This is a genomic window from Acidisarcina polymorpha, from assembly GCF_003330725.1.
In the GTDB taxonomy this organism is placed as follows: Bacteria; Acidobacteriota; Terriglobia; order Terriglobales; family Acidobacteriaceae; genus Acidisarcina; species Acidisarcina polymorpha.
The window spans coordinates 173015-230685 of the sequence record NZ_CP030840.1; the positions used below are offsets into that span (position 1 = coordinate 173015).

General features: G+C 57.8%; 47 protein-coding genes (2 of these 47 running past the window's edge). 25 read left to right on the forward strand and 22 right to left on the reverse strand.

Going from position 1 to position 57671, the window contains the following annotated elements; all coding sequences use genetic code 11:
* On the forward strand, positions 1-135 hold the 3' end of the coding sequence (locus ACPOL_RS00840) for a carboxypeptidase-like regulatory domain-containing protein (protein ID WP_114205378.1). The gene continues 243 nt to the left of window position 1, outside the view; the window shows 135 of its 378 coding nt (coding positions 244-378); its start codon lies off the left edge, out of view; the stop codon is at positions 133-135.
* Between the two features lie 92 nt (positions 136-227).
* Here the strand turns inward: ACPOL_RS00840 and ACPOL_RS00845 are convergent, their stop codons facing one another.
* Positions 228-2183 (reverse strand): 30S ribosomal protein S1, encoded by a 1956-nt coding sequence (locus ACPOL_RS00845; RefSeq protein WP_114205379.1) that lies wholly within the window; start codon positions 2181-2183, stop codon positions 228-230.
* Between the two features lie 501 nt (positions 2184-2684).
* Between ACPOL_RS00845 and ACPOL_RS00850 the strand changes: the two genes are divergently transcribed.
* Genes ACPOL_RS00850 through ACPOL_RS00860 form a run of 3 tightly spaced genes read left to right on the forward strand, consistent with a single transcriptional unit; the run spans position 2685 to position 4342 of the window.
* Entirely contained in the window at positions 2685-3287 is a 603-nt protein-coding gene (locus ACPOL_RS00850) for a cupin (protein ID WP_114205380.1), read from the forward strand.
* Positions 3288-3317: 30 nt separating this feature from the next.
* Positions 3318-3899, forward strand: a complete 582-nt coding sequence (locus tag ACPOL_RS00855; protein WP_114205381.1) for an HIT domain-containing protein — start codon at positions 3318-3320, stop codon at positions 3897-3899.
* A gap of 38 nt (positions 3900-3937) precedes the next feature.
* Complete coding sequence (locus tag ACPOL_RS00860) at positions 3938-4342, forward strand: hypothetical protein (RefSeq protein WP_150132859.1); 405 nt, start codon at positions 3938-3940, stop codon at positions 4340-4342.
* A gap of 22 nt (positions 4343-4364) precedes the next feature.
* Here ACPOL_RS00860 and ACPOL_RS00865 read toward each other — a convergent pair whose 3' ends face one another.
* The gene (locus ACPOL_RS00865) at positions 4365-5726 is read right to left on the reverse strand and encodes a DNA recombination protein RmuC (RefSeq protein ID WP_161557114.1); all 1362 of its coding nucleotides are present in this window, start codon (positions 5724-5726) and stop codon (positions 4365-4367) included.
* Positions 5727-5992: 266 nt separating this feature from the next.
* Between ACPOL_RS00865 and ACPOL_RS00870 the strand changes: the two genes are divergently transcribed.
* Positions 5993-6241 carry an acyl carrier protein gene (locus ACPOL_RS00870; protein WP_114205384.1) on the forward strand — a complete coding sequence of 83 codons (249 nt, stop codon included), beginning with the start codon at positions 5993-5995 and terminating at the stop codon, positions 6239-6241.
* A gap of 2 nt (positions 6242-6243) precedes the next feature.
* Positions 6244-7491, forward strand: a complete 1248-nt coding sequence (fabF, locus tag ACPOL_RS00875) for a beta-ketoacyl-ACP synthase II (protein ID WP_114205385.1) — start codon at positions 6244-6246, stop codon at positions 7489-7491.
* Between the two features lie 87 nt (positions 7492-7578).
* On the opposite strand, the gene ACPOL_RS00880 is transcribed toward fabF, so the two are convergent.
* Positions 7579-8349: a YIP1 family protein gene (locus ACPOL_RS00880; RefSeq protein WP_114205386.1), complete on the reverse strand. Its 771-nt coding sequence runs from the start codon at positions 8347-8349 to the stop codon at positions 7579-7581.
* A 449-nt stretch (positions 8350-8798) separates the two neighbouring features.
* Between ACPOL_RS00880 and queC the strand changes: the two genes are divergently transcribed.
* The 4 genes from queC (at position 8799) to ACPOL_RS00900 (ending at position 13515) form a co-directional block, all read left to right on the forward strand.
* Positions 8799-9551, forward strand: a complete 753-nt coding sequence (queC, locus tag ACPOL_RS00885; RefSeq protein WP_114205387.1) for a 7-cyano-7-deazaguanine synthase QueC — start codon at positions 8799-8801, stop codon at positions 9549-9551.
* 137 nt (positions 9552-9688) lie between these two features.
* On the forward strand, positions 9689-10813 hold the full coding sequence (locus tag ACPOL_RS00890; RefSeq protein WP_114205388.1) for a tetratricopeptide repeat protein: 1125 nt from the start codon (positions 9689-9691) through the stop codon (positions 10811-10813).
* 122 nt (positions 10814-10935) lie between these two features.
* Positions 10936-12207, forward strand: coding sequence for a molybdopterin molybdotransferase MoeA (locus ACPOL_RS00895; protein WP_236657145.1), 1272 nt, complete (start codon positions 10936-10938; stop codon positions 12205-12207).
* Between the two features lie 153 nt (positions 12208-12360).
* Complete coding sequence (locus tag ACPOL_RS00900) at positions 12361-13515, forward strand: mechanosensitive ion channel family protein (protein ID WP_114205389.1); 1155 nt, start codon at positions 12361-12363, stop codon at positions 13513-13515.
* A 59-nt stretch (positions 13516-13574) separates the two neighbouring features.
* Here ACPOL_RS00900 and egtD read toward each other — a convergent pair whose 3' ends face one another.
* The 3 genes from egtD to ACPOL_RS00915 form a co-directional block, all read right to left on the reverse strand.
* Complete coding sequence (gene egtD / locus ACPOL_RS00905) at positions 13575-14570, reverse strand: L-histidine N(alpha)-methyltransferase (protein WP_114205390.1); 996 nt, start codon at positions 14568-14570, stop codon at positions 13575-13577.
* 44 nt (positions 14571-14614) lie between these two features.
* On the reverse strand, positions 14615-15910 hold the full coding sequence (gene egtB / locus ACPOL_RS00910) for an ergothioneine biosynthesis protein EgtB (RefSeq protein WP_114205391.1): 1296 nt from the start codon (positions 15908-15910) through the stop codon (positions 14615-14617).
* A 181-nt stretch (positions 15911-16091) separates the two neighbouring features.
* Entirely contained in the window at positions 16092-16808 is a 717-nt protein-coding gene (locus tag ACPOL_RS00915; protein WP_114205392.1) for a VIT1/CCC1 transporter family protein, read from the reverse strand.
* A gap of 221 nt (positions 16809-17029) precedes the next feature.
* On the opposite strand from ACPOL_RS00915, the gene ACPOL_RS00920 reads away from it, so the two are divergent.
* The 4 genes from ACPOL_RS00920 (at position 17030) to ACPOL_RS00935 (ending at position 27135) form a co-directional block, all read left to right on the forward strand.
* Positions 17030-17716, forward strand: coding sequence for a DUF5666 domain-containing protein (locus tag ACPOL_RS00920; protein ID WP_114205393.1), 687 nt, complete (start codon positions 17030-17032; stop codon positions 17714-17716).
* Between the two features lie 56 nt (positions 17717-17772).
* Entirely contained in the window at positions 17773-21147 is a 3375-nt protein-coding gene (locus ACPOL_RS00925) for a TonB-dependent receptor (protein ID WP_114205394.1), read from the forward strand.
* Between the two features lie 149 nt (positions 21148-21296).
* Positions 21297-23495, forward strand: a complete 2199-nt coding sequence (locus tag ACPOL_RS00930) for a VWA domain-containing protein (protein WP_114210535.1) — start codon at positions 21297-21299, stop codon at positions 23493-23495.
* Between the two features lie 187 nt (positions 23496-23682).
* Positions 23683-27135, forward strand: coding sequence for a TonB-dependent receptor (locus ACPOL_RS00935; protein WP_114205395.1), 3453 nt, complete (start codon positions 23683-23685; stop codon positions 27133-27135).
* Between the two features lies 1 nt (position 27136).
* Here the strand turns inward: ACPOL_RS00935 and ACPOL_RS33360 are convergent, their stop codons facing one another.
* Positions 27137-27307 (reverse strand): C1orf53 family protein, encoded by a 171-nt coding sequence (locus ACPOL_RS33360; protein WP_236657146.1) that lies wholly within the window; start codon positions 27305-27307, stop codon positions 27137-27139.
* Entirely contained in the window at positions 27300-31808 is a 4509-nt protein-coding gene (locus ACPOL_RS00940; RefSeq protein WP_114205396.1) for a DEAD/DEAH box helicase, read from the reverse strand. Before ACPOL_RS00940 ends, ACPOL_RS33360 begins: the two co-directional genes overlap by 8 nt.
* A gap of 156 nt (positions 31809-31964) precedes the next feature.
* On the opposite strand from ACPOL_RS00940, the gene ACPOL_RS00945 reads away from it, so the two are divergent.
* A complete protein-coding gene (locus ACPOL_RS00945) occupies positions 31965-32201 on the forward strand; it encodes a hypothetical protein (protein ID WP_114205397.1) in 237 nt (78 codons plus the stop codon).
* A 10-nt stretch (positions 32202-32211) separates the two neighbouring features.
* Here the strand turns inward: ACPOL_RS00945 and ACPOL_RS00950 are convergent, their stop codons facing one another.
* Complete coding sequence (locus ACPOL_RS00950; protein WP_114205398.1) at positions 32212-33153, reverse strand: alpha/beta fold hydrolase; 942 nt, start codon at positions 33151-33153, stop codon at positions 32212-32214.
* Positions 33154-33361: 208 nt separating this feature from the next.
* Between ACPOL_RS00950 and ACPOL_RS00955 the strand changes: the two genes are divergently transcribed.
* Entirely contained in the window at positions 33362-34498 is a 1137-nt protein-coding gene (locus ACPOL_RS00955; RefSeq protein ID WP_114205399.1) for an XdhC family protein, read from the forward strand.
* Positions 34491-35087, forward strand: a complete 597-nt coding sequence (locus ACPOL_RS00960; RefSeq protein WP_161557116.1) for a nucleotidyltransferase family protein — start codon at positions 34491-34493, stop codon at positions 35085-35087. Before ACPOL_RS00955 ends, ACPOL_RS00960 begins: the two co-directional genes overlap by 8 nt.
* On the opposite strand, the gene ACPOL_RS00965 is transcribed toward ACPOL_RS00960, so the two are convergent.
* Together ACPOL_RS00965 and moaC are read right to left on the reverse strand one after the other, a co-directional pair.
* Positions 35084-35569 carry a MogA/MoaB family molybdenum cofactor biosynthesis protein gene (locus ACPOL_RS00965; protein ID WP_114205401.1) on the reverse strand — a complete coding sequence of 162 codons (486 nt, stop codon included), beginning with the start codon at positions 35567-35569 and terminating at the stop codon, positions 35084-35086. The genes ACPOL_RS00960 and ACPOL_RS00965 overlap by 4 nt on opposite strands.
* Positions 35566-36075 carry a cyclic pyranopterin monophosphate synthase MoaC gene (moaC, locus tag ACPOL_RS00970; RefSeq protein WP_114210536.1) on the reverse strand — a complete coding sequence of 170 codons (510 nt, stop codon included), beginning with the start codon at positions 36073-36075 and terminating at the stop codon, positions 35566-35568. Before moaC ends, ACPOL_RS00965 begins: the two co-directional genes overlap by 4 nt.
* Before the next feature lie 96 nt (positions 36076-36171).
* Here moaC and ACPOL_RS00975 point away from each other — a divergent pair, with 96 nt between their 5' ends.
* The 5 genes from ACPOL_RS00975 to moaA all read left to right on the forward strand — a co-directional run bounded on the left by ACPOL_RS00975 (position 36172) and on the right by moaA (position 40775).
* Entirely contained in the window at positions 36172-36897 is a 726-nt protein-coding gene (locus ACPOL_RS00975; RefSeq protein WP_161557117.1) for a molybdenum cofactor biosynthesis protein MoaE, read from the forward strand.
* A gap of 244 nt (positions 36898-37141) precedes the next feature.
* Entirely contained in the window at positions 37142-38053 is a 912-nt protein-coding gene (locus ACPOL_RS00980) for an extracellular solute-binding protein (protein ID WP_236657147.1), read from the forward strand.
* A gap of 183 nt (positions 38054-38236) precedes the next feature.
* Positions 38237-39046, forward strand: a complete 810-nt coding sequence (locus ACPOL_RS00985) for an ABC transporter permease (protein ID WP_114205403.1) — start codon at positions 38237-38239, stop codon at positions 39044-39046.
* The gene (locus tag ACPOL_RS00990) at positions 39039-39704 is read left to right on the forward strand and encodes an ATP-binding cassette domain-containing protein (protein ID WP_114205404.1); all 666 of its coding nucleotides are present in this window, start codon (positions 39039-39041) and stop codon (positions 39702-39704) included. The genes ACPOL_RS00985 and ACPOL_RS00990 overlap by 8 nt, the downstream gene beginning before the upstream one ends.
* A gap of 75 nt (positions 39705-39779) precedes the next feature.
* The gene (gene moaA / locus ACPOL_RS00995; RefSeq protein ID WP_236657148.1) at positions 39780-40775 is read left to right on the forward strand and encodes a GTP 3',8-cyclase MoaA; all 996 of its coding nucleotides are present in this window, start codon (positions 39780-39782) and stop codon (positions 40773-40775) included.
* A gap of 46 nt (positions 40776-40821) precedes the next feature.
* Here moaA and fdhD read toward each other — a convergent pair whose 3' ends face one another.
* Positions 40822-41691: a formate dehydrogenase accessory sulfurtransferase FdhD gene (gene fdhD, locus ACPOL_RS01000; RefSeq protein WP_201759047.1), complete on the reverse strand. Its 870-nt coding sequence runs from the start codon at positions 41689-41691 to the stop codon at positions 40822-40824.
* A gap of 32 nt (positions 41692-41723) precedes the next feature.
* On the opposite strand from fdhD, the gene ACPOL_RS01005 reads away from it, so the two are divergent.
* Entirely contained in the window at positions 41724-42107 is a 384-nt protein-coding gene (locus ACPOL_RS01005) for a VOC family protein (RefSeq protein WP_114205406.1), read from the forward strand.
* Positions 42108-42115: 8 nt separating this feature from the next.
* Positions 42116-42760 (forward strand): molybdenum cofactor guanylyltransferase, encoded by a 645-nt coding sequence (locus ACPOL_RS01010; RefSeq protein ID WP_114205407.1) that lies wholly within the window; start codon positions 42116-42118, stop codon positions 42758-42760.
* On the opposite strand, the gene ACPOL_RS01015 is transcribed toward ACPOL_RS01010, so the two are convergent.
* The 4 genes from ACPOL_RS01015 to ACPOL_RS01030 all read right to left on the reverse strand — a co-directional run bounded on the left by ACPOL_RS01015 (position 42748) and on the right by ACPOL_RS01030 (position 47292).
* Positions 42748-43131, reverse strand: a complete 384-nt coding sequence (locus ACPOL_RS01015) for a DUF7009 family protein (protein WP_114205408.1) — start codon at positions 43129-43131, stop codon at positions 42748-42750. The genes ACPOL_RS01010 and ACPOL_RS01015 overlap by 13 nt on opposite strands.
* 1 nt (position 43132) lies before the next feature.
* The gene (locus tag ACPOL_RS01020; RefSeq protein WP_150132861.1) at positions 43133-43600 is read right to left on the reverse strand and encodes a helical membrane plugin domain-containing protein; all 468 of its coding nucleotides are present in this window, start codon (positions 43598-43600) and stop codon (positions 43133-43135) included.
* A gap of 19 nt (positions 43601-43619) precedes the next feature.
* The gene (gene fdhF / locus ACPOL_RS01025) at positions 43620-46640 is read right to left on the reverse strand and encodes a formate dehydrogenase subunit alpha (RefSeq protein WP_114205410.1); all 3021 of its coding nucleotides are present in this window, start codon (positions 46638-46640) and stop codon (positions 43620-43622) included.
* Positions 46641-46869: 229 nt separating this feature from the next.
* A complete protein-coding gene (locus ACPOL_RS01030) occupies positions 46870-47292 on the reverse strand; it encodes a Spy/CpxP family protein refolding chaperone (RefSeq protein ID WP_114205411.1) in 423 nt (140 codons plus the stop codon).
* Positions 47293-47826: 534 nt separating this feature from the next.
* Between ACPOL_RS01030 and ACPOL_RS01040 the strand changes: the two genes are divergently transcribed.
* Positions 47827-50868, forward strand: a complete 3042-nt coding sequence (locus ACPOL_RS01040) for a glycosyl hydrolase family 28-related protein (protein ID WP_201759048.1) — start codon at positions 47827-47829, stop codon at positions 50866-50868.
* A gap of 73 nt (positions 50869-50941) precedes the next feature.
* Here the strand turns inward: ACPOL_RS01040 and ACPOL_RS01045 are convergent, their stop codons facing one another.
* The 6 genes from ACPOL_RS01045 to ACPOL_RS01070 all read right to left on the reverse strand — a co-directional run.
* Positions 50942-51649: an HAD family hydrolase gene (locus ACPOL_RS01045; protein WP_114205414.1), complete on the reverse strand. Its 708-nt coding sequence runs from the start codon at positions 51647-51649 to the stop codon at positions 50942-50944.
* Positions 51650-51754: 105 nt separating this feature from the next.
* Positions 51755-52921 (reverse strand): aminofutalosine synthase MqnE, encoded by a 1167-nt coding sequence (gene mqnE, locus ACPOL_RS01050; RefSeq protein ID WP_114205415.1) that lies wholly within the window; start codon positions 52919-52921, stop codon positions 51755-51757.
* Between the two features lie 30 nt (positions 52922-52951).
* Positions 52952-53446 carry a GNAT family N-acetyltransferase gene (locus ACPOL_RS01055; protein WP_114205416.1) on the reverse strand — a complete coding sequence of 165 codons (495 nt, stop codon included), beginning with the start codon at positions 53444-53446 and terminating at the stop codon, positions 52952-52954.
* Positions 53447-53456: 10 nt separating this feature from the next.
* On the reverse strand, positions 53457-55442 hold the full coding sequence (locus tag ACPOL_RS01060; RefSeq protein ID WP_114210539.1) for a VPS10 domain-containing protein: 1986 nt from the start codon (positions 55440-55442) through the stop codon (positions 53457-53459).
* 126 nt (positions 55443-55568) lie between these two features.
* Positions 55569-57272, reverse strand: coding sequence for an OmpA family protein (locus ACPOL_RS01065; RefSeq protein ID WP_114205417.1), 1704 nt, complete (start codon positions 57270-57272; stop codon positions 55569-55571).
* 213 nt (positions 57273-57485) lie between these two features.
* Positions 57486-57671, reverse strand: the 3' portion of a protein-coding gene (locus ACPOL_RS01070) for an NADH-quinone oxidoreductase subunit B (protein ID WP_114205418.1). The gene runs 384 nt beyond the window's last position; 186 of the gene's 570 nt are visible here — the last part of the coding sequence; the start codon falls outside the window, past its right edge; the stop codon is at positions 57486-57488.

Below are 57671 nucleotides of genomic sequence, written 5' to 3' on the forward strand. Positions count from 1 at the left end.
CGTTTCGGTCAGCTTTCCCCCGATGTTGACTACGAAGTGTGGGCTGAGTACCAGGGAAAAAAGAGCTCCACCAAGACTGTGAGCTCCTTTGACTCGAAGAAACTGTTGATCTACTCGCTTAAGCTTGGGGGGTGAAGTACCCTGCACCCAGTCAGCAGCTTGTTAACGCAAAATGAAAACGCCACCTTCGCGGTGGCGTTTTCATTTCTTATGCTCGGTTACAAGTTCTAGCCACGCTTCCAGTTCATCAAGTCACCCAGAGTCGTAGTCGAACTAGAGACCGGAGCCTTGTAAGACTCCACCTCAGCCCGGCTGGCCTCTTCGCCAACTGCGCGGATGCTCAAACCGACCTTCTTCTCATCCTGATTCATCTTGATGATCTTGAAGTCGTGCTCTTGGCCGGCCTCGAGCTTGATTGAGTTGCCGTTGCCATCGGCGGCCTCGGAGACATGGCAAAGTCCTTCAACCCCTTCAGCGATCTCGACAAAAGCGCCGAACTGCGCCGTCCGAAGTACTTTGCCCTTGACGACATCGCCTACGCGATGCTGCGCAAAGAAAGTCTCCCAGACGTCCGGCTGGAGTTGCTTGATACCCAGCGAAAGCCGACGATTTTCCGGCTCGACGCCCAGCACCACGGCCCGCAGTTTCTCGCCCTTCTTCAGGATCTCGGAAGGGTGCTTCACCCGCTTGGTCCAGCTTAGGTTGCTGACGTGAACCAGGCCGTCAATGCCGTCTTCAATCTCGATGAAAGCGCCAAAGTCGGTCAGGTTTCTCACCCGGCCCTCGACAATCGTGCCGGCAGGATACCGTCCCGACAGATTCTCCCAGGGGTTCTCGAGCAACTGTTTCATGCCCAGCGAGATTCGACGGTCGGTTGAATTGACACTGATGACAACGGTTTCGACCTCATCGCCCGGCTTGACTAATTTCGACGGATGCTTCATCCGCTTGGACCAGGTCATCTCGGAGACGTGGACCAGGCCTTCAATCCCCTGCTCCAATTCGATGAACGATCCATAGTCGGTAACGCTCAGTACCCGTCCGCGAACTCGAGCCCCGACGGGGTACCGCTCGACGGCGTCCAGCCACGGATCCGGTGTCAGCTGCTTGAAGCCCAGTGAAACCCGCTGCTTGTCCTTGTCGAACTTGAGCACCTTGACCTGGATCTCATCGCCGACGTTGACTAGATCCCGTGGATGCGTCAAACGTCCCCAGGACATGTCGGTGATGTGCAGCAATCCGTCAATCCCGCCCAGATCGACAAAAGCGCCGTAATCAGTCAGATTTTTCACCGTGCCGGTGAGAATGGTGCCCTCTTCAAGGTGCTCCAGCGTCTCATTCCGCTTGGCGGTCTGCTTCTCCTCAAGAATTTCCTTGCGGGAGACAACCACATTGCCACGCTTTTTGTTCAGCTTGATGACCCGGACTTCAATCGGCTGACCGATGTATGTATCCAGGTTGCGAACCGGCCGAACCTCGAGTTGCGAACCAGGCAGAAATGCCTTGATCCCGATATCGACGGTCAGTCCGCCCTTAACCCGGCCGAGAACGATGCCTGTGACCGGCGTCTTGTCCGTCGCCGCCTTTTCGATGACGTCCCAGACCCTATGCCGCTGCGCCTTTTCGTAGCTCAGCAGGTATCCGCCCTCTTGCTCCTCGCGCTCGACAACGACTTCAACGGTGTCGCCGGGCTTTAGCTTAGGCTGGCCGGTATGGTCAATGACCTGCTCGATCGGGATCAGTCCTTCGGACTTCAATCCGACATCAACGACCACGTGCTTGTCGGTCAGCTTGATAACTGTACCGGTCACGATATTGTCGTCAAAGGCCAAGGTGGCAGCCTCAGCGGCCTGCTCACGGTCGAATGACTCTAGAGCAGCGGCGAAATCCTCCATCGACATGTCCGAATCAGAATCATCGGCAGCAGACGCGGAGGAATTTTCGCTTGCGACGGCTTCTGCCGCAGGCACGGCGGTTGCGAGCGCCGGGGCTTGCACTAACCGGCTATCGGCGACAGCATGAAGCGAGTCCAAGGCCGCAATTTCTTGGGAATCGGCTTCGGGGTTGGGGGCGAATTCGTGGGACGGCTCTGCTTGCTCCGTCGCTGCATCAAGGGTTAGGGTTTCCATTTCAGTGCTCAGGGGTGTGCTCTCGGTTTGTTCAGGATTTAGGACGTCTGCCATTGGGTGCCAGCTCCGGGATCGATCGGTCGGCGGTCCCGTTTTCCGCCCTGCAGATTAGCGAGCCGCTATGCTCGTTTAAGCATGGCTCAGTTCCTGCAGATTTACTTCGCGTATCGTTGTGAATTTTTTGCAACAATCGCAAGAGCGCCGGGACTACTGCCGAATTTTTGTCGCTGACGGATCGGACGTTCAAGAGGGGGGAAGGAGTGAGTGGCCAGGGTTAAGTGGCCCGGCTCTACTTCGTCTCCGATCGGGAGCATCCGGCAGGCAGGGAACAAGATTGCGGCGTTTGCAGGTCACGCAAAAAATCCCGAACGCAGACCTACTCAGTAACTATAGCAATCGGGCCGAATGAGTGTCAATGCAGGTACCCACAAAGAGCCGCAAAGCCAGCCGATTCGCGGCTCCTAGCGTTTGAACCATCCTACGGCCAAACATAACGGTCTGGGCATCGTATAAGTTTGATCGTTGTCGAGAAGGTAATCCAAAGAGGTTGCTAGAATGAATCGCCGTCACTTTTCGTCTATCCTGGGCGCGCTTGGGCTGCTCCCAATTCGGTCCATACTGGCGGAAGGCGGGTCAGCCGGGAAAAGGCCATCCTCTCCTGAACAACTTCATCTCACCCGTAACGGCTGGATGCCCAACAACGACAGACTTCCTGTGCTGCTTTATCGATCTGCCTTCCGCATTTCGTCCGGAAAGGATGCCGCTGCGTTCTTCGAGCAGATTTTCACCAAGAATGGATGGCCGCCACAATGGCGGAACGGTGTCTACGACTTTCATCACTACCACTCTACCGCTCACGAAGTGCTCGGCTTCGTCGCAGGCCACGCTCAGTTGATGCTGGGAGGAGAAAATGGCCTTGAGATCTCGGTAGAGGCAGGCGATGTAGCTGTGCTGCCCACCGGAACCGGTCACTGCAAAATCAGCGCCAGCCCGGATTTCCTGGTGGTTGGAGCTTACCCGCCCGATCAGTCGTGGGACATCTGCCGAGCTGCTCCATCGGCAATCGCCGTCGATCGAATGAGCCGTCTCCCGTTTCCAAACTCCGATCCGGTCGAGGGCGCGCGTGGCCCTTTAATTCACCTTTGGCGGAGCGTGTAGCCACCCTCAATCTCGCCTATACTCACGCATATGGATCATCTCTGGACCCCGTGGCGCTATGCCTACGTGAGCGCCGCCGACGGCGCAGAGCGGCAGGGTGTCCCGCACGAACTGGCTGCCTGGCCGGGCGATCATCATTGCGTGTTCTGCAACATGATCGCGGCAGTAGACTATGCCGAACTGCACGGAATGCCCATTGCAGAAGCGGAGCGCGCAGCTGGCATTGTGCATCGCGCCGGTCACACCTTCCTGTGTCTCAACGCGTATCCATACGCGAGCGGCCATGTGATGATTGTCCCTTATCTGCATGGGAGCTCTCTCGCTGCTCTCGACCGCCTCATCAGCCATGAAATGATGGACCTTGCGCAGCAGACGGAGCGCCTCTTCGCCGACCTTTATTCGCCGCATGGGATGAACTTCGGTCTGAACCTCGGCAAGGCGGCCGGGGCTGGCGTTGCCGGACATCTCCACCTCCACGCCTTGCCTCGCTGGGATGGCGATACCAACTTCATGACCACCACCGCGGAGACGCGAGTCCTGCCTGAGGCGCTGACCATCACCTGGGAAAGAATGCGCAAGGCATTTCTTGAACCGTCCGTTCAAAAGTGTTGATCGCCACCCTTTTGGATCCGCGACTGAATGCGCATCCAATGAATCAAAACTCTGTAGGAATATTTCGAGAGAAGTTCAGCGAGGGCAACATGCCGGGAAGAGCGACAGTTAAGTCTACAGCGAAGCCGCAATCCACACCCGCGGCCAATACTCCACCCAAAGTGAAGGCGAAATCCACTCCGGCCTCTAACCGGCCCGAAGCAGGAGCGAAAGAAGATGAGCACGCAACAAAAGTTGATGCGCCGACGGCCGTCCAACCGGTCGAGCCAGAGGACGCTTACCTTACCGGCGTAAGCCGTTCTTTGCAGCGCCGACTCTTAGGACTCAACGTGCAGGGGTCGCAAGGACAAGCCAAGCCCCACCCTGAGGCAACATCGGCCGGCTTGCACTCTACCGGATCGTTCGCCGATGAGAAGCCGGCGGCGAAGACCAAAAAGAAGTAGTTTGGCTTTGTCCCTGTTGGTCTTAGGGCCGCAATAAGCGGGAGGATTCTGACGGAGTTACGTCCCAGTCCTCTGCTCGTAGTGGGCGGGTGTCGAGTGCCAGCGATCCGATGCTCTCAAGCTCAGCGGTCTGCGCCTCGATGCCTAATTCCCTGAGTTTCCGCGCCTGCGCAAAAACTCCGCCGCGGCCTTCGACTACATTGACCAGGCTATCGAAGGCCTTCCCTGCCTTGCGGATCCCGTTACCCACTTCAACAAGATATTCGTGGGTCTTACTTAATTTTTTGTAAAGGTTCAGTCCGGCTTCTTGAATACGCACGGCGTTGTCCGTGATCTCGCTCTGCTGCCACCCGATCGCGACGGCCCGAAGCAGCGCAATCAGCGTAGTTGGAGTCGATAGGACTACATTGGCTCTGGTCCCGTATTCGATCAGGCCGGGATCGCCCTCCAGCGCGGCGCTGAAGAGGGCCTCGCTGGGCAGGAAACACACGATGAAATCGGCCGAACCGCTAAAGCGTTCGAAGTATCTCTTCTTCTGCAAGTCTTCGATATGGCGCTTGACCTGGGCCGCGTGCTGCCGAAGTTTTTCCCGGCGGCTGTCGGCGTCAGGGGCCGCGAGCGACTCGAGAAAGGCCACCCAGGGCGTCTTGGCATCGATGACGATGCAGCGTTTGTTGGGCAGGTTGATCACTACGTCCGGGCGCACCGATCTGTCGGCTTCCCCTTCGCCAGCAAGATGCACCTGCTGTTCGAAGGTGCAATGCTCCACCATGCCTGCGAACTCGATGCAGTTCTTAAGCTGCTGTTCTCCCCAGTTGCCCCGGGTATTCGGCGCCCGCAGCGCCTGGACCAGATTGCCCGTCTCTTTGCGCAGATCGCTATGGCTGCTCTGGATGCCTTCTACAAGCGTCTTGACTGCAGCGTAGGCTCCCTCTCGCTTGACTTCGAGATCCTGGGTCTCTTTCGCCAGCGCCTCGAGCGTCTTCCGCACCGGTTCGAGCAGATTTGCGATGGCCGTCTCTTTCTCTTCGAGTTTTCCCTTGGCCTCCACCTGCTGGGCGCCAAGCTGTTCCTTCGCGAGCAGCAGAAAATCCCTGCTGGTGTGGCTTAATACGTCGCTGGCGAGCCCCTTGAAGCTGGCGTGTAAGGCCTCCTGGGCGTGTGCCAACGAACCCTTTTCCGCAATCAGCCGCTCCTCCAGCTTGGCAATTTCTATCTGGGACTCACGAAATTTCTCCTGCAGCAATTTCCCGTCTTCGGCGAGTAGTGCGAGTGAAGCTTGTTGAGAGGCGATCCGCCCTCGTTGGCTCAACCAGCCCAGCACGTAACCGGCAACAATCGAAAGCAAGAAACCAAGAAGCAGGACCGGCAGGGAAACGAGCATACTCCTATCCTTCCACCGTCTTGGCATCAACGCCAGCGCAGCCGGAGGAAAACTCCGCTGGTTTGTCCCCTGGTTGGCTTTACACTACCTTTCGTGCTCAGTAGACTTGGAGTTTCGGGGTTCGCTCCTCGAGGCAGCATGGTGTCACGAGCAAGACAATCGGGTCCTGCTCCGCCGTCGAGATAAACCTCGCCAGCCGGCATCTCGTACACTTAAGGCATCCGCTTTTCGGTGATTGCAGTTCTTATAATTTGACAGGAGAAGACATGGCAGCAGCAGTGGAAGAAAAGGTTAAACAGATCATTGTCGAGCAGCTTCAGGTGGATGAAGCGGAAGTGACCCCCAGCGCGTCGTTCCAGGAAGATCTCGGCGCAGATTCGCTCGATGTCGTTGAACTAGTCATGCAGTTCGAGGAAGCCTTTGATCTCGAGATTCCCGATGAAGATGCTGAAAAAATCAAGACGGTGAAAGACGCGACTGACTACATCGAGAAGAATGCGAAGGGCGGTAAGTAGCTTTGTCAAGGAGGGTAGTTGTAACCGGTATTGGGCTGATCTGCGGAGTTGGCAACACCACCCCCGAAGTCTGGACCAATCTGCTAGCTGGCAAAAGTGGTATGGCTACAATTACTGCTTTCGACACCACCGATTTTCCGGTCACCTTCGCCGCCGAAGTAAAGAACTTTGACCCTCTCAAGTTCATAGAAAAGAAGGAATCGCGCAAAATGGGCCGGTTCATCCATTTTGCCTTAGCCGCGACCGCCGAGGCGATGGAATCATCCGCGCTGAAGGTCACACCGGAGAACGAGGAGCGGGTCGGTGTCCACATCGGCTCCGGGATCGGCGGATTCGACGTCATCGAGCGTGAGCACAGCAACATGCTGCGAGGCGGCCCCCGCAAAATTTCGCCGTTTTTCATCCCCGCCGCGATCATCAACCTCGCAGCCGGCAATGTCAGTATTCGCTATGGGGCCAAGGGGCCGAACGAGGCTACGGCCACCGCTTGCACCACCAGCGCGCATGCGATCGGGGATGCTTACCGGCTAATTCAGCGGGGAGACGCCGATGCCATGATCGCCGGGGGCGCCGAAGCAGCGATCACGCCGATGGGCGTTGGCGGGTTTGCCGCCATGCGCGCACTCTCAACCAGAAACGAGGACCCCGAGCACGCCTGCCGTCCGTTTGACAAAGACCGCGATGGCTTCGTGTGCGGTGAGGGCGCGGGCATTCTCATCCTTGAAGAGCTTGGATTCGCCCAGGCCCGAGGCGCAAAAATATTGGCCGAGGTGATCGGGTACGGGATGAGCGCCGATGCTTTTCACATCACCGGAATGCCTCCTGAAGGCGAAGGCTGTTTTCGCGCTATGCGCAACGCCATCAAGAGCGCCGGTATCGAGCCTGAACAGATCCAGTACGTTAACGCTCACGCCACCTCAACTCCATTGGGCGATGCACTCGAGACCGCCGCGTTGCGCAAGCTTTTTGGCGAACACGCCACGAGCCATAAGCTGCTCGTCAGCTCCACCAAGTCGATGACCGGCCACCTGCTGGGCGGAGCCGGAGGTCTGGAAGCAGGCATCGTCATCCAGGCACTGCTGAACCAGGTTGTGCCCCCGACCGCGAACCTGGTCGACCCTGACCCGGATTGCGATCTGAATTATGTTCCGAACAAGCCGCAGCAGGCCGAGGTCGAGATCGCGCTCTCGAACTCGTTTGGCTTTGGCGGCACAAACGGATCGCTCGTCTTTAGACGCTGGAGCGAATAAAGCACGTCTAAAGCGTTCGCGAACCGATAGAGCCCTGGCGGAGACCGATGCAGCGGTTTCGCCGGTTTGCCCGTCTTCCTCACTCGGTCATCCCTGAAACGCAGCGAAGCCGACGCTGACCATCGTAAGCAATATCCACCAGCCGACAACTGCCACTGCCGCCGATCCTCGCTTCACCTTGGCCACGATTGAAGAGCCGATGATCAAGAGAACAACCGTCCAGATGGTGAAGACATCGAGCGAACTGCCAAGCGAGAGCAGCCATTTCGGACTGTCGGTCGGCAAGTAGTAGCCGAGGTTGGTTCCCACCGGATTCTGCAACTGAAAAGACTCGCCACTGAGACCGGCATAAAGAACGATGATGCTGAGGACGGACTTGATCGACCCCGGCAACCCTGCATAGACGAAGACCGCAAAGATCTGACGGTATTTTGCCTGTCCGCCGAAGCCGAAGTTTAACGTCCCCAGCAGAACAGCACTTGCCAATACCCAATAGAAGAGGACGAAGACAGGAAACGCATACGAAATGTATCGATAGCTTGCCACCATTCTGCTGCGGACAACGGGGCGCTGCTCGACTGGGGCGTTGTTAATCTGGTCGGCTTGCGATGTGTTGGTCTTCAAGGCGTTTTCGAGCACCTGGTCCCAACCCACCCGCTTTTCGACGGCAAAGACGAAACCGTAACCGATGACAAGCATGATCAGGAATGGAAACCACCAACTCTGGTCCCTCAAGATGTCCGTAAAGGTCTTAGTGGGAGCGATGAAGGTATCGATAACCCTGTCTCCCTGGCTGAGGGGACGAGTGCTTAATCCTTCCCCTGCAGCTGCGGTTGCTGGAGTGCCGATTTCAGTCATAAGTCTCCTGGGAATCAGTCGCACAAACGGATTTGCTTCGCTCGACGCATGTGGTCATGGCGGCCGCCGCATCTTTGGCGCGATTGTACCCCGGAACCGGCCTGGCAAATCGGAATTCTTTTCGTGTCTATGAAGCTGAGGCAACCATCATGTCCAGGCGTCGTGCCTCAGGGTTGACAGCCTGACAGCCGCTGCACCCTCTCGCCTGCCGCCTCGAGCCTCGTCCGTTGTCAACTCGCAATATCGTTTGTTTCCAGTTGAGAGGTTGTGCTTGGCTACGGTTCATTCGATTTGCCAAGTCACTGTTCATTGGCGCTCAACTTGTTCATTGGCGCTCAACCTTGATCGAAGACAAACATCAGATTCCAGTTCCGGCCGAGTGAGCATCGGCTCGCTAGGCGCGTTACCATTGGAAAGGAGATGAGTCGGAAGGAAATGAGCGGGAAGGAATGAGTGGGAAGCAAGTAAGTCATCCGCAGCAACTTGTATCTTCGAAGCGCCCGCGAGCCGTCGTTTGCCTTTCAGGAGGCATGGACTCAGCCGTCTGCGCAGCTCTTGCCGCCCGTGAATCTGAGGCTTTTGGCCTTCACTTCAGCTACGGTCAACGCACGGAGCGGCGGGAGCTTGAGAGTGCCCGGAATGTCGCGAAGTCTCTGGGCTTTGCCGAATTTCTACCCCTGAAGATCGACATTTTCCGGCAGATCGGCGGATCCGCCCTCACTGACTCTTCGATCGATGTGCCGGCTGCCCCGGAGGCGGAACCGATCGGGGAATCCATTCCGGTGACCTATGTGCCATTCCGGAACGCTCATTTTCTATCCGCGGCAGTCAGTTGGGCTGAGGTGCTGGGCGCAAAAAAGGTCTTCATCGGGGCGGTCGAGCAGGATAGCTCCGGCTATCCCGATTGCCGGCCAGCGTACTATGAGGCGTTCCAGCAACTGATTCGCACCGGAACTCGCGACGCGGACATCGAAGTGCTCACGCCACTCATCCATATGCGGAAGAGTGAGATCGTTCTGCTTGGCCTTGAATTGTCCGCGCCGCTCCATTTAACGTGGTCATGCTATTCAGGCGAAGAAGAAGCCTGTGGCGTATGCGATAGCTGTGCGTTGCGATTACGAGGATTCGCACAGGCAGGGGTCGAAGACCAGATTCCCTACCGCGGCCGCCGAATGGCTGGAGCGTTTTCGCAATCGGTGTAGGTCGAAGAAACCCGCTGACCTTTTCCTGAAGAAAGGGCCAGTTTGGCTTTCGCAAGAAGCCACAGATTTGTGAACGTGCTTTAGCGAGCCGATGCTAGGCTGCCCGAGCTGACTAAAAAGATTCGAAGGAGAAAAAAATGCGCAGATTTAAATTGTCACTGGTAGCCGCCCTGTTGGCTCCCCTGCTTGTCGCAGTTCCAGCCTTTGTCAAGCAAGCGGCCGCCCAAGCCGCGGCCCCGGCGGCAACCGGCAGTATTCACGGTCACGCTCAGGATCCGGTTGGCATCGCGATGCCCGACGGCATTATTACCCTCTCTACGGACGGCGGCAAGACCGCCAAATACACCTTCAATACCGATCCGAATGGCGACTACAAGGGGACGGGAATCGCTCCCGGCACCTACACGGTCTCGCTTAGAAAGCCGGACACGGCGCCCGACAAAGTCGTTGATCAGTTTCCCGAAGTGAAGATCGCCGCTGGCGCCGATACGCTGCAGGACTTCGACCTCACGCGCGCCGACTATGTAGCCAAGATGACGCCGGAGCAGAGAAAGCAAGCTGAGGATCTGCGGGCAAAGAATGCCGCTGCACTCAAGGAAAATTCGGTCATTAAAAACCTGAATGCGAACCTGGTGAAGGCCCGCGACGATAACAAGAACAAGAACTATGCCGAGGCCGAATCCCTGATGACCCAGGCCACCCAGGCCAAGCCCGATGCCGCGGTATTGTGGCTCGAGTTGGGAATGGCGCAATCCGGGCTCAAGAAGTACGACGATGCTGCAACTTCGCTCAAGAAGGCGATTGACATAGATGCCGCCTCCAAGAAACCGAATCCGGAGATACAGGGAGCGGCCGGCAACGCCCTAGGCGAAGTCCTTGCCAATCAGAAAAAGGTGGATGACGCCCAGGCTGCCTATGAAGCCGCAGCCAAGATCAACCCGACGCAAGCCGGCATGTATTACCAGAATGAGACGATCGTGATGTCCCGCACCGGCAACGTCGAAGCGACGGTAACCGCCGCGGACAAGGCAATCGCCGCCGACCCCACCAAACCCATTCCCTACTACCTGAAGGGACAAGCGCTCATCAATAAGGCGACCGTCGATCCCAAAACCCAGAAGATCGTCGCGCCTCCAGGATGCGCCGAAGCCTACCAGAAGTATCTTGAATTGGCCCCGGACGGACAGTTTGCGAACGACGCGAAGAGCGTTCTTGGCGAGATGGGCCAGACTGTCAAGAGCAGCTACAAAGCAAAAAAATAGTCCTCCTCAGGATCGCTCCCGCTCTTAAAGTTAAGGTGCGGGAGCGACAACCTGCCAGATACGCAGTTCCTTCTTCCGCCAATTTGTATCCCTAAGCCTCCGAAACGCTTTAGGATGAAGATGTGGCAGCAAATCCAATCCCCTCCGTCCTGAGTTTTTCCGCCGCCACGACGCTGGTCCGTGAGCACGCGGCGTCACTTCGCTTTGCTTACCCCCGCAAGACAGAAATTCTAGGCCTGGCACACGCGCTCGGCCGGGTTCTTGGGCGGCCGGTGCTGGCGGACCGCGATCAGCCGCCATTTGACCGCTCGACCAGAGACGGTTATGCCTGCCACGTCTCCGACCTGCTGACCGGCAATGCTATTCCGGTTACCGGGCAGATTCGAGCTGGCGATCCGATCGAAATACCGCGAGCAGCGCTTGTGGCAGGCCACGCCGTAGAAATTATGACCGGAGCACCGGTCCCCCTTGGCGCCGATCATGTCGTCATGTTTGAACATGTCGAGCACGACCCAGAGGCGGATACAATCCGTATGACGCCCGAGCAGCTGCAAAATCATCCGCCTGAATCGGGAGCAAACATCGTGCCCGCCGGCGCAGAGGCGCGCCGTGGAGACATTATTCTTCACGCGGGCACGCGACTGGTCCCGGCCCACATTGCTGCTGCTGCCGCTTGCGGAGCGTCCCTGGTTCATGTGTACGCACCCCCCAGAGTTTCGATCCTTGCGTCTGGCGATGAATTGGTTGACCTGGATGCGACTCCTCTGGCGCACCAGATCCGTAATTCGAACAGCTACTCCCTGGCGGCTCAGGTGACCGCCGCGGGAGGACATCCTCATCGGCTGCCACTGGTCCGCGATGATCCCGGAAGTATGCAGTCGGCCATTCGGATGGCGATGGATTCGGATTTGCTGCTACTCTCCGGCGGCGTCTCGATGGGCAAATATGACTTTGCCGCCGAATCGCTTCTAGCGCTCGGCGCAGAGTTTTTCTTCACTGGCGCCCTAATTCAGCCGGGTAAGCCAGTCATCTTTGGACGCCTCCCCCAGGCTGGCGGGATGAAGTATTTTTTTGCGCTTCCCGGCAATCCAGTCTCGACCATGGTCACCTTCGCACTCTTTGTGCATCCCTTGCTTTGCGCTTTGGCCGGAGATGACAACAGCGTGCCGAGATTCGTCCTGGCGACCCTGGGATCTACGGTGAAGGCGAAGCCGGGTCTCACTCGATTTCTCCCTGCGATCCTAAGTGGCGGCATTCATCCTCAGGTCAATCCGATCGAATGGCAAGGTTCCGGGGACCTTGCCAATACTGCGGCCGCGAATTGCTTCCTTGTTGTGCCGGCCGATCGGGGAGCCCTCGAAGCCGAGGATGTGGTGACTGTACTTCTGAATTAGCCGGTCAGCGATCAGATAGCGACGATCAGACGGGAGCAATCACCCGGGAAGAGGATCGATCGATCCTCTTCCCGGGTGGGAGCCACGAAGCCCGGAAGAAACCCTCTGCGACCCACGCCGCATCAGCCTTAAGTAAACCGCTTCGAGGAAAAGATGGGAACCATACTTACTTTTTTCCAAAGTACTAGCCATACCCATACCCGCGAACTGTTTTTCAGCGTCAGCGCGCTTTGCGTCGCGATTGTGATCGGTCTTGCCTTGCACTTTCTGGCGTTCCGGATTCTTGCCCGCATCCGCAAGACTCAACCCAAGGAGCAGCCGCGTCTGCTTGGGGCGCTGCAGCGACTCAATCAGCCAGCCCGTTATATTGTGCTGCTGACCGGCATCTTCTTCGTACTTCCCTGGCTGCATGTTCCGTTGGAATGGACCAAGGTCGTATTCAAGACGCTCGCGGTGCTCTGGTTTGCCTCGCTGGGCTGGCTGATGGTCTCCTCGGTGTACATGCTTGAGGATTTGCTGGTCGCCCGCTATGACATGAGCGTGAGCGACAATCTTCGTGCTCGGCGCATTCGGACGCAGATGCAGTTGTTACGGCGAATGGCGATCATCTTTCTCATCGTCATCGACGCCGGCCTGATCCTCTCAGTGTTTCGTGACTCCTCGATCTGGCATTACGGCGCCGGACTGCTGGCTTCTGCTGGACTTGCCAGCCTGGTGCTCGCCACTGCGGCAAAATCCAGTGCGGAGAATCTTCTCGCCGGATTGCAGATTGCACTCACTGAGCCCATCCGCTTGGACGATGTTGTAATCGTTGAAGGCGAATGGGGGAAGATCGAAGAAATTACGACCACCTACGTGGTAGTCAAAATATGGGATCTGCGACGACTGGTCGTGCCTCTCACTTATTTCATCGAGAAGCCTTTTCAGAATTGGACGAGGCAGAGTTCAAACCTGCTGGGCACAGCCTTCCTCTACGTGGACTACTCCGTGCCGGTGGAGGCCTTGCGCCAGGAGTTTACCCGGGTGCTCGAAGCCTCGAAGCAATGGGACCGCGCGGTCAATGCTCTCCAGGTAACTGACGTTTGTCAGGGAACATTGCAGATTCGTTGTCTTGCGAGCTCGGCAAACGCGAGCGACCTCTTCGACCTCCGCTGCATCATCCGCGAAGAGATGATCGGGTTTATCCAGAAAAACTACCCCGACGCGTTTCCACGTACGCGCTTTGCTGCGGTTGGTGAGAGCGATCCGTTCTCATCACGAGACAGGGCGCGAGACCGTGATGAGCCGCTTCTCGCGCTCCCGCGTTAAACTCTCCCACAGAGTGGAGCTGGCGGAGAAGCTGCAACGTCATCCACCGAGCTCTCTCTTTAAACGGCTACGGCTAGGTATTCACCAAACCAGCCCAGGTCGTCCTTCCACTGCTTGGCTACCGAGAATCCAGCTCGATGGAGGAGCGACTCGACTTGTTGATCGGTGAATTTATGGCTGTTTTCGGTGTGAATGGTCTCAGCTCTGGCCAAACGTACTTGTAAGTCGAGAGCAGGAATAAAGACGATCTGGGTGATTAAGCTCTCAAGATGCATCTCGATTCGCGATAGTTCCTCATTCCATTTGGCTCGATGGCGGAAGAGTTGCAGGTTAAAATTACTTCCTAATTCGCGGTTGATGCGGGTTAGGACATTCTTGTTGAATGCCGCCGTCACACCTGCGGCATCATCATAGGCGCGCAATAAAATCTGGCGATCCTTGACCAGGTCCGCACCGAGCAGCAGCGAGTCGCCAGGAATGAGCTGAGCACGCACGTCCCGAAGAATCTGCAATGCGTGCGGCAGCTCAAAGTTGCCGATGCTTGACCCGATATAAAGGAACATGCGCCGTTCACCGGACTTGCGGTGGTTGAGCTGGCCGGCGACATTGCTTAAGCCATCGGTGTAGTCGGAAACGATCGGCTCCACGGTTAGACCAGTAATCGCCGCTTCGAGACGCTGCTTTGCTTCCTCTAACGCAGACTTCGAAACATCCAGAGCGCGATAGGTGATACTTCCCTGGCGGCGGATAGCTGCTTCTAGCAACAGGCCCGTCTTTGAACCGCTGCCGGCCCCTAGTTCATAAATCGTCAGGTCCCCTGAACCGGCGCCGGCGATGATCTCATCCGCGTGGGATGTGAGGATCTCGCGTTCGGCGCGAGTGACGTAATATTCCGGAAGTTCGGTGATGGCTTCAAAGAGTCTGGAGCCCTCATCGTCATAGAAAAGCCAGGGGCTCAAAGAACGAGGGCGCCCCGAAAGACCGCGAAGCACTTCAGCGCCGATCGGGCTCTGGGCTGCCTCTGACAGGGATGGTAGTGGGGTGAATGCATGCATGATTTTTGAGAGGGAAGAAATCCCCGGGTTCTCCAAATTACCAATTACCGATTAGCCAGCCGAAAACCGGAGAACTGCCACCGCGTCGAAGCGGGAAAGAAGTTCCGGTAGCTGGCGCGAATATGGCTCGCGGGCGTCACAATAGATCCTCCGCGCAAGACCATCTGATTGCTCATGAATTTCCCGTTATATTCGCCTAGCGCCCCTGATAAGGGTCGATAGCCGGGGTAGCCGACATAGGGGCTGCGGGTCCACTCCCATACATCCCCAAACATCTGATTCATGGTTGCGGCATTAGGCTTCCCCCCGGACGCGATTGTGGATGAAATTTCACAAGCAGAGGGATGGAGTCTTCCACTCTCGAGCAGATTCCCCTCAACTTGCAGCCGGGAGGCAGCGATCTCCCATTCACCCTCGGTCGGCAGTCGCTTGCCCGCCCAGTTGGCGAAGGCATCTGCCTCGAAGTAACTCACATGACAGACGGGCGTGCCGGCAAGGTCGCTCAACGGCATTTCGCCATGGAGCGTAAAGACACTCCATTCTCCGGATTGATCGCGGTGCCAATAGAGCGGCGCGCGCCAATTCTGCGCTTGGATCGTGTCCCATCCTTCGGAGAGCCAGAGTTCGGGCCGCTCATATCCGCCGCAATTCATGAAATCGAGAAACTCAGCGCAGGTAACCGGACGAGAGGCTAGTTGAAATGGCTCGAAGTATTGCTTATGCCGGGGGGATTCATTGTCGAAGGCGAAACCGTCCCCGGTATGCCCAATCTCGTGAACTCCCCCTGGGTATTCAACCCACTGCATCGCAGCCGCCGGACCGCTTGCCGGCAACCGGGAATCGAGGTAAGCCGGGTGGAGAGGGTTTGTCCAGAATGCGTGTTTGATGTCGGTTGCCAGCAACTCCGCGTGTTGCTGCTCATGGTGTAAGCCAAGGACCAGGCGCTCCTGCGCCTCCGCAGGCATTCCGGATTCGAAGAGGCGCTCCATCGATGCTTCAACGTGCCGCCGGTAGTCGAGAATCGCCTCCAGTCCCGGACGAGAGAAGGAAGCCCGAAGCTTCTTCTCGGGATGATCGGAGATCGAGTTGTAGTAGCTGTTAAGAAGCCAGAGGAAATCGGGGTGGTATTCCTGATACCCCGGGAGAAACTCCCGCAGGATAAACGTCTCGAAGAACCAGGTGGTGTGCGCCAGGTGCCATTTTGCGGGACTGGCTTCCGGACAGGATTGCACCATCATGTCTTCCGCAGTCAGCGGCGCACAGAGTTCGAGGCTCTGCTGCCGCACATTACAGAATTGTTGGGAAAGGGTTGTTTGGATTGAAATTTGCTTGGGAGTCATGGATGAGGCGTCCTCCTCTACTTAGAGCATGTTTTTCATCGTATGTTGCCTTTCACTCCTCATCAATTCAAATGGTTTAAGGAGTGGCAGTGTTTATGCGGCAGCGGATTCCATGAGATTGTTTCAGCAGCGATTTGGATTCGCGAATTCTTGATTTAAGAGTCTGATTGATGTCGCCTGATCACATCTTGTTGAGGAGCTTGGCTAATCCGAAGGCCGCGCCTGCGGCCACCCCTCCGATAAGCGTGGTTTGAAAGGCGCTCTTCCATGCGCCAGCCCCCGTGAGCCGGCCCTTGACCGCGCCAAAGGTGAAAAGTGCGACCAAGGTGACCCCCACCGAGACGACCAGCGCTTTGGATGCCTGCCCCATCAAGATATAGGGCAGCAGCGGCACAAAGCCGCCGGCGATGTAGGACAAAGCGATAGTAAGCGCGCTTTGCCGGGCCCGTCCTTTCTCCTGCTCTTCGAGGCCAAGTTCAAAGCGCATCATGAAGTCGACCCACGCCGTCGGATTTCGCTTCAGGGCTTCAAGCACGGAAGCGCTTTCCGAACGCTCCACTCCATATTCCTCAAAGATCTCGTAAATCTCTTCTTCCTCGTCGCGGGTCCGTTCGACGATTTCGCGTTCCTCGCGCGTTCGCTCGCTCGCGTAGTGTTCCGCATCGCCCTGAGCTGCGAGATACCCGCCCAACCCCATGGCGATCGAACCAGCGGCGATCTCCGCCATGCCGGCAAGAACGATCAGATGGGTGGAGCTGACTGCTCCCGAGAGCCCGGCCGCGAGTGCGAAGGGCACCGTCAACCCATCGGACATCCCGATGACCACGTCGCGGACCAACTCTCCCGATTGAAAGTGTTTTTCGTCGTGACCGGCGATCGCCCGATTGGTGTCATGCATGGAGGGGAGTCTAATTGAAGGTGGCGGCTAACTCCAAAATCCGAAGCCAGGAGTGATTTGGGCCGGGCAATATTGATGGGGAGAGACCTCCGGACGAGTAGGCCTCTCCTCGAATGAGGTAACTCGTCTCCGGATCCGCGATCTGCTGCGTCTTACCCCTCCAGCGCCCCGTCTATCCCTTCGAAATGCAAGCGCAATCTTCACATCTGCGAGCTTTTTCAATGGCCAAGTGCCTCCTTCTGCTGTTGGCGATGCTTGCGACCATTACCAGCCCGATCTATTCCCAGGAGGGTCCCCCACAGGGTGGTCCCGGAGGCGGAATGGTAGGGATGCTGGGCGGACGTGGTCTGCATGGAACGGTGACTGCTATCTCCGGCACAACTATCACCCTCAAGACAGACGAGGGGGAGAGCTATCAGGTCTTCACAAGTGCCAACAGCCACATCATGAAAGAGCGGCAGCCGATCAAGTTGAACGATATCCACACTGGAGATTCTCTGGTTGCGGGCGGTGAGGTCGACGCCAAGGCCAAGACGGTCGGCGCGGTCTTTGTGGCTGTCTTGACTGCCGAACAAGCTGCACAAGCAAAGAAAATGCGCGAGGATTTCGGCAAGACCTGGACGGCCGGCGAGGTGACCTCCATCAAAGACACGACTATCACGCTAAAGCGATTGGATGGAGCGACTCAGGCAGTTTCAGTTGATGAAAATACTTCCTTCAAAAAACGTCACGACAGCATCACACTAGCGGATATCCAGGTGGGAGATCGGCTCGGCGCTCAGGGAGCCGTTAAAGATGGAACATTCGTCGCTACGTCGGTGAATGTCAGAGGAGGAGAGGCCGGAGGCGAAGACCGCGGCCAAAGCAACCGGCAAGGGCCGGCTGGAGCTCCCCCACCGAATCCGTAAGTTTTCCATTTGCCGGCCACGTTGCAAGGCCTTTCGCCACAAATTTTGGATCCATTATGAGCTTCCGCGGACAATTCGCCGGCTGGTTTGGACTGGTGTCCCTTGTGATTGTCACAACAAGCAACGTTGTATCTCTGACGCAGGCGCAGACTACTCAATCGATTACCCAACCAGCATCTCCAACTCCGCCGGCTGCGACCGTCGCCGGTGGGACGATTCACGGATCGGTGAAGGCCGGCACGATCCCTTTACCTGGAGTGGGCATCACCGCAACCAACACCCTTACCGGCAAGAAATTCGCCACCACGACGGACGTCGCCGGCGCTTATTTGATGACCATCCCGCAAAATGGCCGGTACGTAATCCGGGCGGAGCTTGCGGCTTTTGCTACGGCGACCAAAGAAGCGCTGTTGAACGCCACCAGCAGGGACCAACAGGCAGACTTCGGCCTGACACTGGCCTCCCGCGCCGCCCAGCAAGATCAGCGCGAACAAGCTGCAACCCGCCAACTTGGCGCCGGAGGCGCTCAGACCCTATCTCTCCTCGGCGCGGTCGCGGATGCGCTGCAAGTGGGAGGCGGAGGCAATGCCGGCGCATCCTTACCGTCCATCTCGGGCAACTCCGACTTTTCAGGAGATTCAGTAGCCGTCACCGGTCAGACGGGGACGACCAATCTATTCGCCGGGATGGGTGACCAGATCCGGCAAGGATTCGAGAACGAGCAGCAGCTTCAGGGACTCTCCCAGGTTCCGGGACAAACGGCAAGCACGGGCGCTGGATTGTTTGGGGGCGGCCCAGGAGGCGGTTTCGGCGGACCCGGGGGCGGTGGCGGCGGTCGCGGTGGACGCGGCGGTGGCTTTGGCAACTTCCGCAACTTCAAGCCCAATCAACCGCATGGCGCCATATTCTGGAACGGCGGCGATTCGGCACTGAATGCCCAGCCCTTTGCCGTCCGCGGCCAACAGACCCAGAATCCTGGTTACAGCACCAACCACTACGGCATCACCCTGGCCGGCGAACCATTCATCCCCAAGCTCACCAAGCCGAGCAGCAAGGATTTTGTCTTCCTGACTCTTTCCGGTCAGCGGACGAGCTCGCCATTTAACGAATACGCGACCGTGCCGACGGCCTTGGAGCGGACAGGAAATTTTTCGCAACTCGTTGGCATCAATGGAGCATTGGTGCCGATCTACAATCCAACGACCGGCCTGCAATATCCGAACAACACCATCGATACTCCATTGAGCCCACAGGCGAGCGCGTTGCTGCAGTACTTGCCTGCGCCGAACCTCCCCGGGACTACCCAGAACTATCGCCTTTTGACCACCCAGGGGTCAAATACCGACGTGCTGGGCGTTCGCTATAACCATAGTTTTGGAGCGTCGACTGGCAATGCTCCCTCGTTCCTCAGACAGTTCATTAACACTGGCAACGGCCTGAACCAGAGCCTCAATGTAAATTTCAACCTGAGCCATGCGGCCACTGACGAGGTCAATATATTCCCCGATTTAGGTGGGAAAGAGCAGACGCACAGTTACTCTGCCACCGTGGGCTACTCGATCGGCAAAGGCAAGCTAACCAACAACATCAGCTTCAGTTGGAACTACAATGATTCAGAGTTAAGGAACTTCTTCACCAATACTCAAGACGTCGCCACCCAGACCGGCATCCTCGGCTCCGGCGGGAGCTCAGCGCTGAATCCGAACCCATTGAATTGGGGTCTGCCAAGCCTGGTCTTTAACCAGTTCAACGGCCTGAATCAAACCCAGCCCAACTTCCGCCTTACTCAAAGTTTTGGGCTTTCGGAGTCGAGTTCCTGGCGTCGGGGAAAAAATAATGTTCGTTTCGGCGGAGACGTTCATCGCGTCGACCTCAACCTGATCGGCGGAACGAACTCGACTGGCACCTTCTACTTCACCGGCTTTGCGACTCAACAGCCGGGCAGCCAATCGGGCAGCCAGGTGGCCCTATCCGGATCTTCGTTTGCAGACTTCCTGCTCGGCCTCCCGCAGGAATCGACGATCCAGTCGCCTCAGCAAAAGGCTTACATGCGTCAGGACACCTGGGACTTATTTGTTCAGGATGACTGGCGCGCTCTTCCCAACCTCACAATCCTCGCCGGTCTCCGCTATGAGTACTTTTCCCCGTATTCCGAGAAGGACGACCGGCTGGCGACCCTTGATTACAATTCGGCATTCACTGAGGTGCAGCGGGTGCTCCCGAATGGTATCGGGCCGATCTCCGGACAGCGATATCCGCATTCCCTGATTTATCCGGAGCGCAACAACTTCTCGCCGCGTCTGGGTCTCGCATGGAGACCGTTCAGAGACACCGTGGTTCGCGCTGGTTACGGCATCAACTACACCGTCGCCCAATATGGCAATTTCATCCAGGACCTTGCCTATCAGCCGCCGTTCGCGAACGTACAGACTAACGAAGTGACCTCCGGCGCGGCGATCTCCTTGGCCAATGGCTTCTCCGGCAGCCAAGCGGCAGCGAATTACGCAGTCAATAAGAACTATCGATTGCCTTACGTACAAGTCTGGAATCTGGATATCCAGCGCAGCTTGCCGCTGGCGATCGTGCTGAATGTCGGCTATAACGGCGCCAAAGGGACTCGCCTCGACGTCTTGAGTGCGCCCGGAATCTACAATAACGCGCCCGCAAGCGGCGTTTTCTTCGACTTCGAGGACTCTGTGGCGTTCTCAAACTTCAACGCTCTCGCAGTTCGCGCAAACAAGCGTCTCCAGAACGGCATCTCGCTGCAGATGACCTACACGTATTCCCATTCGATCGATGATGCCTCGTCCGTGGGTGCGGCCTCTCCGAAGCCCGCGCAGAACTGGCAAAATATCCTCGCCGAAGAGAGCAATTCCAGCTTTGACATCCGACACCAGGCCAAAGGAAGTTTCTTGTATGAACTCCCCTTCGGCCCAGACAAACACTATTTGAGCAATGGAAATTGGGCTTCTCATGCGTTTGGAGATTGGTCCATCTCCGGGAGCTACACACTGGCCACCGGATCCCCACTAACGCCGGCTATCTCAGCGTCGATCGCCGATGTCGCCCGCGGCACGGCCGGTTCGCTGCGTCCGGATCGTGTCGCCGGGGTGTCAATTCGATCTGGCGGGGGCAGCCTTAATCAGTGGTTCAACACCGCTGCCTTTGCGGCTCCGCCTGGCGACAACTTCGGCAGCGCCTCGCGATATTCAATCCCCGGGCCCGGCACAACCGACGTCAACATGTCGCTTTCGAAGACATTCCAGTTCAAGGACTCAAAGAGCCTGGAGGTCCGCGGCACCGCCAGCAACGCCTTTAACATCGTCCAATATGCCGGGGTGAATACGCAGTTCGACTCGACCGCCTTCGGTCAGGTCACCTCCGCTCAATCCATGCGCCAGATCACGTTTCTGGCCAGGTACAGGTTTTAGCGATGAACACGACGAAGAGCAGAAAGGCCGCTATCCTGTCTCGAACCTTGCGAGCTTTGCTCTTCTGCCGTTTCTTTGCCCAGGAACTTTGCGCTCTCCGAGGTCAAAGTAGATGCTCGCCAACGCTGCTCACCGCTGTGGTCTTCCTCATGATTGGCCTTCGACTACTTGCGGTCGCGCAGGGACCGCCGCCGACGCCGGATGGACCGCCGCCTTCCGATGCTCAACCCAATAATGGCTCGTTTACGCTCAAGATCAACAGCGACCTGGTGTTAACCAATGTGGTGGTGCGAGACAAGAAGACCGGCGAGGTGGTGCGCGGACTCACGCAAAATGATTTTACGATTCTAGAAAATGGCAAGCCGCAAAAGATCTCGACCTTTGACTTCGAAAGCGTTGATCAGGCAACGCCGCTCAATGAGGCCACCGTAAGCGGGATGACAGGAAGCAGAGGTAAGGACGCCCTGAACAAGCCGATCGTGGTGAGCGGGGGGCAACTCCGCAACCACCGGCTCATCGTCTTCTTCTTCGATCTGACTTCGATGCAGCCGGAGGACATCGACCGCTCTGTCGAAGCGGCGAAGAACTATGTCAACAAGCAGATGCAGCCTGCCGATCTGGTCGCCGTCGTCTCCCTGAACACCAGCCTTTCACTCGATCAAGACTTCACGGCAAACAAAGCCGCGTTGCTCCACGCGGTTGGCCAATATAACGGATCGGAGGGCCAGGGCTTCGCGCCCGGAGCGACCACTACTACAAATACCGTGGAAGACTCCACTGCGTACACCGCGGACGAGACCGAGTACAACGACATCAATACCGATCGTGAACTCTTCGCCATCTCCACGATCTCGAAGTCGCTGGCCTATATCGGGGAGAAAAAATCGCTGCTTTATTTCTCCGGCGGCATCTCGCGCGATGGCATCGAAAACCAGGCGTCTCTGCGGAACGCCGTCAACGCCGCGGTGCGCGCCAACCTCTCCATCTATAGCGTGGACACCAGGGGTCTGCAGGCGATATCTCCCCTCGGCGACGCCACCACTGGAAGCCTGCGCGGCACCGGAGCCTTCAATGGTTCGGCGCTGCAGAACAATCTCGACTCCAACTTCAATTCACAGGAGGTCATGTCGACGCTGTCGACCGATACCGGTGGCAAAGCATTCTTCGATTCGAATGATTTCGCTCCCGCTTTCCAGCGGCTTCAACAAGACACCTCGGCCTACTACACGATCGGCTTCCGCTCCTCGGATCCACGCCGCGATGGCCGCTATCGGAAGCTCACAGTCAAGATCAACCGGAACGACGTAAAGCTCGACTACCGTCAGGGCTACTATGCCCCGGCGGACTTTAAACACTCCACGAATGAAGATCGCGAGCGCGAGCTCGATGAAGAGCTGGCCAGCCAACTGCCCGCGACCGACGTCGCCGTCTATCTTCAGGCTCTTTACTTCAGGGTCGACGAAACCCACTTTTTTGTACCCGTCTCGATCGTGGTGCCCGGTTCCCAGATCCCCTTCACCAAAGGGGGCGATCGGGACAAGGCGACCCTCGACATCATCGGCGTGGTGCGGGATGCAGCCGGACGCGACATCGGCGACGCCCGGCAAACGGTGAAGCTGGCCATCGATCAGGCGCAACAGGTTTCGCGGAAGAACATTCAATATTCAACCGGATTCAACCTGCCCATCGGGAAATACCACCTCAAGTTCGTCGTCCGCGAGAACGAGACTGGGAAGATGGGTTCGTTCGAGACCGACATTAATGTGCCCGATCTCCGCAAAGCCCCACTCAAGCTGAGTTCCGTGGTCCTGGCCAGCCAGCGCATTCCCAACACCAATAAGAAGGACGCCAGTCCCCTGGTGCGCGATGGGTTGGAGTTCGTTCCCAATCTCCCCCATGTCTTCCGCCAGGACCAACACCTCTATTTCCTCTATGAGGTCTACGATCCGAAGCATGCCGGAACGGCGGACCAGGGCTCCTCCGATGGGAAGACGGCGAAGCCGGCCAAGGGAGCTTCCGGCTCGCCGGTGCGGGTCCTCACCAGCATCGAGTTTCTCAATGGCTCGACCAAGGTCTACGAAACACCGCTCGTCGAGGCGAAAGACATTAACACTCCATCCCGGGACGCCGTTGCCTTTCAGTTCGATGTGCCGCTGACCGCGCTCAAGGCAGGGCTTTACACTTGCCAGATCAACGTCATCGACGACGCAGGCGGAAGTTTCAGCTTCCCGCGGACTGCACTGCTGATCCGCGACGCGCAGCCCGCAGCTCCAACTCCAGGAGCACCCGCGCCATTAACTCCAACGCCATCTCCAGCTCCGGCCCCGTCGCCAACGGGCGCGCAATAAGATCCTCCTAAGAGAATGGAGCTTAGGGAGAGAATGGATCGTAGGGAACCAACCTAGTAACTCCCCCGGGCAACTCGCCGATCATTTCGGATCACTAAGTGAATGCCGTTGCGTGATCCGCTGCCCGCGATCCTGAAATACCATTGGAGCCGCTGGACACTCGCGGCTTGGGTCTTTTTGGAGGCATATGACAAATCATCGAGTCTGCTGGCTAAGAACGGTCGCATTTCTGGCGCTTGTTTGCTGCGCCGCGCCTCTACAGGCGCAATTTAACGCCAGCCTGTCAGGCACTGTCACAGATACGACTGGCGCGGTTATTCGAGGCGCCAGCCTGACGCTGACCAACACCGCAACTCAGGCGGTGAAGACGACCACCAGCTCTGACGCAGGATTTTATCGATTCAGCGAATTGAGCCCAGGAGGTTACTCGGTAGCCGTGACCGCTACCGGCTTCCAGAACGAAACGTCAGAGGTGAGCCTGGCCGGCGAGACTCCGCGCAACCTGGACATCAAGCTACAGGTGGGTCCGGCGTCGCAGACGGTGACCGTTTCCGCCAACGACGTCTCGGTCCTCAATACGTCCAACGCGAATATCGGCACGTCCTTATCGTCGGCCGACGTCAACCGGCTTCCTATCGTCGGACGTGATCCCTATGAACTGCTTCGTCTGACGCCCGGAACCGTCTCGGACGCGGCTCGAAGCGGCTCTGGTTCCAGTGTCTCGCTGCCCAACAATCAATCAGGCAATCAGTCGAACTCCGGAATCTTCCAGACTGAAAACCAAATCCAGGCGTCGGCCTCCGGCCAGCGTGTCACTTCAAACACCTATTTGATTGATGGGGTCAGCGTCGACAGCCTCTCGCATGGCGGCTCAGCTGTGGTCACGCCTAATCCTGAGTCGGTTGCCGAAATCACCACTACCTCCAGCAGCTTCGACGCCGGCGACGGCTATAAGGTAGGGCTGCATACCCGGGTCGTTAGCAAAGCGGGGTCGAACGATCTCCACGGAAGTCTCTTCTTCCAGTATGACGAGCCCGGGCTTAACGCCTTTCAGCCATATGGCGGGCCTTCCGGCGCGCTGCCTGTCCGTGTCGAGAATAAGCAACGGGAGTGGGCAGGCAGCATCGGCTTTCCTATTCTGAAGAACAAGCTTTTCCTGTTTAGTTCTTACGAGGGCATCAGCAATATCAACAGCGGCTTTTCGGAGCAGTACGTACCGACGCCTCAATACCTGAGCGGCCTTGCGGCTCTGCGAGGCGGCGGGATCGTCTCCGGCGTTCTGACCGGTCCGGGAAGCGCACCGCAAGTGGTCAGCGTGCTGCCAATATCCTGCCAGAATCTGCAGGCCGTGTGCACCCCTGTGGGGACCGGAGCGGACATCGGCTCCTTCGCTGGTGGACTCGGAACGTATTTGCCTGCCTATAACGCCGCGACTCCCGCATTAGCCAACAACGCCAGCGGCGGAGGACTCGACGGCATACCAGACGTTGAATTCGCGCAGGTCAGAACGACCTCCCGTTATCGCGGGAATCAGTGGAATGGCCGGGTGGACTGGAACCTGACGCCAAGCGATCAACTTGCTGCCAGCGTTTACTTCGTCAAGCTGTCGCAATCGAGTCCGGATGCGTCCACCGGGGCGCAGCCGCTCTCCGACCTTCCCTTCAAACCTTTCAACTCTTCTGGAACGGTGGTGTACATTCACACCTTCAACCCCAAGCTGGTCAACGAGGCCCGCGCCAACTACAGCCGCTACGAAGATAACCAGATCAGCGACGCTGGAACCACGGTCGACTTTGGTATTCCGCGCTTTGAAGTACAAGGGTATACATTCGGTCGGTTCTACGATGGTCCGATCTGGGGATCGACGACTCCAGCTATCCTTGCTCAGAATACGTACGAATTTCGCGACCAGCTCATTCAGACATTCGGCTCGCACACACTGCGTTATGGCGGTTTGATTCGCTGGGAACAAGACAACGACAATCTGAGTGGATTCTCGCGTCCCGACTACGTCTTTCAAGGCATCTGGAATTACGCGAACGATGCCCCTATCGATGAAAGCATCGCAGCCAATCCGAACAGCGGCGGTCCGGCAATCGGACAGCGCTATTTCCGCGATCACAACCTTGCCGGCTTCATTCAGCACGACTGGAAAATCACGCCGAACTTTACCTTGAATACCGGCCTGCGTTGGGAGTATTTCGAGCCGCTCTACAACAAAGGTTCGCGGATCAATGAGCCGATCTTCGGACCCACTTATGCGACGTTTCTGAGTGCCGCTGTGCTTGCCCCGGTCAATCACATCTTCAACTCCAACTACAACAACTGGGGACCCAAATTCGGATTTGCCTGGTCGCCCGAAAAGGCTAACAACAAGCTGGTGGTTAGCGGCGGCTTCGGCATGTCTTACGATCGGCTCGATGACGGACTCTATCTGAACGGCTTCGAAAACGGTCCCGGCTATGCTCAGTTCGGCCTCTGCTGTGCGTCGGACACGCAGACTCCCGCAGCGACCCATATCGTCTTCGCCCGCGGCGCCACCCGATCCGCCTTTAGTTATCCGGTGAACCCTTATCTCTCCGTGGGGACCGATCCAACTACTGGCTTGCCGAACGGAGCAGGCGCCATTGAGGTCTACGGGGCTTCGCCTCATACCGCGCAACCCATGATCTACAGCTTCGCGAGCCAGATCCAGTACGAGCTCCCCTACCAAATCGTCGCGACCGTCGGATACCAAGGAACAGTTGGCCACCATTTCCCGCGGCTGGTCGATCAAAACTTTCTCTATCCCACCTGCGCGCCCACTAATCCCGACGGTTCCTGTGCTACCGGCTCGGTGCTGTCGCCCTTTAATAACACTTACATTCCCACCACCGATGTCGCCACCAACTACAACGCGCTGAACCTGCAGCTCAATAAGAGGTTCAGCCACGGCTATAACATCACTGCGTTCTACACTTACTCGAAGAGCCTGGATCAATCTTCGAACGAAGGCCCGGGAAGCCTGTCGAACCAGACCGATCCGGCCAACCCGGTGTCGGAGTATGGACCCTCCGACTTCGACGTTCGCCATCGGGTTACGGTCGCCGGCAACTGGGATCTGCCCAAGTATCACAACGGCCATGGGCTGGTTGGGAACCTGGTAAGCGGGTGGCAGATCAACGGAATTTACCAGTTCCATACTGGCTTTCCCTGGACACCGGTGACTGGCCAGCCAACGGTGGCTGTGGTCCAGAGCGCTTCAACGCTGGCGCCGACACGGCCACTTGCTTACTTTGGAGGCGCGGGAAACTCCTGCTCCAACGGGGCCTACATCAATGGAACCAACTTCCCTGGCGGCGGCCAGAAGTACTTCCTCATTGGGCAGTCTGGACCTCCGGGGATCGGCCGCAACAGCTGGAATGGCCCGTGTTACATGGACACCGACCTTTCCGCTGCAAAAGAACAGATTTTCAGCGTGCTTGGCCACGAGTCCCACTTCCGGTTTCAGGCGAATGCCTATAACGTCTTCAACAAAACAAACCTGCAGCCGATCTCCGCTGGAACGAACGAGGCGCTTATCGAGAATTCGCTCTTCGGCGTATCTCCAGGAGCCGATTCCGGGCGAGTCATCGAGTTTTTTGCAAGGATCGATTTTTAGGCTATTTCGGTTGCTCGACCTTCCACGGGCAGTGCCGGCAGCCAGAGCCGCAGCAATAGCCACGTTTTAGATGATACTTTTCGGTGAAGACCATGTATGGTCCGTCGTAGTAATAGTCTTCACCTTCGATGGTCGGCTCTCCAGTCAAGGCCCAATCGGGAAGTTCAGGCACCGGCAATCTCCAATGGCAATTGTCTCAGCGGTCTTGGCTGAGAGGCAAAGAGTCGAGCACTTGCGATTTCATCCGCCGCGATTTCATTTGCCTCAGCCTCTGCTTCCTTCGTATTGTCCAATTCTGGCTCCGCAGTCACTGCTGCGCCATTGCGAAAGGTGACGGTCTTTCCGGGGACGGCGGGAACTCGTTTTCCTGGCACCACAATGTCAACCAGGTTTAAAGGGTCTGCTGCAGCCACCTTCACCTCGCTACAAGAGCCGGGTTTTCGCCGCAATTCCCGGAGTGATTCAACTGCCTCAGGCAATGCGAACTGTTCGCCGCCAAAACCTGACAGGAAACGACCGCCTCGTACTTCGCCTCGTGCTTCCATACGGCGAAAAATCCCCAGCAGATCGCGCCACCTGGGCATGGTTTCTTCGCGAACGAGCAGGTCGCGGAAGACGATCCCATAGCGGCGCAGCAACACGGCACATGCTGATTCGATCTGTTTTTCGCGCTCGGCATGGTTTCCCGCTGCATCCTCGCAGAGCAGGCTCCAGCGGCCGGCGCCACTTCGTTGGCGTGACGTTTTCACGCCTGCCGGCGCCGCAAACGCAGACTTTCGTCTGGGATCGATGAGGATGCGCAGGCTATCGAATCCGTCGGCAGTCACCATTCCCGCGGCGACCAACTCCCATAGAGCCCGTTGAAGATCAGCGGGTGGCGCGGCCAGACAGCGAACCAGATCTCCGGAGAACATCGCTCCCCGCTCGGCGAGACAAGATCTGAGCTTTCCTGCAAGTTCGCTGAGACAAGCCTGAAGCGAGGGTTCCGGGATCTGTCGCTGTTGCAGGCACAAATCCATCCACAATGCCTCTTCCCGAAGAAAGAACGTGATCGGGGCCATGCTGGTTGGAACGATGCGCCGGTTGGCGAGGCCGCCCGTTTCTGCACTGTTGAATGCCGGGTGCGGTGAAACCCGTCCCCATCCGACTATGCCCATCATGCACAGAGAGTCGAGCCAGCGCGGGTCATAGCCGTTGACGCGCTGCGGCAGGAGTGATCGCTCCCACTCCACGGCGGGCGCCTCAAAGCCTTCCAAGCCGCGAATCGCATCTAGTACTCCCTGCTCCCCGGCAAGCTGCGTTTGTGGCGCAAGATGCTGCCAGTGAAGCAGCCATTGCATATACAACGCCGGGGTGACGGCTTCAATCTGTTTGCGGAGCGTTCCCAGAGTTCGCCTGTGGATTCTCTGCAATAACCGACGCTCGCACCACTCAACGTCTTCATCTGTAACCGCCGCAGTTGCTTGTCCTTCAAAGACTCCCCGCAGAATGGTTCCGCTAGACTCCAGCAGCACCATTGCCTTCCAGATTTCAGTGGAAGCCAGTCCAAGGCGAAGGCCTAATGACCGCGACGTCACCGGCCCAAGGATGTTCAGCCACCCTAAGGCTAATTTCCGTAATACGTCCTCAACGGTTTGTTGCCTTTTATCGGGTTGGACAACGATTTCGTGCGAGATCTTCATCTCTGGCCACAACGACTTTGCCTGATCAATGCGTTCGGCTGCAATCGCGTATTCGATCGCGTTAAACTCGCCAATCACGGCACGCCCATGTTGCAGCAAGCGCTCAAACAACAAGTTCCAGTCTTGGGTCCGCGGGTCATTCAGCATCTCGGCCGGAACCGCGACCAGGACGCATAGCAGATCGTGAAGCTCGTGCTCGTCGCGGATGTCGGGCCATATTTCTTCGCGCACGGCGGCGATGGCCGCGGGATCGAGCCTTCCAGCTTCACCCAAAACCGAGTCGGGGACCGTTCCCCGCATGTTGACTGCGCGAGCCCGGCGCTCCTCCAACGGGGCGTCATCAAGAAAGGCATAGGGATTGGCGTTCAAGAGCTCGTGAGCGAATTGCGAAGGCGCGGTCGTGTCAACCGCCAGGCAGCGCACTGCTCCTGATTCCATGGCAAGCAGCAGTTGCTTGAGACCTTCAAGATCCATTGCTTCGGTCAGCACATCTTTCATAACTTCGCGAATCAGCGGATGGTTGGGGATTTCCCGATCGCCCTGGATGTTCTCCTGGCACGCCGCCACCTGGGGAAAGACGCTGGCCAAAAGATCATCGGACCGCGTCCGCTGCACCTGCGGCGCTATTCTCTTACCCTTCTGGAAACGCAACAACTGCAAACTCCGGCCTGCGTCCCATCTCCAGCGGGAACGAAAGATCGGTGAGTCGAGGGATGCCTGCTCAAGCAGCTCCGTTACCGTCTGGTCAGTAAGAAAATGAAAGACATCACTCAGCGGAAAGCTATGCTGTTCGGCGAGCGAGATGTTGAGCCCATTGTCGGTTGCTGCCGCCTGCAGCTCAAAATTAAAGCCGCGACAGAACCGCTTGCGCAGCGCCAGACCCCACGCCTTATTGATTCGTCCTCCAAACGGAGCATGCAGGATGAGCTGCATGCCGCCGCCTTCGTCGAAGAACCGTTCGGCGATGATCGTGGTCAAGCTTGGAACAGCGCCAAGCGCGGCGCGTCCGGCCACGATGTAGCCAATCATCTGTTCCGCGCCTGCATCGTCTACGCCGCACTGCTCCTTGAGCCAAGTCACAGTCTCTGCTACAGAACGATTTGTCTGACTGATATATCCGGGAAGAATGTCTCTGGTTCGTTCATCGATTTCGGTGCGCAGACCGGAAACATAGCTCGAGAGCTCCATGGTTCGCTGGGGTGCTTCACCACGCCAGAAAGGAACATTAGGGGGCTGGCCATGCGCGTCCTCTACCAGCACGCGTCCGGCGCTCTCCACTCGCTGAATACGCCAGCTGGTATTGCCCAACAGGATCACATCTCCCGCCGACGACTCGACGGCAAAGTCCTCATCGAGGGTGGCGATCTGGACTCCTTCAGGCTGCACAATCACCGAAAACAAAGCCGTATCCGGGATTGTGCCACCATTCGATACCGCAATGGTGCGGGCCCCGCGACGCGCCTGGATGCGCCCCTGGACTCGATCGCGCAACAGGTAGGCGCCGTAGCGGCCGCGACTTGCTTCGATGCCCTCGCTGAGCAGACAAAGCAATTCTTCAAATTCGTCGCGGGTTAGGCTGCGGTAAGAGTGAGCTCGCTTGACCACCTTAAACAGCGCTTCTTCTTCCCAAGGCTCGGCTGCACAAGCGGCAACAATCTGCTGCATCAGTACATCGAATGGTTTATCGGGAATCTCGAGCCGATCCAGGTCCCCACTGCGCATCGCCCGAACCAGAGCCGCCGATTCGATCAGGTCATCGCGCGTCGTGACAAAAAGACGGCCCTTGGGGATAGCTCCGCGCCAGTGTCCCGCGCGGCCGACACGCTGCATCGCTGCAGCGATCGCCCGCGGTGAATTCACCTGGCAGACGAGATCAATGCTGCCGATGTCGATACCGAGCTCGAGAGATGCGGTGGCAACCAGCAGCCGGATCTCGCCCGCCTTCAGTTTCCGTTCGGCTTCCAGACGCAGCTTGCGCGAGAGACTGCCATGATGGGCCGCGACATTCTCGGCTCCTAGTCGCTCACCTAGCGCAAAAGCCAGACGCTCCACCATCCTTCGAGTATTGACGAAGACGAGTGTGGAACGATGCTCGTTGGCGAGTTCCGCCATTCGCGTATAGATCGAGTCCCATATGGCGTTGGTCGCAACCGAGGTCAATTCGTCGTCCGGTATTTCAATGAGAAGATCCATCGGACGCCGTTGTCCGACTTGCACGATCGCGACTTCGCGGCCGTGCTCGCCGCCGAGAAACTCCGCAACCAATTCAATGGGGTTCTGTGTGGCAGATAGGCCAATTCGCAGCGGAGCCGCGCTGCGGCCTGCGATCATGGCGCCGGGAGTCAGCCGATTCTCGCCGCGAACCAGCGCGTCGAGCCTTTCCAGGGTCAGCGCCAGGTGGGCACCGCGCTTATCGTCGGCGACAGCATGAATTTCATCGACGATGACCGTCTCCACCCGGCGCAGATTCTCCCGGCTCTTCTCGGCGGTAAGCAGGATATACAGCGATTCGGGAGTGGTAACGAGGATGTGGGGCGGTCGCTTGAGCATCTTGCGTCGCTCTGCGGCCAGCGTGTCTCCGGTTCGGACCGCGGTACGAATTCCCGGACAGAGGTAGCCCCTTTCCAGAGCGAGCGCCTGAATCTCTCGCAACGGTCCATCCAGGTTCTTTTGAATGTCATTTGAGAGCGCCTTGAGCGGCGAAACATAGATGACTTCGGTCACGGCATCCAGGTTGCCGGCTATCGCTTTCCTCAACAAGCGATCAATACAAATCAGGAAGGCCGCCAGCGTCTTGCCTGAACCGGTGGGCGCGGAGATCAGTGTCGGACGATGCTCAAGGATGCTTGGCCAGCCCTGCTCCTGGGGCTCGGTCGGTGTTCCAAAGCGGCCGACGAACCACTCCTGTATGACTGGATGGGCCCACTCTAGTCCGGACCCGGCCGAACGGGAACAAAGGCTATGATCCCGGTCGATTGAAGCAATTGGCATAGAACATTCTAGCGCGATCTTCGTCGGTTATTCGCCCAAAAGCTAGCACTTCAGCAGCTCACTCTTTACAAACCACTTACAGCTCCCGCATCCACCTTTTACGGATGGAGACATCTACTGAACTAGCCGGATTTTTCCGGCGGAGGCATTTTCCTCATGAGTGCATTTCGTACCTGCAGACCACTTCTCGTAGACGCAGAACAGTGCCAGCAAGCCCGCACCATCACCACTGATACCGGTTTTCGCCATGTGCAGAAAGGCGAGTGGATCATTAAAGGGGAAGACGGCGAATGCTATGTCGTTGACGACAGTTTCTTCCAACGCACCTTCGCGCCAATCCAGAGCTATCCATGGGAGACAACGGCCGAAGAGGGTCGCAGCTATGGTTGCTGAGTAGCCAGGCTCAGGACGGAGCGCGGCCAGCTTCCGCGCTCTCTCGAAACGCCTGAAGCGTGGGCACACGATGCTTTGCCAGAAATGCCGTGATCATGGCGCTCACTACCTCTGGAGCCTCTTGCTGGACCCAATGAGAAAATCCAGGCAACGTACGCAGAGTATAGTCAGTCACGTAACGCTCGGTTCCATGCAGCGTGATCGGATCCAAAGCCACATCTTCCAATCCCCAGATGACAAGGGTCCGAGTATCGATCCTGGGAAATCCCATTCTCATCTGCCGCTGAAAACCTCCGCGTGCAAATGCTCTATACCAGTCGATCATCGCGGTCGCCGCTCCCGGTTGGCTGACGTTCTCGCGATAGACCGCTAAAATCTCCGACGAAAAATATTCCGGGTGGCACGAAGAGCGAAGGAACATCCGCTCGACGGCCTTCCCATGCGCAGCGCGCAACAGGAGATCAGGCAGCAACGGGATTTGGAAGAAGCCGATATACCAGGACTTGCGAAGTTGACGCCAGTGCCGGAGCGCAGCTCGAAAACAAGCTGGATGCGGAACGTTCAGGATCACTAAAGCGTCGATTGGCCGGAGCCGGCGCATGGCAAAGAACCAGGCAATCGCCGCTCCCCAATCGTGGCCCAAAAGCGCCACCTCACGTGGATTGAATTCTCTCGTTGCTTGATCGATCAGGCCCGCCACGTCCGCCATCAGCTTCTCGATTGAATAATCATTGACTTTTTGAGGCCGGCTTGACCTCCCGTAGCCCCGTTGGTTCACGGCCCAGACTCGATACCCTGCCGCAGCCAGCGCGGGCATCTGGGCGCGCCAACTGATTGCATGTTCGGGAAAACCGTGAAGACAGAGCGCAAACTTCTCTCCTTCGCCGCACTCCATAACTTCAAATCGAAGATGATTCGCGTCAATCAACCGGGTTGTCACTGCATCTGACATAGGTACCAGGAGCAATCTGAAGCATAGGCCTTTACTAGAATAAGAATATGGCAGCTATCAACGTTCGAATCCGCCCTGTTGGCCTGCGCCGTGTCTCTCTGGTATCATAAGACTTTTCTTTTCAAAGACGAATACAGTGGTGGCATTTTTTGACCAGCTGGTACTGCTGCAGACAATTGGACTAGCGCCGGTCGGGGGAAAATAGAGCATGTCGGTCGAAACCCGGAAATTGGTGCAACTGTGGAAGAGCATGCGGGCAAACCGGGAAGAAGGCGCACTTGCCACGGTGATACGCGTTGCCGGCTCGTCTTATCGCAAGCCTGGTGCGCGAATGATGATTACTCGCAGCGGCCTCCGTGTGGGGACGGTAAGTGGTGGCTGCCTTGAAGGAGAGGTCAGCAAAAAAATTTGGTGGCTGACGGAAGGGGGTCCAGCCGTCAAGGATTACAACACCGCCTATGACGACGATTCGCAAGCGAACCACGGACTGGGATGCGACGGCGTCGTTTCGCTGCTGCTTGAGCGGACGTCAGAAGCAAGTGGGGTCCTTGAGGCATTGCGCGTGGCCGTTGAGGAGCGTACGCCTTCTGCGATCGTGACTGTAGTCAGCACCGATTCAGCGGACGTTCCTGTTGGCAGCCGGTTGATCATCACCTCCAGTCAAGACCTCCCACCAGCAACCGGTATCTCTGCCGAGCTGGAGCGGCTACTGTTGCCGATGGCGCTTGACGTTCTCGAAAGTGCGCAATCCAGCACGGCATCGATGACACTCGCAGGAAAGGCGTTCGAGGTGTGTGGGGAGTACGTCGCACCGCCCGCGGCCCTCTTTGTCTTCGGTGCGGGTGATGATGCGCAGCCGCTGGCAAAGTTGGCGGCCGAAATGGGATGGGAGGTCTCGATTGCCGACGGACGATCCAACCTTTCTAGCCAGGCGCGATTTCCCACGGCGCAGCGAGTTGCAATCCTTTCGCTTGATGACCCATTAAAGGACCTGCCCATTGCGCCTGGCGATGCCGCAGTTGTGCTGACCCATAGCTACCAGCAGGATTTCGCGATCCTTCGTCACCTTCTACCGCTGCCGCTTGGCTATCTTGGGGTGCTGGGTCCGAAGCGGCGAACGATGCGCATTGTCGATGAAATTGCGCGGCTGACCGGCGTTGATCGCCGTGAAGCTCTGGGCACATTGCGATCGCCGGTCGGCCTCGACCTGGGGGCTGGATCTCCGGAGATTATCGCCCTCTCCATCATCGCCGAGATTCAGGCAGCCTTAACTCAGAGGAGTGCCGCCCCTCTGCATCTGGCCAGTTCGCCGGAGCTTTTGTTTACGGCTACCAGTGGTGAATAACTGCGCGGCTATTGTGCTTGCGGCTGGCGATTCGACGCGGCTGGGCCAGCCCAAACAACTCGTTCGGATCGGAAGAGAGTCCCTGCTGCGACGCACGACAAGGCTCGCGCTTAAAGTGGGGTGTAGCCCCACTTTTGTGGTCCTGGGCGCTAATGCGGAGATGCTGTCGGTAGAACTGACTGACCTCGGCTGTTCGCCGATCGTCAACGAGAATTGGCCGAGCGGAATCGCCTCGTCGATCAAAGCCGGTGTCCAAGCTGCGCTCGAAACCAGTCCCCTGCCCGAGTGCATCCTGATCCTGGTTTGCGATCAGCCCGGGCTGGGATTACCGATCTTGCGGAATCTGCTGAGCACGCACTCGTCGCAGCGGAAAATCGCCACAGCTTCCCGCTACCGGGAGACAGTCGGAGTGCCAGCGGTCTTCGACCGAGAAGTCTTTGCGGAACTTCTCCAGCTTTCCGGGGACCAGGGGGCGCGTCGCATTCTCCTCCGGCATCTTGATCAGGTAGCCGCCGTGGATTTTCCGGACGGCGATTTTGACATTGATACGCCGGAAGACCTTGCACAGCTTGGTCTTCGAAGGAGTTAGTGCGCGGTGTCGCCATTCGCCAGCCGAATCGCGTGGATTAGCACCATGCCCACCGCATCCAGGCTCTCAATGACACCTTTAGGACTACCCGGCAGATTCACAATCAGGCACCTGCCCCGCAGCCCGGAGACGCCACGGGAGAGCCAGGACCGCGGCTCAAAAGTACTCCCCGCGATTCGCATCTTCTCCGCAATTCCCGGCACCAGGCGCTCCAGCACCGGCATAGTCGCTTCCGGCGTGAGATCGCGCGGGGCGCAGCCGGTGCCACCCGTCGTCACCACAAGCTCTGCTTTCGACGACCACGTCAGCAAGGCGTCAGTGATTGCTGGCGCTTCGTCCGGAACGACTACCGTCGCAACGATCTCGAATCCAAGTTCTTTGAGGCTCGCTTGAGCGGCGGGGCCGGATTTGTCTTCATAGACCCCACGATGGACACGATCACTCACCGTGATCACGGCAGCGCGTAGCGGAATCTCGCTCATCCCTTCGCTCTTCTCGGCGCGCTCTTCTTCACATAGGTGCCACTGCGGCCTCCGCTCTTTTTTAAGAGGCAGATTTGCTCGATGGTGATGCCGTGACCGGCGGCTTTGCACATGTCATAGACAGTGAGCGCGGCGACGGTTACCGCGGTTAGAGCTTCCATCTCGACTCCGGTGCCGGCGGTGGTGCGTACCCGCCCGCGAATGCGAACCAGCGTACCGCGCACCGACACCTCCACATCGATCCCGGTCAGAGGCAGGTTATGGCACAGCGGGATCAGCTCCGCCGTCCGTTTGGCGGCCATAATTCCGGCTATGCGGGCGACCTCCAGCACATCGCCCTTGGGATTGTCCCGTAAGGCACGGAGCGCAGCGCGACCCAGTCGAACCATCGCCTGTGCCTCGGCTTCGCGAAGCGTATCGCCTTTTCCCGAGACATCCACCATTCGCACCGAACCGTCGGACCGGAGATGCGAGAGCTTTGGTTCACGGCTAAGAGAACTTTCCATGCTTTCAGGATACCGGCAGCAATCGTCGAAGTTCCGGTCAAGTTCCGTCCGGAGGAGGAACTTGCTCCTGAAGTTGCCGCATGCCATACTCGCCCCATGCGTGTCCGTGTGCTGCTTTTTGGACCTTTGGCGGAGATCTACGGCGTTCGCGAAGAGTCGCTTGAACTTCCCGGTTCTCCCCGCGCCGAAGATGTCTACCAGCACTACCGCCAGCGTGACAGTCGCCTCGGTCAGCTGGAGAAATCCCTTCATCTTGCGGTCAATCAGGTCGTTGTTGGTCCGAATCATCCACTTGCCCCGGAAGATGAAGTCGCCTTGCTGCCTCCAGTCTGCGGCGGATCGGACGCCATCGCGATCTCTCCTCCCGACATCATCGATCTTCTGGATGGGCCGCTCGAAGCCCACCCCTGGCGAAAACACCTTGTGAATAAGGCTGGGAGTTATGGAGCTATTTCTACCTTTGAAGGGCTGGTTCGCAAAGAAGATGATGCCGATCCGGTGGTCGCACTCGCGTTTGACGCTTACCGTCCGATGGCGCTTGGCGCTCTCCGCGCAGTCGCCGAGGAAGCCCGTCGGCGTTGGCCTATCCAGGGAATCGTCATGCTGCATCGGCTTGGGACCGTTCCTGCGGGCGAGGTCTGCGTGGTAACAGCCGTCGCCACTGGGCACCGCGGGGAAGCCTTTGCCGCCTGCAAGTTTCTCATCGACACTCTCAAGGCAACCGTTCCAATCTGGAAGAAGGAGATTACCGCTTCCCGGTCTCACTGGGTTGAAGGAGTCCTGTTGCCAGGGGCGGCAACTGCTGAGGACCTAGTGTCCTGAGCCTGAAATTCGTAAACCAGTGTCCTGTCATCCTGAACGAGGTGAAGATTTCGCGCTTTCAGAGAGACGCTCCCATCCCCTTCGTCAGTTCACCCTTCGTAAATCCCTAGATTAACTCCTGACTCAGGACACATGACGTCATCTATACTTCCTCTATAACGTTTCCATACGATCGTCGATGAATGAAAATGCGCGGATTGGATGGTTCATGCACGGATTGTCAAAGTTTTTTAGAGCAGCAATCTTGTCTGCCGCAGGCCTCGGAATCCCCGCGGCGCTGGCCCAGGCGACTCAGGTCGTCATCGTCGATCGGGCCGCTACTCTCACGCTGCCATTCGATACTTTAGCCAGAAACCTGCCTACTCTTGAATGCCGCCAACGGAGCGCCGGATCCCGCTTCCTTCTGCACAGCGACGTGGATTTGAACCAGCCGGTCGATGTGCTCGCGCTCGCCGATGTCACTCTGTTTGAGAAGCCAGGAAGTCCGGCACAGACTGCTCGCTTTCCCTGGTGGTCGACCTTCGCGGGTAATGAGATTGGCATCGCCTACACCGCCAGATCGAAGGCCGCCGACCAGATCAGCGCGGCGAATTGGCCCCAGATCCTCCAGCAGAGCGGGGTGCAGACCGCCTACTCCGATCCGGAAACCGACCCGGAGGGCTATAACACCGTCATCGCCTGGACGCTGGCCGAGAGCTACTATCACCTGCCTGGATTCGCCGCGAGGCTTCGCGCTGCCATTCCACAAAAGAACATCCGCAGCGACTCCACCCAGCTGCTTGCCTTGCTAAGCGCGGGCGAGGTCGATTACGCCTGGGAGTATCGTTCCGTCGCCGAGCAGCATCAACTCAAATTCCTGCGTTTGCCCAAGCAGATCAATCTCAGCGACCCATCCCTCGCACAATGCTACAAAAATGCCTGTATCGACCTGCATCACGCCGGGACGGTCCAGCAGCAGTGCGGCCGCCCGATTCTGTACGCCGTGGCGATCGCCGCCGACGCCCCCCACCCCGAAGCGGCAGCCCAATTCGTCCAGGCACTCTACGGCGACGCAGGTCGGAACGCGCTGCAATCAGCCTTTCAGCAACCATTAGCGGCTAAGGTCGGCGGAGATATTGCAACCGCGCCGGATTGGCTGAAGATGCTGGCAAAGTGAAGTGAAGTGGAGCGTGCAAGAATGCTGTGCGCCTGAACATGTTGGAGCCGCTGTTAAAAATGGATTTCGGGCCATCTCCTTTCGAGCCGTCCAAGAGCATTCAATACTTCAACGTTCAAACGAGATTCCTATGATTGCCTGGTCTGACGGGAAGCTCCATGCCGCATCCGCTAGCATAAGCAAGTGAAGCAAAGCCCAGCCGACCGTCGTCTTCATGCCCTCGCGGCCACTCTGGGTGCGCTGCTACTTGCCTTCCTGATCGTCCCGCTGGTTCAACTCAGCTGGGTTTCGCCGCTGGCGATCCTTGAACTCTTCACCGTTCCCGAGGTCCGCGAGGCTCTGATCCTCACCTTTAGCTGCGCCGCTGCCGCAGCCACAATAGGCCTCGTATTCGCTGGGGCGCTCGGCTATTGGCTTGCTAAACGGCCGGTCTGGATCTCCCGCATCCTGCTTCCGCTCATCGACATCCCACTGCTCATTCCGCACCCAGTCGCGGGCATCGCGCTGCTCCTGCTGCTTGCGCGTCCCGGCTTGCTGAATCGGCTCCTCGAGTCGCTCCATCTCTCGCCGGGCTCGGGATCGCTGCTCGGCACGCCCGCGGCCATTATTGCGGCCATGGTTTTCGTCTCCGCGCCGTACCAGGTGCAGGTCTGCCGCCAGGCCTTTGCCGGACTGGATCCCGCTTATGCCCTGCGCGCGCGCACCCTCGGCGCTGGCCCGTGGCGTACCTTGCTGCAGATTGAACTCCCGCTCGTCCGCCGCAATCTGCTTGGCGGGGCGGCGGTAGCGCTCGCTCGCTCCGCCTCGGAGTTCGGCGCGATCCTGGTCGTCGCTTACTTCCCGCGAACCCTGCCGGTACTGATCTACGAAAGATTTTCAAACGAAGGCCTAGACGCCGTCCGCCCGCTGGCCGCCCTGATGATCATCGCCGGGTTGTTGCTCCAGGGGGTGCTTCATTACTTACAGCCGAACGAGGCGCTCGAACATGCCTGAAAGCTCGTTCGAAGGCTCGTCTGGGCTTCCTTCCCTGAAAGTGACGGCGCTCTCGCTTTCCAAAGGCGCAATGACGCTCGGGCCGGCCAGCTTCACCTTGCCCGGTGCGGGATGCTGGTGGCTTGCGGGGGTCAGCGGGGCGGGCAAATCGCTGCTTTTGGAGTCACTCGCCGGCTTCCACGCCGAGTCGGTTGGCAACATACTCGCGAGCGGAAAGGATGTCGGCCTCCGTGCTCCCGAGTACCGCTCCATCGCTCTGCTGCCTCAGCGCTGGAGGCTCTTCCCGCACTGGACGGTTGGCCGGAACCTCGCCTTCGCGGCGAATCTTAGCGATTCGAATACGATTCGGAGCAGACAGCTGGCTGAGAAACTTCAGGTGGAGCATCTGCTCGACCGTCCGACCAGCGCTCTTAGCGGGGGAGAAACCCAACGCATCGCCCTGATCCAGACGCTTCTTTCCCCGGCGCGGATCCTGTTGCTCGATGAACCCCTCTCGGCGGTTGATGCGGCGCTGCAATCTGCGGTGCTTGACTTGTTGCAGCAAGAATCCACAACCAACCAGCGGATTTGCCTGATCGCCGCGCATCGTCCAACCCCCGAATATCCGATGAAAGGAACCTTTTGGATCGACGGAGGTCAGTTGGCCCAAAAACCGTAAACTCCATCACCATTTAGAATTGACACAGCGACGCGATTGCGATCCCTTTCGCGTGGGCGCATCTTACAGAGAATCGTGCCATTAACCGACAAACTCGGACGCAGAATCACCGACCTGCGAGTTTCGATCACTGATCGCTGCAACTATCGCTGCGTCTACTGTCGTTCCGGCGAAGAAGATGTGCCGTTCTCTGAACTCCCGATCGCGGACTACGTTCGTCTGGTGCGCGTCTTTGTCTCGCTGGGTATCGAGAAAGTGCGGATCACCGGGGGCGAACCGCTGCTGCGTAGAGAACTCCTGCCCATGATCGAGCAACTTTCCTCGATGACAACGGCAGGTTCCGGCAAACCGCTCGATGTTGCCATCACTACCAACGGGCACTTGCTCGCCAAACTCGCGCAGCCACTCAGAGATGCCGGACTTTCCCGGGTCACGGTCAGCATGGATGCGGTCGATCCGGCGAAGTTCGCGAGAATCACCCGGGTCGCGAATGGCTATGAAGCCGTCGTGGCCGGAATTCGAGCTGCCAAACGGGTCGGCCTCGAGCCGGTCAAGATCAATGCCGTCATCATGCGCGGCTTCAATGAGGATCAGATCGCCGACTTCGCCCGCTTCTCTCGCGACGAAGGAGTCATTGTTCGCTTCATTGAATTCATGCCGCTCGAAGAAGGACGAGTCTGGGCGCCCGATGTGGTCCTCGGCTACAACGAAATGCTGGACATCCTGAACAGCTATCGTTCGCTGGTGCCGCTACCGCCAACCACAATCGGCGAGACCGCCATGCGTTATACCTTCGACGACGGCGTTGGCGAAGTCGGCATCATCGCCCCTGTATCCAGAGCGTTTTGCGGAGCCTGCAGCCGCGTGCGGCTCACCTCCGACGGTAAGATCCGCACATGCCTTTTTTCGCAGTCGGACCACGATCTCTACGGAGTTCTGCAACGCGGAGGAACCGATGCCGACCTGGCCGCGTTTATCGAGGCAACGATCCAGAAGAAAGAAGCCCGCCACCACATCGGCGAGCCCGGCTTCCTCAAACCATCCCGGAGCATGGTCCACATCGGCGGGTGATTCGAAGATCAACGCGGACACTTCAGAAGTTGAAAACCAGCGAGGATCAACTCGCCGATTGAAGCAGCCGCTCCGCACCTGAGTAAATCACAAACCTTGAGCCCCGCAAGAAACCCACCAGCGTCAAGCCCAACTCGCGTGACAGCTTGACCGCCAGGCTCGAAGGAGCGGAAACCGAAGCCATCACCGGAATCCCCGCAGCAATCGCCTTCTGCGCCAACTCGAAGCCGCCGCGACCGCTTACCATCAGGATGTGCTCTGACAACGGAAGCTGTTTCTCAAGAAGCGCCCATCCGACAATCTTGTCGACAGCATTATGACGGCCTATGTCTTCGCGACTCGTCAGCAACTCACCTGAAGCTGTGAATAAGCCCGCGGCATGCAGGCCGCCCGTCATCTCGAAGATCGCCTGATCGCTGCGTAGCTTTTCGCCGAGCGAGCAAAGAACCTCCGGCGTCACCCGGAAACCAGGGTTCGAGGCGCGCAATCCCCTTCTCCGGATTGCCTCAATCGACGCCTTTCCGCAAATGCCGCAACTCGAAGCGGCGAAGAAATTCCGCTGCATGGCTGCAGGGTCATATTCCGAAGAGCTGATCTCAACCTCGACGACGTTGCTCTTGCCAGTGGTCTCATCGGTCAGTGCGTGAATTCCAAGCAGCTCTTGCGCATCATCAATGATCCCCTCGGTCAGCAGAAATCCGGCGGCCAGTTCAAGGTCGTGCCCGGGTGTACGCATTGTTACCGAGACTGGAACACTGGACGCTCCGGCGGAAAAAATGCGAATCTCCAACGGCTCTTCAGCGGCAAGATAATCGACGACGCGCCGTGTCTCGCCGTCGCGCCACTCGATGACCTCGGTGACTTCGACGCTCCGTCGCGGCGAACGTGCCATCGACTGACTGGTTCCGTTCATCATGCAACCTGCAATTGGATTATGATTCCCTACTTATGGCATTTGCTATCGAACAACTCGATCATCTCGTGCTCACCGTCGCCAACCTCAACGCCACGATCGACTTCTATACTGAAGTTCTCGGCATGGACGCTGTCACCTTTGAAGGCCGGAAGGCGCTGCGATTTGGCGAGCAAAAGATCAACTTGCACCAGCGCGGACACGAGTTCAATCCCAAGGCAGCGCACCCGACACCCGGCTCCGGAGACCTATGTTTCATAACCCTCACCCCACTGGAGGAAGTCGTCGAGTATCTGACCGCCTTGCGTGTTCACGTTGAAGAAGGACCAGTCGACCGGACCGGGGCAGTCGGCAAAATCCGCTCCGTCTACATACGCGATCCCGATCATAATCTGGTCGAGATCTCCAATTATCTCTGATTGCCGCGATGGATTTGCGCGACCCGACAAATGCTGAGGTCAACCGAAATCCGCCGCTTGCGTTCTCCGCTTGCGTTCTGGCCGGAGGACGTTCTACCCGCATGGGCAGCGATAAGGCCTTTCTGCGAATCGGGGATGAATTTCTTCTGGAGCGCCAACTTCGGTGTCTGCGAGCGTGTGGAGCTCAAGAACTGCTGATCTCCGGTCGCCCGGATGTTAACTATTCGCGCTTCGACGCACGAACAATTCACGACCAAGAGCCGGACTGTGGTCCGATAGGAGGCTTAGCGGCCGTGCTGCCCCGCTCGAGCCAGGATCTTGTTCTTCTGTTAGCAGTGGACATGCCCGCTATGACACCCGCCATGCTGCACAAAATACTCTGTAAATGCACCAGCACAAGCGGCTGTGTGCCCATGGAGGGAGAAAGATATCAACCTCTCGCCGCCGTTTACCCCAAGGGTGCGCAGCAATTGATCGAAAGCCATCTAGCTCAAGGGAAATACTCGATGCAGGGCTTTGTGCGCGACGCCCTTGAGGCTGGGCTGGTGCAAAGCCTTCCACTTGAAAGCTCGGAAGTAATCTACTTTACGAACTGGAACCAGCCATCCGACTGGCAATCCCAGCCGCCGGCCTATCCAAGTCAGCAAACATGAGCGGCCAGAGGATTCGGGAAGGTGTCGGCGTTCTCTTCTTCGTTGCGATCCAGGCAGGCAAAGTCCTTCTCTACCAGCACCGACAAGACTCCCCGGACACCTAAATCGACCTCCCCGCCGAGCCCAACCCGATCGGTGCTTGCCCAGATTCTCGAGTCCACGGCAGGCAACACAATCTTGACGCGGCCCGGGGCGGCTTCAACGCCCACTTCCAAACTGGAATCATCCCAAGCGAGAGCATAGGTCAGTCCCGCACTTGCGTTGACTCCGAAGTAGATCGTCTCTTCGAGCAGCCCGGTCTCAACAAAACGCGTCAACTCCGACCGTGAGATACGCAGACGCAGAGACTTCCCGTGTATGCGAAGTTTCACGCTATAGTTTCTCCCGTTTGCGCGCAGTCCGCCCCAGCGCTTCCAAGCCGGCGATCAGGATATAAAGACCCCGCAGAGCGTCACCACTGAACATCCTTCGGGTTGTGGCGAAGAGACCCGCAGGCTGCTTCTTACATTCGTCCTGCACACTGGCGGCTAAATCCTGGCTCGCCTCCCGCAGGAAGTCGGGATTGAGTGTCCCAAGCGATTTGCCCAGCACCAGTAAGTTGCGCATCGTGTTGATGCCTTCCGGTGTGTTCGCATAGCCAGCCACCTTGTTAAGGATTGTGTCTTCTGCGCTGATGGCGCCGCGTAAAAGATCAAGTATGCCGTGCTTGTTGGCCGTCTCGAGCAAGGCATAGGCCTTCAGCAATGCCTCGCCGTGCTCAAATGGGGCGGTCTCAACTTTTAGACGCAGTGCTTCTTCTGGAGGAGCAGCTACTTGCTTGAATTCGATCTGCTTTGCCACTTTCAACCTCGACTTCCGATTAAGTGTTCTTGGTTGTTTCGATCTGGACCAAACGATCGTCCTTGCCCGTCCCGGGAACGTAATAGTCGCTTCGCTTCCACTTTCGTTCCACTTCGACACCCTGCTGCGGGGTCGGGTGCCCGTAGCGGAAATTCCGCTTCGGCAAAGGGTTATCTCCTAAGTCGGGCAAAACACGCATCTGCACCGCCGTCTCTTTAAATGCCGGAGTATGGGTGGCACGGTCTGTATTGCTGCTGGTCAAGCGGTTCACTGGTTCTTCGACCGTGTTCATTGGCATGTAAAGCTGTTTTCCATGGACCCGGTCGGTCACCAGAACCTGCACTTTGATTTGCCCGTCGCGGGACTTCAGTTGCACCCAACGACCCGACTCCAACCCCCGCTCCGAAGCCAACTCAGGCGACACTTCAAGAAAACTGTTCGGCGTAATCTCTCGAATCCCTTCGCTGCGATAGGTCATCGACCCCTGCTCAAAGTGTTCCAGAAGCCGTCCGTTATTCAAGTGAAGATCGTACTCCGAATCCAACTTTTCGCTCGGCGGCACATATTCAAGCGGATAGAGTTTTGCCTTGCCGTCGGGGAACGGGAAGCTCTTCGTAAAGAGTAGCGGTTGATCGCTTCCATCGGCGGCCACTGGCCATTGCAGGGTCTTGTATCCCTCCAGCCGCTCGTAGGTGACTCCTGCAAACAGTGGCGTGAGCGACGCTACTTCTGCCATGATCTGGGAAGGATGTTCATACTTCCACTCCGCGCCTAACGCGTTTGCGACCATCTGAATAATCTGCCAGTCTGGATGGCTCTCTCCGAGCGGTTCCATCGCCCGGTACAACCGCTGAATGCGTCGCTCGGTACTGGTAAACGTGCCTTCTTTCTCAAGGCTCGGAGACGCGGGGAGCACTACATTGGCGTAGCGAGCAGTCTCACTGAAGACGATGTCCTGAACAACGAAAAATTCCAGCTTCTCGAGAGCGGACCCAACATAATTGGCGTTCGAGTCGGAGGTGATCATGTCCTCACCCTTGAGATAGACAGACTTCAGCTTGCCTTCGTGAATGGCGTCCACCATCTGATGGTTGTCGAGACCCTTATTCGTGGGCAACTTGACGCCCCAGGCCTTCTCGAACTTCTCCCGCACAGAATCGTCTTCCACTTTCTGGTAGCCGGAGTAGTAATTCGGCATGGATCCAAAATCACTCGCGCCTTGGACATTGTTATGGCCGCGAAGCGGATAGGCCCCCGCGCCGGGACGCATATAGTTTCCGGTGATTAACAATAGATTGCTGATCGCAGTCGAAGTATCCGAACCGCCGCAATGTTGAGTTACACCCATCGCCCAGAGGATACAAACCCCATCGGCCTTCGCTACCTCATGGGCGACTGTACGCAGCGTCTCCGCGGAGATGCCGGTCACCGACTCGGCATGCTCCATGGTAAAGGGCTCAAGGCTCTTGCGATATTCTTCAAAGCCGTTCACCCATCGGTCGACGAAATCCATTTTGGCCAGCCCGTTGTCCAAAATGTAACGGGTAACGGCAGAAAGCCAAACCATGTCCGTACTTGGTTTTGGCGAGAAGTAGATGTCTGCCCGACGCGCCATCTCATGTTCCCGCAGGTCCGCCACAATCAACCGCTGCCCATTCAGCTTATGTGCCTGCTTCACCCGGGTCGCCAGTACAGGGTGACTTTCGCTGGTGTTGCTTCCCACGATGAGCACCAAGCCAGCCTTATAAATATCGGTGATTGATCCAGAGTCGCCGCCATAACCAACGGTCCTCGATAACCCCATGGTGGCAGGGGTCTGGCAGTAGCGAGAGCAGTTATCGACGCTGTTCGTGCCGATCACCGCCCGCGCTAGCTTCTGCATCAGGTAGCTCTCTTCATTGGTGCATTTCGATGAGGCGATGAAGCCAAGCGCATCGGGACCAAACTGGTTCTTGTATTCAGTAAACTTTGACGCGATCAGCTTCAGAGCTTCGTCCCAGCTGGCCTTACGGAATTTATCTCCTTCGCGAATCAGCGGCGAGGTGAGCCGATCGTCAGCATTCACGAAATCCCAGGCGAACTTTCCCTTCACGCAAGTCGAAATCCCATTCGCGGCGCCATCGGCGGGTTCGACCTTCAGGATGTGCCGGTCCTTCGTCCAGATATCAAAACTGCAACCAACGCCGCAGTATGTGCAGACCGTCTTCGTCTTCTTGGTGCGGGCCTCCCGCATGGCTGCTTCGGTCTCGGAGAGGGCAAGAATCGGGGGATAGCCCAGCTCCGGCTCGATGCCCTTGACCACATCGATCATCTCTTCGAGCGCTTTAGCTGGCCATCCGGTGAAATAGCCGGCCTCTCCGAGCATCGATTTTTCCATCAGCGCATTGCACGGGCAGACGGTGACACAGTGCCCGCAGGAAACGCAGCTCGATCCCTCAATTTTTTCGCCTCCATCCCAGAGAACACGCGGATGAGGATCTTCCCAGCGAATCGAAAGCGTCTCATTTACCTGAACATTCTGGCAAGCCTCAACGCATCGTCCACACAGGATGCACTGATCCGGATCATAACGATAAAACGGGTTCGACATATCCTTTGGAAAAGGCTTTGGGACGTAAGGCCGAGCCTGGTGAACGACGCCCAGCAGATGCGTCGTATTATGCACCGTGCAATTGCCGTTATTGTTGTCGCAAACCGTACAGTAAAGTAAGTGGTTCCCGAGTATCCGATCGAACGCCTCGCGCTGCGCCATGTCCACGCGCTTCGATTCCGTATTGACGTTCATCCCCGCCGCCGGCTTCGTCGCACACGCACGAACCAGTTCGCCATTCACCTCAACCATGCAGGTGTCACAGGTCTGTATCGGTCCGAGCTGATGGTGGTAGCACACCTGCGGAATTACGCGGCCTGAACTATTGAGCAGATCGACAAGATACTTATGATCGGCAATGGGATGAAGGGCGCCGTCAATGGTCAGCGTCGGGCCGTATGCGGGAACGCTCGGCTGGGAGGCAAGCGGAGAAACAGCTTCGGGACACATAATCTCAGTTTAGATGCAGAGGCAAGCGGATCGTTGAGGATCTCAGTGTGCCGCCGCTTGAAAATTTACGGAAGCGCGGGCGTGTCCCGGGTCCCAGGAGAACACGGGCCGCTTAAGGCTGGTAAGCAGGTGAAATTGGAAACATCCCCGCACGTGACTGCCCCGCACGGCAGAAAGGCCGCTACACCCGAGCGGCCTTCGAGTAAGTGTGGGCCCTATGACGACTGCGTTATTGCGGAGGCGGCGCTCCCTCGCCGTCTGCTGGCGGCCCAGGGCGGCCGTGCGCCTTCATCTCCGCAAACTGCTGCTTCTGGGTGTCGTTTAGAAGTGCCTCGATTTTGGATTCTGTTTGTTCATGCAGCGCCTTGCTTTGTGCCAGAAATTGCTGATGGGTGATGGTCTGATTCTGCTCCAGCGTCTTATGCTCGGCCTGTTGGCTGGTGAGGAGGGCCTGTACTTGGCTCTGCTGTTCCGAACTCAAGCTGAGTCGTCTGGCGAGATGGGCTGCCATGCTCGCCGGATCCATTGGGCCATGTCCCCAGTGGCCGTTTGGCGGAGGGGGTGGAGCAGAGTCGCCGGATTGTGCCCACGCTAGACTCGCGGCAACCGCGAGAAAGGCACTTAGAGTAATGCCACAGAGAAGTTTCCGCATAGATATTTCCTCCAATTCGACAGAAGCAGCGACCGTGAGTTCCGCGGTCAGTTCTGTCTACTACTGGAGACGGAAACTTTTTAGCCAAGCCGCAGCTGAAGAAAAAATCTGCGGTCGGCTCGCTTCCATCATCTACTGGCAAACCCATCCGAAGACACCCGGATTTAATTTCACTTTTGACAAAGGTAGCGCGTTGTATCAGCGCTCCCACCTCGAGTTTGATAAAACCGAGCTGTGGCCGCCGTCGGCGTGAACGAAACATCCCTCGCGTTCAAGCCAAAATCACTGGACCGTCACACCCTTGCTCTCACAAGAAATTCGGACGATCGCGCCGGTCTTTTGCAGGAAACTTAGCAGCTCCTACATCGGGCGGCGCCCTCGACAACGCCTCCGGACATCGCACTTTAGAAACAGGCCAAGTTAAGTGGATCAGCTTTTCAGTGGTCCGATTTACGAACAAATTCGGCGGTAAGAGGCGGGTTCTTGAATTAACGTTACGTGATGTACAACCAGAGAAGCAGGATGAGTGCCTATATGAAGAAGTATTTATTTTGCGCCATGGTGTTGCTGGCAGCCCACTTACCTGCATGGGCCGCATCCGTCTTGACTACGCGGCTTGACGATCCAAGGGCGGTCTTCCTTACCTCACAAAGCTTCGGAGCACATGCCGACGGGCAGGCCGATGATAGCGCGTCGATCCAGGCAGCCATCGATCAGGCGGAGAATCATGCCCGCGAAGGCATCGTCTTTGTGCCTTCGGGCCGCTACCGTCTAACGCGAACCATCTACGTCTGGCCCGGTGTGCGCCTTTTCGGGTATGGCGCAACCCGGCCCACCTTCGTGTTAGCAGACAGCACGCCCGGCTTCCAGAAGGGAGTGGGCGACATGGTGATCTTTACCGGGCCGCGCCCCGGCGACCCTACCCGAACGGGTCGAGTTCCCTTTCCGCCCCCCGGCAGCGTGCCGCCGAACGACGCGATTGCCGATGCCAACTCGGGCACCTTCTATTCGGCGATGAGCAATATTGATTTCGAGATTGGCGAAGGCAATCCGGCGGCGATCGCCATCCGCTTCCATGTCGCCCAGCACGCTTATCTCAGCCACATGGATTTCCATATTGGCTCCGGCCTCGCTGCGCTCACCGAGATCGGTAACGAAGCCGAAGATCTGCATTTCTTCGGCGGACGCTACGGCATCCTCACCGATAAGACCTCGCCGGCCTGGCAATTCACGCTCATCGATTCGGTGTTTGAAGGCCAGCGCGAGTCGGCAATTCGCGAGCATGAGGCTGGACTCACGCTGATTCGCGATACCTTTCGCAGTGTGCCAACCGCGATCGACATTGACCCGCATTATTCCGACGAGCTATGGGTGAAGGACTGCCGCTTCGAGAACGTCTCCAACGCCGCAGTCATCATCAGCAACGAGAAGAGCCCGCTCACCGAGATCAGCTTCGAAAATGCCGTGCTTCAAGCCGTGCCAACCTTTGCCCGCTTTCGCGAAAGCGGAAAGAAGGTCGCAGGCAAGGGCGCGATCTACCAGGTTCATAACTTCAACTTTGGACTCATCGTTCCCGGCGAGGGAAAGACCGGCAACATCGGAATGCTCTATGAGGCGACGGAGCTGAATGCTCTACCCGCGGCTCTTTCACCAGCGATCCGGGCGCTGCCGCCGACAGAAAGCTGGACTAATGTTCATACCCTTGGCGTCAAGGGAGATGGAACGACCGACGATACTGCTGCGATCCGGAAGGCCATCGAGACGCATCGCGTGCTCTACTTTCCCAGCGGGCATTACGTTGTTAGTGACACGCTTGCGATGAAAGCGGACACGGTTTTAATAGGCCTGCATCCGACCCAGACCCAATTCGACCTTCTCGACTCCACGCCCGGCTATGAGGGTGTCGGAACGCCAAAAGCGGTCATCTCCGCGCCGGCCGGCGGATCGAACATGGTCAGCGGCTTCGGAGTTTTCACCGGAGGCATCAATCCTCGCGCAGTCGCGATGCTTTGGATGGCTGGAAAAGATTCGCTGATCGACGATGTGCGCTTTCTCGGCGGTCATGGCAGCGGCACCAACCCCTACAACAACAACCACACCGCTGATTCTGATCTGCAAAAGCGTTGGGATGGGCAATACCCGAGCCTGTGGGTGACGCATGGCGGCGGCGGGACTTTCGCGGATATCTGGACCCCCAACACCTTTGCGCAGGCGGGCTTCTACGTCTCCGACACCACGACGCCTGGGCACGTCTACGAGTTGTCCAACGAACATCATCTGCGCAACGAGATCAAGTTCGACCATGTTGCGAATTGGGACATCAACGCGCCGCAGACCGAGGAAGAGGCCGGCGAAAGTCCTGAGTCTCTCTCGCTCGAATTTGACTGGTCGAAGAACATCACCGTCGCCAACTATCACGGTTATCGCGTGACCCGTTCCCGCGCGCCTTTCCCCGCGGCAGTCCGCCTCTATAACTCGGAGGGCATTCATTTCCGCAACCTGCATGTCAACGCAGAGAGCGGATATGCCATCTGCGACCAAAACGGCTGCGGCACTTTCTTGCGGGTCAGTAAATTTCCCTACGACAATGCCATCCAGGATATGACGCAACATCTCGAGGTGCGGGAGCGTGAGTTCGCCGTGCTGGACATTCCGGCGAACCCGCCCACGCCCGCTCCGCCGGATGCGTCTGAGGTCCTCGCGCCGGGAGCGAAGGTCGAGAAGCTGGAAGACGGGTTCTTTTCCATCTCCGGCGCGGCCGTGGATAGCTCGGGCAAGCTCTATTTTGTCGACCACCATCAGCAGCGCATCTTTGGCTGGTCTCCGACGGAAGGTCTCACCGTCGAACGTGACAATCCGCTTGACCCCGTTAACCTGGCCTTCGATAAGACGGGCGATCTCCTCGTGCTGTCCTCGGCCGGCCCGGAAGGGACCGTCTATTCTTTCCGGCCCGGATCACCGAAGGACCAGATCACCGTACTTGCGCCGCAGCCAAGGCAGCGACATTCGGGCGCAACCGCGCTCTTGCCTGTCAACTATTGGAACAACGGCGAATTTGAGGACCAGTTCGACTTCAACACCTTCACGTTCACGACGCTGACCGAGATGTTCACCCATGATGTCTCGACTCCCAAGGAAAAGGAGTACGTTTCGCCTGACGGCAGCCTTTTCCTGCCCGCAGGCAGAGTCTTTCAGCAGGGACCGCCGGACTACAGTGGCTGGCGCTTCTCCGACAACCTGGACACTTGTGGGTTTCTCGCTGCCCTTCCGGGGAAGCGAATCTATATCAGCAGTGAATCTGAAGACCGCACCTACAGTGCCGTGGTTGACGCAGACGGCACTTTGAGCGACCTCAAGCCTTTTGCCGATCGCGGCGGCGAGAGTGTCGCAGTCGATAGCCAAGGGAACGTCTTCGTGGCCAACGGCCAGATATTCGTCTATGACCCGGCCGGCAAGCAGATCGCCCAGATCGATGTGCCTGAACGCCCAATTGACATCATCTTCGGCGGCGACGATCGCCGGACGCTCTTCATTCTTGCCCACCATGCGCTATTCGCTGTAAAAACGCGAAGCTGAGGTGGATGTACGAATTCGAGGACGCTCATCAAAGCTTGGGCGGACGGTAAACCCGCACCACCTGGGAGAGCCGCTATCGGGTGATCCCGGTGGCGCTCAGCGCGTCTGTCCAGTCCCATGGCGAGTCGACAAAGCAGTCGGGGTCGGCGGCGTCGAGGGTATGCGGGGAGAGGCCGAAACGGCAGGCGAGCGCCCAGGCTCCTGCGCTCCGCGCGGTCAGAATATCGATGTCCGAATCGCCCACCATGACAGTCTCGAACGGATCGACTCCTGCTTCCTGAATTAGCGCCTTGAGGCCTTGCGGATCCGGCTTCTTGGTTGAAAAGCTATTGCCGCCATAGATTCGAAAGAAGTAGGGACTCAGGCGCAGTGCCTCGCAGATCGCCTGGGAAGGACCAACCGGCTTGTTGGTGAGGACGGCCATCTGTCTCCCGCTTCCATCCGCTCCAGACTGCAGGGCCTCCAGCGACTCGAGCACTCCGGGATAGACATGGGTATAGTCCAGCTTGTGTTCCCGGTAGTAGTCCAAGAAAAACTTCAGTGCCCGTTCGACATAAGTCTCGTCCTCAGGGTCGCCAAGGGCTCGTCGCACCAGCATACCCGCACCATCGCCGATGTACGAGGCAATGACGTCTTCGGGCAACGCCGGTCGATCCAAATGGCCTAACATCGCGTTCACTGAATTCGCGAGGTCTCTACGAGAGTCAATCAGGGTTCCATCGAGATCGAAGACCAGCAGGCGTATCGCTTCGACCGGAATCAGGTGGGGAGTAAAGGTCATGGCTTCAGTTTAGCGAACGTTGCGGGTGTTGCTGCCGGCGGAGCATCAAAGCCTTGCGCGAGTTCACGTTTTCCCGGAAGCTGGTGTTGCAGCACGACAGGCGCTCTAAACAGCCACGGTAAACGCCTCTTCCGTCCGCGTTACCGCGCGATAGAGGGTGTCGCGTTCAAAGGGCTCGCGACCGGCTTCGGTGATCAAGCGGACCAGATCCTGCCGCCGCATTCCCTGAGGAGTCGTCGCGCCGGCGTCGTGGTAGATTTTTTCCTCAACGACGGTGCCGTCGATGTCATCCGCGCCGAAACGCAGGGAGATCTGCGCGATCTTTGGCGACACCATCTGCCAATAGGACTTGATATGCGGAAAATTATCGAGCATCAATCGACCTACGGCGATCTGCCGGATATCGGTCAGTCCGGTACTCTTCGGCAGATGATCGAGGGCGGTATTGTCTGGGTGAAACGCGAGCGGAATGAATGTCTGAAAGCCGCCCGTCTCATCCTGCAGCGCCCTGAGCCGAACCAGATGATCGACCCGGTCTTCATCGTTCTCAATGTGCCCGTAAAGCATGGTGGCATTCGATTTCAACCCTGCCTGGTGAGCCAGGCGGGCAGTATCAAGCCATTCGTCGCCGTCGATTTTGTGGTCGCAGATGATGTGCCGAACGCGGTCGGCGAAGATCTCCGCCCCTCCCCCAGGGCAGGAGTCGACGCCGGCTGCTTTCATTCGCTGCAGCGTTTCCGCGATCGTCAACTTGGCGCGACGGGCGAAAAAAGCCACCTCCACCATGGTGAAGGCCTTGATGTGGACCAAGGGGAAGCGCTGTTTGAGCCCTGAAACCAGGTCGAGAAAGTATTGCAACGGCAGGTCGGGATGAAGCCCACCGACGATATGAAACTCCGTAACCGCCTCGCTATAGCCGGAGGCCGCTGTCTCCCAGGCTTGCTCGAGCGCCATGGTATATGCCCCGGCCGTATCCTTCTTCCGGCCAAAGGCGCAGAGCCGGCAGGCAGCCACGCAAACATTTGTCGGGTTAATGTGACGATTCACATTGAAGTAGGCAACGTTGCCATGGAGACGCTCTCTGACCAGGTTGGCCAACCATCCGACAGCCAGGATGTCGCCCGAACCGTAGAGCGTCACGCCGTCCTCAAAACTGAGGCGCTCCTCTGCCATCACCTTGTCGGCGATCGGCAATAGCCGCGGGTCGTCGGTTTGGAAGGGGTGGCGGGCGGGCAAAGACTTGCGCTCAGTTGGAAACTCTCTCACGGTCATTGTTTCGACACCATCTCTTTCAGGATAAACCTATTGGCTGTCGCCAGCTTGGCCGTTTGCGACAGCACGCACCTGCAGGCACTTTTCCATGACCAGAGCATCGAGATTTTGATGGTAGTAGCCGGGAATGCGACCCAGAACTTCAAACCCCAACCCCTCATAAAAGGCCAGCGCAGCGGTATTGTCGACGGCAACTTCGAGGCGCATCCACTCCGCTCCGGCCTCGCCCATCTTCGATTCGATCTGCTCCATGAGCATCTTCCCGATACCACGGCGTCGAAACTCTGGAGCTGTATCAATAGTCACGATGTGGCCGCCAGTGGTGCGCCGAGCGCGGCTGGCTTGAGCGAGCACGAAGCCCGCCAGCGAACCCTCGGCCTCGGCCACTAAGCCGAGCGTGCGCGGAGAGCCCAGAAGCGAACGAAATTCGCCTCGGGAGTAGGCGACGCCTGGCGGGAAGCAGATCTGGTCCAGCTCGAAAAGGCGGTCCAGATCTGCGTCCCTGGTCGGGCGAAGACGAATCATTGTGAATGATTTATTTGGCGTCCGCCGCTAATTCCGGCGAAGCTTTCGGCTGCAACACGACTCCGTCGAAGAGCGACGCAGCCACGAACCGTCCTGCTGAGGTGTGGACCGTGTGGACGTTCCAACCAATGTCCCACCATTTCCAGTCCTTCTTTACCGGATCGATGGCCATCAGCAGTGTCCCGTTCGCGGACGTAACCATCAGCCGTTTGGTGTCCTGATTGAAGTCGAATCCATCGACATTGCTGAACGGTAGACTGGAGAGCTGTTTCCAACTCTGTGCATGGTCCTCGCTATAGAAGACACCTTCCCTGCTTGCCAACCACAGATTTCCATCAGAGGAGGTCACCAGGAAGCGCAACACGGGCACGTTTGGCGGCATTGCGCCCGATTGCCAGGTCTTGCCGCCATCCTGAGTACTGAGGATGAACTGCCGTCCAGCCGCGTAGGTGATATCCCCGCTCGATACGACCCGAAGGAAGTCGGAGTGCCCTGAGACTGGCCCTCCTTGCCAGGTCGAGCCCTGGTTGATGCTGGTGTAAAGACCGCTGGCAGTCGCCGCATACCAGGTGGAACCGCTCAGGTCGAGACCGGTCACGCGACCTTCCAGCATCACTGCCGGTTCGGTCACCGTCTTCGTCACCTTCACCTTTTTCTTCTTCACGATCTTGGTGGTCTCTTCCTCCCTGGTATTGACAACCTTGCCGTGATCATCCCATCCATCATCGCCAAGACCTAGAATTCCACGGTTGGTTCCGGCGTAAATCGTTCCATTCGGCGCTTGCTGCAAGGTGAAGACGTCGCGACCATCGAGTCCGTTGCTCTGCTGAGTCCAGGTGCTGCCTCCGTCTTGGGAAACAAACACTCCACCATAGGTCTTATCGTTGAGGACTCCAGCGTAGATCGTGGCCGGATTTCGACTATCGACCAGCAGCGTCTGCACCTGGCGCTGTGAGAATCCGGTATTCGCAGCAGCGAAACTGGCCCCACCGTCCTGGCTCTGCAAGACTCCGCTACGATCGGTCGCAAGCAGAACATGCTTGTCATTCGAGGGATCGACGTAAACGTCATTGATGATGACATCCGGACCGGTCAGCCGCTGCCAGCTGGCTCCGGCGTTCGTCGTTTGATACAGCCCCTCAGTGGTTCCCGCGAAAACGATGCTCGTATTCACCGGGTCCTGCATCAGCACCCGGGTGCGTCGCGCTGTGTTTGGAATCCCCTGCTGCTTGCGGAAGATCTCTCCGCCATTTTCGCTTTTGTAGATACCCGAACACGCGCTCGCATACACGACCGTGGGCAGCTTGGGGTCGATGATAATCGAGAATACATCCGAGTCATCGATGACCCCCTGCTTGATGTTGCGCCAGTTGGAGCCGTTGTCGGTGGTCTTCCAGGGCAGGTGCCAGGTGCCGGCATAGATCGTATTAGGCTCGGCCGGGTCGATGGCGATCGATTCAACTTCATGCAGCTCGTTGCTGCCTGGCGGGCTGATCTGCTTCCAATGTGCGCCGCCGTTATCGCTGCGATAGACGCCCTTCAGGGTTCCGGCGACCATGACCTTGGGGTTCGACCGCGCCTGCACCAGCGCACGGATCGACTCGCCATCCATATCCGGGACGGTCGACCAGGTTGCCCCGGAATCATGAGTTACATAGAGTGCACCTTCGGGACGATTGAGGATCCATGCTCCGACCAGGATCGTCTTCGGATCCGCTGCATCGACAACGATGTTGTCGAGGACCAGGTTTTCCGACTTGCCCAGCTTCACCAGGCGTTTCCAGGTGGACCCTCCGTCCTGACTCTCATAGATCCAGCTGTCCAAGGTACCCATATAGATGTGCTTGGGATTTGTCGGGTCGGCGGCAAAGCTCCGAGCATCTCCACCGGGCGGTCCGACGGGCTCCCAGGCGGTGGAGGAAGCAGCTTTGGCTGCGGTGTTGAAGGCAAGAGATAAAACGAGGAGGGCAGAGAGGCGTAAGGCTGTGTGTTTCATGGTCCTGCTGTTCTGCAATTGATTTTGCGGCTACAAAAGCCTTCTCAAGCATACTGCGTGGATGCCAATCAAAATGGGCCGACCGAAAGATCGGTCGGCCCATTTCGGTTTCAGGTCGCTACCTGGTTACTGTGCTGGAGCAGCAGCGGCCTTTTTCTTATGGTGAGCAGCCTTCTTCGCGCCGAGCGGAGTCCGCGTTTGCGGCTTCACTGTCGACTCGTCAACGGCTGTGGTTCCGGATACGTCGCTGTCGAATGTTGCGCCAGCGGGTACCAGGTAGTTCTCTACTTCGTCAACGCTCTGCGTTCCAGTGCGTACCGAGATGCGGGAGGCATCAATACCCTTTTCCTTGACCAGGTAATCCTTGGTATTGACGGCCCTCTGTGCGGCCAGGTTCGCGATGACGGGAGCGTGCTTCCTCTTGCCCTTGGCTGGAGCCGGTTCTGGTCCAGCTTCGCCAACCACAGTCACATTTGCATCTGGCGTTTGTTGAGCGCTCAGAGCAACTTGATCGAGGCAGGCCTTGGCTTCGTTATCGACACGGGCGGGACGCTTGGTGTCGCGGCCGAACGTGATCGAGCAGAGAGTTGAGGTCTTAGGAGCAGGCGGCGGCGGTGGCGCTTCCACATTCACGCTCGTGGTTGCGGATGCCGTGTGACCCTTATCGTCAGCCACGTTGCAAGTGACGGTGATCGAACCGGCAGGAGCGCCAGTCGTGGTTAAGGTCGCCGTGGTTCCAGTGCCGCTTACCTGTCCAGCCGATGCAGTATAGCTGTAGGTCAAAGGCCGGTTCTGCGGGCTGACGCCTTGCGAAGTGATGGTTGCCGTATCACCCGGCTTGATGGTGGTCGGGTTGGCCGAGCAGGTGATTGTCGGAGGCTCGTAATCCTTCACCGTGAAGTTTGCCGTGCAATCCGCAAACTGTCCTGGCTTCTGACCCTCGGAGACGTGACCAGTCACGGTATAGCTGCCTGGGCTCAGGCTGCTGGTATCGACATTGCCGGTCGTCGAATCGCCGGTAACTTTGACGCCAGAACCCGACCAGGTGTAGGTGGCGGTCTTCTTGGGATTGAGGTTGAGGGCGCTTCCCGTGACCGTAACCGGGTCACCGGGGAAGACCGAAGCCGGGCTAGCCGAGCAGCTGTAGGTAACCGGAGGAGGAGGAACGATGCTGCCGAACTTCACCACGACACCCGTGCTCAGGCGTGCGTTGTTCAGGTTAGCGCGACCGCCGGTTACTGGTTGGGGGCCGAAGGAGGCATGGTAGTACTGATAATCCGCCTGGAACAAGCGCAAGGCGAGGTGATGGTCGAACCATGGCAGCCCATAATCCAGGCCGCCGCCTACCGTCAAAGCCGTACCCCAGGTGTAAGCGTGAGAGGCCAACGGTTCATAGTTCGGGCCGCCGAGCCGCAGACCGCCGGCCAGCGCGTGGACGAACGGGGTGATGCCTTCATCGGTGGGATAACGGGCAATAATACCGCCGGAATAGGTCGAAGCCCCGTCGTTGTTTCCGTCCGGATGAACCCCAATCTCTACCTGAGCGCCCACGTACTTGTTGAAGAAGTAACTGCCGCTACCGATCGCTCCATAGTCCACAGAAGAGTACTTCGCGGGGCTGAGCGTCCCGTCAGCGAGCGTGGTGGTGATTGTGCCGTGAGGGGCGAGGTAAGAATATCCAAGAAAGATATCTATCTTGGATATCGGTGCGGCCGGTGGGGCAGAGGCCGGTGGGGGCGAATTCTGTCCGTATAAGCTCGATGATCCGAGCCCTACGGCGCCAGCTACGAGCAGAATTCGGCTCAGAGAACCTGTGGGACAAGAAAACATGCGTCTATCCTCCAAAAACCTTAGTGAAAAGTGACCTCGGTGAAACTAATGAGCCGACCGCAATGACTCATACCGAACTTGTTGCAATACCGCGCGTTGCGTACTCGAAGCGCTTACTTCAGGCTGCAGCACTATGAATGGTACACGCTAAGCCGCTGTTACTACACGGTCTTTTCAAAAACTTCGAACCTTTCGAACCTTCGCCAGGGGCGCCTATAGATTTAATGTGCGGCGCGTACTGCCCCGCTCCCGCTGAATCTTCTCTTGCAATAAAGTAATTGCATACATCAACTGTTCCGGGCGGGGTGGACATCCGGGCACATACACATCCACCGGAATGACCTGATTCACACCCTGAACCAAAGCATAATTGTTGAACACGCCGCCAGACGTCGCGCA

Coding starts and splice junctions, on each gene's coding strand:
- ACPOL_RS00845 (WP_114205379.1), bottom strand. CDS start 2,183: ATGGCAGACGTCCTAAATCCTGAACAAACCGAGAGCACACCCCTGAGC.
- ACPOL_RS00850 (WP_114205380.1), top strand. CDS start 2,685: ATGAATCGCCGTCACTTTTCGTCTATCCTGGGCGCGCTTGGGCTGCTC.
- ACPOL_RS00855 (WP_114205381.1), top strand. CDS start 3,318: ATGGATCATCTCTGGACCCCGTGGCGCTATGCCTACGTGAGCGCCGCC.
- ACPOL_RS00860 (WP_150132859.1), top strand. CDS start 3,938: ATGAATCAAAACTCTGTAGGAATATTTCGAGAGAAGTTCAGCGAGGGC.
- ACPOL_RS00865 (WP_161557114.1), bottom strand. CDS start 5,726: ATGCTCGTTTCCCTGCCGGTCCTGCTTCTTGGTTTCTTGCTTTCGATT.
- ACPOL_RS00870 (WP_114205384.1), top strand. CDS start 5,993: ATGGCAGCAGCAGTGGAAGAAAAGGTTAAACAGATCATTGTCGAGCAG.
- ACPOL_RS00880 (WP_114205386.1), bottom strand. CDS start 8,349: ATGACTGAAATCGGCACTCCAGCAACCGCAGCTGCAGGGGAAGGATTA.
- queC (WP_114205387.1), top strand. CDS start 8,799: ATGAGTGGGAAGCAAGTAAGTCATCCGCAGCAACTTGTATCTTCGAAG.
- ACPOL_RS00890 (WP_114205388.1), top strand. CDS start 9,689: ATGCGCAGATTTAAATTGTCACTGGTAGCCGCCCTGTTGGCTCCCCTG.
- ACPOL_RS00900 (WP_114205389.1), top strand. CDS start 12,361: ATGGGAACCATACTTACTTTTTTCCAAAGTACTAGCCATACCCATACC.
- egtD (WP_114205390.1), bottom strand. CDS start 14,570: ATGCATGCATTCACCCCACTACCATCCCTGTCAGAGGCAGCCCAGAGC.
- egtB (WP_114205391.1), bottom strand. CDS start 15,910: ATGACTCCCAAGCAAATTTCAATCCAAACAACCCTTTCCCAACAATTC.
- ACPOL_RS00915 (WP_114205392.1), bottom strand. CDS start 16,808: ATGCATGACACCAATCGGGCGATCGCCGGTCACGACGAAAAACACTTT.
- ACPOL_RS00920 (WP_114205393.1), top strand. CDS start 17,030: ATGGCCAAGTGCCTCCTTCTGCTGTTGGCGATGCTTGCGACCATTACC.
- ACPOL_RS00925 (WP_114205394.1), top strand. CDS start 17,773: ATGAGCTTCCGCGGACAATTCGCCGGCTGGTTTGGACTGGTGTCCCTT.
- ACPOL_RS00930 (WP_114210535.1), top strand. CDS start 21,297: ATGATTGGCCTTCGACTACTTGCGGTCGCGCAGGGACCGCCGCCGACG.
- ACPOL_RS00935 (WP_114205395.1), top strand. CDS start 23,683: ATGACAAATCATCGAGTCTGCTGGCTAAGAACGGTCGCATTTCTGGCG.
- ACPOL_RS00940 (WP_114205396.1), bottom strand. CDS start 31,808: ATGCCAATTGCTTCAATCGACCGGGATCATAGCCTTTGTTCCCGTTCG.
- ACPOL_RS00945 (WP_114205397.1), top strand. CDS start 31,965: ATGAGTGCATTTCGTACCTGCAGACCACTTCTCGTAGACGCAGAACAG.
- ACPOL_RS00950 (WP_114205398.1), bottom strand. CDS start 33,153: ATGTCAGATGCAGTGACAACCCGGTTGATTGACGCGAATCATCTTCGA.
- ACPOL_RS00955 (WP_114205399.1), top strand. CDS start 33,362: ATGTCGGTCGAAACCCGGAAATTGGTGCAACTGTGGAAGAGCATGCGG.
- ACPOL_RS00965 (WP_114205401.1), bottom strand. CDS start 35,569: ATGAGCGAGATTCCGCTACGCGCTGCCGTGATCACGGTGAGTGATCGT.
- moaC (WP_114210536.1), bottom strand. CDS start 36,075: ATGGAAAGTTCTCTTAGCCGTGAACCAAAGCTCTCGCATCTCCGGTCC.
- ACPOL_RS00975 (WP_161557117.1), top strand. CDS start 36,172: ATGCGTGTCCGTGTGCTGCTTTTTGGACCTTTGGCGGAGATCTACGGC.
- ACPOL_RS00990 (WP_114205404.1), top strand. CDS start 39,039: ATGCCTGAAAGCTCGTTCGAAGGCTCGTCTGGGCTTCCTTCCCTGAAA.
- fdhD (WP_201759047.1), bottom strand. CDS start 41,691: ATGATGAACGGAACCAGTCAGTCGATGGCACGTTCGCCGCGACGGAGC.
- ACPOL_RS01005 (WP_114205406.1), top strand. CDS start 41,724: ATGGCATTTGCTATCGAACAACTCGATCATCTCGTGCTCACCGTCGCC.
- ACPOL_RS01010 (WP_114205407.1), top strand. CDS start 42,116: ATGGATTTGCGCGACCCGACAAATGCTGAGGTCAACCGAAATCCGCCG.
- fdhF (WP_114205410.1), bottom strand. CDS start 46,640: ATGTGTCCCGAAGCTGTTTCTCCGCTTGCCTCCCAGCCGAGCGTTCCC.
- ACPOL_RS01030 (WP_114205411.1), bottom strand. CDS start 47,292: ATGCGGAAACTTCTCTGTGGCATTACTCTAAGTGCCTTTCTCGCGGTT.
- ACPOL_RS01040 (WP_201759048.1), top strand. CDS start 47,827: ATGAAGAAGTATTTATTTTGCGCCATGGTGTTGCTGGCAGCCCACTTA.
- ACPOL_RS01045 (WP_114205414.1), bottom strand. CDS start 51,649: ATGACCTTTACTCCCCACCTGATTCCGGTCGAAGCGATACGCCTGCTG.
- mqnE (WP_114205415.1), bottom strand. CDS start 52,921: ATGACCGTGAGAGAGTTTCCAACTGAGCGCAAGTCTTTGCCCGCCCGC.
- ACPOL_RS01055 (WP_114205416.1), bottom strand. CDS start 53,446: ATGATTCGTCTTCGCCCGACCAGGGACGCAGATCTGGACCGCCTTTTC.
- ACPOL_RS01060 (WP_114210539.1), bottom strand. CDS start 55,442: ATGAAACACACAGCCTTACGCCTCTCTGCCCTCCTCGTTTTATCTCTT.
- ACPOL_RS01065 (WP_114205417.1), bottom strand. CDS start 57,272: ATGTTTTCTTGTCCCACAGGTTCTCTGAGCCGAATTCTGCTCGTAGCT.